At 72.8% G+C, this 57,671-nt stretch carries 43 protein-coding genes (2 of these 43 running past the window's edge); 22 read left to right on the top strand and 21 right to left on the bottom strand.

From position 1 onward, the window contains the following. Window positions 1-687, top strand: partial view of a caspase, EACC1-associated type gene (locus ACYUD3_RS10445; protein WP_470967106.1) — the 3' portion only. It extends 3,207 nt beyond the left edge of the window; the window shows 687 of its 3,894 coding nt (coding positions 3,208-3,894); the start codon falls outside the window, past its left edge; the stop codon is at window positions 685-687. A 61-nt stretch (window positions 688-748) separates the two neighbouring features. Here the strand turns inward: ACYUD3_RS10445 and ACYUD3_RS10450 are convergent, their stop codons facing one another. Further along, window positions 749-2,116: a DEAD/DEAH box helicase gene (locus ACYUD3_RS10450; RefSeq protein ID WP_470967108.1), complete on the bottom strand. Its 1,368-nt coding sequence runs from the start codon at window positions 2,114-2,116 to the stop codon at window positions 749-751. Window positions 2,117-2,420: 304 nt separating this feature from the next. Here ACYUD3_RS10450 and ACYUD3_RS10455 point away from each other — a divergent pair, with 304 nt between their 5' ends. The 5 genes from ACYUD3_RS10455 (at window position 2,421) to ACYUD3_RS10475 (ending at window position 17,524) form a co-directional block, all read left to right on the top strand. Then, window positions 2,421-3,275: a sterol desaturase family protein gene (locus ACYUD3_RS10455; protein WP_470967111.1), complete on the top strand. Its 855-nt coding sequence runs from the start codon at window positions 2,421-2,423 to the stop codon at window positions 3,273-3,275. 70 nt (window positions 3,276-3,345) lie between these two features. Further along, complete coding sequence (locus ACYUD3_RS10460; protein ID WP_470967112.1) at window positions 3,346-12,963, top strand: non-ribosomal peptide synthetase/type I polyketide synthase; 9,618 nt, start codon at window positions 3,346-3,348, stop codon at window positions 12,961-12,963. After that, entirely contained in the window at window positions 12,950-14,611 is a 1,662-nt protein-coding gene (locus ACYUD3_RS10465) for a phytoene desaturase family protein (RefSeq protein WP_470967114.1), read from the top strand. The genes ACYUD3_RS10460 and ACYUD3_RS10465 overlap by 14 nt, the downstream gene beginning before the upstream one ends. 7 nt (window positions 14,612-14,618) lie before the next feature. After that, window positions 14,619-16,289 (top strand): phytoene desaturase family protein, encoded by a 1,671-nt coding sequence (locus ACYUD3_RS10470; RefSeq protein WP_470967117.1) that lies wholly within the window; start codon window positions 14,619-14,621, stop codon window positions 16,287-16,289. A gap of 29 nt (window positions 16,290-16,318) precedes the next feature. After that, window positions 16,319-17,524, top strand: a complete 1,206-nt coding sequence (locus tag ACYUD3_RS10475; RefSeq protein ID WP_470967120.1) for a cytochrome P450 — start codon at window positions 16,319-16,321, stop codon at window positions 17,522-17,524. A gap of 16 nt (window positions 17,525-17,540) precedes the next feature. On the opposite strand, the gene ACYUD3_RS10480 is transcribed toward ACYUD3_RS10475, so the two are convergent. The 11 genes from ACYUD3_RS10480 to ACYUD3_RS10530 form a co-directional block, all read right to left on the bottom strand. Then, a complete protein-coding gene (locus ACYUD3_RS10480; protein ID WP_470967124.1) occupies window positions 17,541-18,491 on the bottom strand; it encodes a sugar phosphate isomerase/epimerase family protein in 951 nt (316 codons plus the stop codon). Between the two features lie 229 nt (window positions 18,492-18,720). Beyond that, entirely contained in the window at window positions 18,721-19,329 is a 609-nt protein-coding gene (locus tag ACYUD3_RS10485) for a tRNA-specific adenosine deaminase (RefSeq protein WP_470967126.1), read from the bottom strand. Next, entirely contained in the window at window positions 19,326-20,861 is a 1,536-nt protein-coding gene (locus ACYUD3_RS10490; protein ID WP_470967128.1) for a GMC oxidoreductase, read from the bottom strand. The genes ACYUD3_RS10485 and ACYUD3_RS10490 overlap by 4 nt, the downstream gene beginning before the upstream one ends. A gap of 92 nt (window positions 20,862-20,953) precedes the next feature. Beyond that, window positions 20,954-22,099: an ROK family transcriptional regulator gene (locus ACYUD3_RS10495; protein ID WP_470967130.1), complete on the bottom strand. Its 1,146-nt coding sequence runs from the start codon at window positions 22,097-22,099 to the stop codon at window positions 20,954-20,956. Continuing rightward, entirely contained in the window at window positions 22,093-23,349 is a 1,257-nt protein-coding gene (locus ACYUD3_RS10500; protein WP_470967132.1) for a carboxylesterase family protein, read from the bottom strand. Before ACYUD3_RS10500 ends, ACYUD3_RS10495 begins: the two co-directional genes overlap by 7 nt. After that, entirely contained in the window at window positions 23,346-24,176 is an 831-nt protein-coding gene (locus tag ACYUD3_RS10505) for a carbohydrate ABC transporter permease (RefSeq protein ID WP_470967135.1), read from the bottom strand. Before ACYUD3_RS10505 ends, ACYUD3_RS10500 begins: the two co-directional genes overlap by 4 nt. Next, window positions 24,173-25,093, bottom strand: a complete 921-nt coding sequence (locus ACYUD3_RS10510) for a carbohydrate ABC transporter permease (protein ID WP_470967426.1) — start codon at window positions 25,091-25,093, stop codon at window positions 24,173-24,175. Before ACYUD3_RS10510 ends, ACYUD3_RS10505 begins: the two co-directional genes overlap by 4 nt. Before the next feature lie 110 nt (window positions 25,094-25,203). Continuing rightward, window positions 25,204-26,508 (bottom strand): extracellular solute-binding protein, encoded by a 1,305-nt coding sequence (locus ACYUD3_RS10515; protein WP_470967137.1) that lies wholly within the window; start codon window positions 26,506-26,508, stop codon window positions 25,204-25,206. 210 nt (window positions 26,509-26,718) lie between these two features. Continuing rightward, window positions 26,719-28,596, bottom strand: coding sequence for a pectinesterase family protein (locus ACYUD3_RS10520; RefSeq protein ID WP_470967139.1), 1,878 nt, complete (start codon window positions 28,594-28,596; stop codon window positions 26,719-26,721). 194 nt (window positions 28,597-28,790) lie between these two features. Then, window positions 28,791-31,082: an ATP-binding protein gene (locus tag ACYUD3_RS10525; RefSeq protein WP_470967142.1), complete on the bottom strand. Its 2,292-nt coding sequence runs from the start codon at window positions 31,080-31,082 to the stop codon at window positions 28,791-28,793. After that, window positions 31,072-31,491, bottom strand: coding sequence for an Rrf2 family transcriptional regulator (locus ACYUD3_RS10530; protein WP_470967144.1), 420 nt, complete (start codon window positions 31,489-31,491; stop codon window positions 31,072-31,074). Before ACYUD3_RS10530 ends, ACYUD3_RS10525 begins: the two co-directional genes overlap by 11 nt. 111 nt (window positions 31,492-31,602) lie before the next feature. On the opposite strand from ACYUD3_RS10530, the gene ACYUD3_RS10535 reads away from it, so the two are divergent. Together ACYUD3_RS10535 and ACYUD3_RS10540 are read left to right on the top strand one after the other, a co-directional pair. Next, window positions 31,603-32,247, top strand: coding sequence for an NAD(P)-dependent oxidoreductase (locus ACYUD3_RS10535; protein ID WP_470967147.1), 645 nt, complete (start codon window positions 31,603-31,605; stop codon window positions 32,245-32,247). 113 nt (window positions 32,248-32,360) lie between these two features. Continuing rightward, window positions 32,361-33,359, top strand: coding sequence for a zinc-dependent alcohol dehydrogenase family protein (locus ACYUD3_RS10540; RefSeq protein WP_470967149.1), 999 nt, complete (start codon window positions 32,361-32,363; stop codon window positions 33,357-33,359). A gap of 10 nt (window positions 33,360-33,369) precedes the next feature. Here the strand turns inward: ACYUD3_RS10540 and ACYUD3_RS10545 are convergent, their stop codons facing one another. The 4 genes from ACYUD3_RS10545 to ACYUD3_RS10560 are packed head-to-tail and all read right to left on the bottom strand — an operon-like array spanning window position 33,370 to window position 36,675. Beyond that, window positions 33,370-34,500 (bottom strand): ABC transporter substrate-binding protein, encoded by a 1,131-nt coding sequence (locus ACYUD3_RS10545; protein ID WP_470967151.1) that lies wholly within the window; start codon window positions 34,498-34,500, stop codon window positions 33,370-33,372. Window positions 34,501-34,523: 23 nt separating this feature from the next. Then, window positions 34,524-34,835 carry an EthD family reductase gene (locus ACYUD3_RS10550; RefSeq protein ID WP_470967154.1) on the bottom strand — a complete coding sequence of 104 codons (312 nt, stop codon included), beginning with the start codon at window positions 34,833-34,835 and terminating at the stop codon, window positions 34,524-34,526. Next, a complete protein-coding gene (locus ACYUD3_RS10555) occupies window positions 34,832-35,677 on the bottom strand; it encodes an LLM class F420-dependent oxidoreductase (RefSeq protein ID WP_470967157.1) in 846 nt (281 codons plus the stop codon). Before ACYUD3_RS10555 ends, ACYUD3_RS10550 begins: the two co-directional genes overlap by 4 nt. Further along, on the bottom strand, window positions 35,674-36,675 hold the full coding sequence (locus tag ACYUD3_RS10560) for a zinc-dependent alcohol dehydrogenase family protein (protein WP_470967159.1): 1,002 nt from the start codon (window positions 36,673-36,675) through the stop codon (window positions 35,674-35,676). The genes ACYUD3_RS10555 and ACYUD3_RS10560 overlap by 4 nt, the downstream gene beginning before the upstream one ends. Before the next feature lie 172 nt (window positions 36,676-36,847). Here ACYUD3_RS10560 and ACYUD3_RS10565 point away from each other — a divergent pair, with 172 nt between their 5' ends. The 9 genes from ACYUD3_RS10565 to ACYUD3_RS10605 all read left to right on the top strand — a co-directional run bounded on the left by ACYUD3_RS10565 (window position 36,848) and on the right by ACYUD3_RS10605 (window position 44,350). Further along, a complete protein-coding gene (locus ACYUD3_RS10565; RefSeq protein WP_470967162.1) occupies window positions 36,848-37,843 on the top strand; it encodes a zinc-dependent alcohol dehydrogenase family protein in 996 nt (331 codons plus the stop codon). A gap of 68 nt (window positions 37,844-37,911) precedes the next feature. Continuing rightward, on the top strand, window positions 37,912-38,280 hold the full coding sequence (locus tag ACYUD3_RS10570; protein ID WP_470967164.1) for an ArsR/SmtB family transcription factor: 369 nt from the start codon (window positions 37,912-37,914) through the stop codon (window positions 38,278-38,280). 41 nt (window positions 38,281-38,321) lie between these two features. Beyond that, complete coding sequence (locus tag ACYUD3_RS10575) at window positions 38,322-39,179, top strand: SCO3242 family prenyltransferase (protein WP_470967166.1); 858 nt, start codon at window positions 38,322-38,324, stop codon at window positions 39,177-39,179. Window positions 39,180-39,856: 677 nt separating this feature from the next. After that, window positions 39,857-40,633 (top strand): sugar phosphate isomerase/epimerase family protein, encoded by a 777-nt coding sequence (locus tag ACYUD3_RS10580; RefSeq protein ID WP_470967429.1) that lies wholly within the window; start codon window positions 39,857-39,859, stop codon window positions 40,631-40,633. Between the two features lie 61 nt (window positions 40,634-40,694). Continuing rightward, window positions 40,695-41,429, top strand: coding sequence for an EboA domain-containing protein (locus ACYUD3_RS10585; protein ID WP_470967167.1), 735 nt, complete (start codon window positions 40,695-40,697; stop codon window positions 41,427-41,429). Between the two features lies 1 nt (window position 41,430). Beyond that, window positions 41,431-42,033 carry a TatD family hydrolase gene (locus ACYUD3_RS10590; protein ID WP_470967169.1) on the top strand — a complete coding sequence of 201 codons (603 nt, stop codon included), beginning with the start codon at window positions 41,431-41,433 and terminating at the stop codon, window positions 42,031-42,033. A 2-nt stretch (window positions 42,034-42,035) separates the two neighbouring features. Then, window positions 42,036-42,902 carry a metabolite traffic protein EboE gene (eboE, locus tag ACYUD3_RS10595; protein ID WP_470967172.1) on the top strand — a complete coding sequence of 289 codons (867 nt, stop codon included), beginning with the start codon at window positions 42,036-42,038 and terminating at the stop codon, window positions 42,900-42,902. Between the two features lie 23 nt (window positions 42,903-42,925). Beyond that, the gene (locus ACYUD3_RS10600) at window positions 42,926-44,113 is read left to right on the top strand and encodes a cytochrome P450 (RefSeq protein ID WP_470967174.1); all 1,188 of its coding nucleotides are present in this window, start codon (window positions 42,926-42,928) and stop codon (window positions 44,111-44,113) included. An 81-nt stretch (window positions 44,114-44,194) separates the two neighbouring features. Further along, window positions 44,195-44,350 carry a hypothetical protein gene (locus ACYUD3_RS10605; protein ID WP_470967177.1) on the top strand — a complete coding sequence of 52 codons (156 nt, stop codon included), beginning with the start codon at window positions 44,195-44,197 and terminating at the stop codon, window positions 44,348-44,350. 6 nt (window positions 44,351-44,356) lie between these two features. Here ACYUD3_RS10605 and ACYUD3_RS10610 read toward each other — a convergent pair whose 3' ends face one another. Continuing rightward, window positions 44,357-45,688: a helix-turn-helix domain-containing protein gene (locus ACYUD3_RS10610; RefSeq protein WP_470967179.1), complete on the bottom strand. Its 1,332-nt coding sequence runs from the start codon at window positions 45,686-45,688 to the stop codon at window positions 44,357-44,359. Window positions 45,689-45,768: 80 nt separating this feature from the next. Then, a complete protein-coding gene (locus ACYUD3_RS10615) occupies window positions 45,769-46,776 on the bottom strand; it encodes a LacI family DNA-binding transcriptional regulator (RefSeq protein WP_470967182.1) in 1,008 nt (335 codons plus the stop codon). 372 nt (window positions 46,777-47,148) lie between these two features. Between ACYUD3_RS10615 and ACYUD3_RS10620 the strand changes: the two genes are divergently transcribed. The 5 genes from ACYUD3_RS10620 to ACYUD3_RS10640 all read left to right on the top strand — a co-directional run bounded on the left by ACYUD3_RS10620 (window position 47,149) and on the right by ACYUD3_RS10640 (window position 54,493). Then, complete coding sequence (locus ACYUD3_RS10620; RefSeq protein WP_470967183.1) at window positions 47,149-48,417, top strand: ABC transporter substrate-binding protein; 1,269 nt, start codon at window positions 47,149-47,151, stop codon at window positions 48,415-48,417. A gap of 913 nt (window positions 48,418-49,330) precedes the next feature. Further along, a complete protein-coding gene (locus tag ACYUD3_RS10625) occupies window positions 49,331-50,203 on the top strand; it encodes a carbohydrate ABC transporter permease (RefSeq protein ID WP_470967186.1) in 873 nt (290 codons plus the stop codon). 16 nt (window positions 50,204-50,219) lie between these two features. Continuing rightward, the gene (locus ACYUD3_RS10630) at window positions 50,220-51,074 is read left to right on the top strand and encodes a carbohydrate ABC transporter permease (RefSeq protein WP_470967189.1); all 855 of its coding nucleotides are present in this window, start codon (window positions 50,220-50,222) and stop codon (window positions 51,072-51,074) included. Between the two features lie 34 nt (window positions 51,075-51,108). Then, window positions 51,109-51,960 (top strand): glycoside hydrolase family 43 protein, encoded by an 852-nt coding sequence (locus tag ACYUD3_RS10635; RefSeq protein WP_470967191.1) that lies wholly within the window; start codon window positions 51,109-51,111, stop codon window positions 51,958-51,960. 94 nt (window positions 51,961-52,054) lie between these two features. Continuing rightward, window positions 52,055-54,493, top strand: a complete 2,439-nt coding sequence (locus ACYUD3_RS10640; RefSeq protein WP_470967193.1) for a carbohydrate binding domain-containing protein — start codon at window positions 52,055-52,057, stop codon at window positions 54,491-54,493. Between the two features lie 42 nt (window positions 54,494-54,535). Here the strand turns inward: ACYUD3_RS10640 and ACYUD3_RS10645 are convergent, their stop codons facing one another. The 3 genes in view from ACYUD3_RS10645 to manD are tightly spaced (at most 46 nt apart) and all read right to left on the bottom strand, a layout consistent with a single transcriptional unit that may run on beyond the window. Further along, a complete protein-coding gene (locus ACYUD3_RS10645) occupies window positions 54,536-55,891 on the bottom strand; it encodes an MFS transporter (protein WP_470967196.1) in 1,356 nt (451 codons plus the stop codon). A 46-nt stretch (window positions 55,892-55,937) separates the two neighbouring features. Beyond that, the gene (locus ACYUD3_RS10650; RefSeq protein WP_470967198.1) at window positions 55,938-57,416 is read right to left on the bottom strand and encodes a mannitol dehydrogenase family protein; all 1,479 of its coding nucleotides are present in this window, start codon (window positions 57,414-57,416) and stop codon (window positions 55,938-55,940) included. Between the two features lie 2 nt (window positions 57,417-57,418). Continuing rightward, window positions 57,419-57,671, bottom strand: partial view of a D-mannonate dehydratase ManD gene (gene manD, locus ACYUD3_RS10655; RefSeq protein WP_470967201.1) — the 3' end only. It continues 974 nt past the right edge of the window; 253 of the gene's 1,227 nt are visible here — the last part of the coding sequence; its start codon lies beyond the right edge, outside the window; it ends in the stop codon at window positions 57,419-57,421.

The following is a 57,671-nucleotide window of genomic DNA, read 5'->3' on the forward strand; positions in this document are numbered from 1 at the left end:
GTGGTCACACCGTTCCGGGCGCAGAAGGAGACGCTGGCCCGGATGTGGCGGGACGACGACCGGGTCCGGGTCGGCACCGTCCACACCTTCCAGGGCGGGCAGCGCGACGTGATGGTGCTCAGCCCGGTGGCGGCGCCCAACACACCGCCCCGGACGACGCATTGGGTCGCGAGCCAGGTCAACCTGTGGAACGTGGCGGTCACCCGGGCCAAGTCGCAGCTGATCACCGTGGGGGACCGCGCCTTCTGGCAGGACCAGAGCGGCCTGCCGGCCCTCCTCGCCGCGCGCTCGGCCCCGCTGGGAGCGGGCGGGGACGGTACGACGGCCCAGCCCCAGGCGCCCGGTCCGGTGCCCGTGGCCCACGAGGAGCTCGCCGACCGCCTCCAGCGGTATCTGGCCGGACGCGGTGTCACCGATCTGGAGCGGACGGCGCTGGTGGGCGGGCACCCGGTGGACGTGCTGTTCACCGACGCCGGCGAGAACACGGCGGTGCTGATCGACCCCGGCCCCGGCCCCGGCGACGACCCCGCCCGGCACCTTCGGCTCCTCCACGCGCGCGGCGACCTGCTCACCGGACTGCCCTCCGGAGGCCGAGGGGCCAAGCCCGGCCCGGTGAGCCGGACGGTGCGGGTACCGGCCTGGCGGATCCTGGCGGGCGACACCGCGCTGGCGGCGCTGTTCGGCTGAACACCGGTTCTGGGCGGGCTCCTTGAAGAGAAGGGGTCCGCCCGGAGTCAGCCGCTGAGGGTCAGGCCCCCCGTCGCACCCGCGCCGCCTTCCGTGCCTCCGCCAGTTTGCGGGCCTCGTTCGTCTTGCTGTTCTTGCCGGTCTTGCGGGACGTGCCGCCGCCGGAGCTGGGGTCCTTCGTCGTGCCCAGGCCTCGGAACGGGGTGTTCTGGTTCTTGGGGCGGGGCAGGCCGTCCAGGGGGCGGCCGGTGGGGAGCTTCGCGCCGGTGATGCGGGTCAGTTCCGCCTCGCCGGAGCGGATCGTGGTGACCTTGGGGATGATCCCGGCGTCGGTCATGACCTGGTTCGTCTCGCGGCGCTGGGCGGACAGGACGAGGGTCACGGCGGTGCCGGAGCGGCCCGCGCGGGCGGTGCGGCCGGCGCGGTGGAGGTAGTCCTTGGGGTCGGTGGGCGGGTCGACGTTGACGACGAGGTCGAGGTCGTCGACGTGCAGCCCGCGCGCGGCGACGTTCGTCGCCACGAGGGCGGTGACCTGGCCGTCCTTGAACTGGGCCAGGGTCCGGGTGCGCTGCGGCTGGGACTTGCCGCTGTGCAGCGCGGCGGCGGCGACGCCGTGGGCGCGCAGATGGCGGGTGAGCTGGTCGACGCCGTGCTTGGTGTCGAGGAACAGCAGGACACGGCCGTCGCGGGCGGCGATCTCGGTCGTCACGGCGTAGCGGTCGGGGCCGTGCACGACGAAGACGTGGTGCTCGATCGCGGTGACCGCCGCGCCGGTCGAGGGGTCGACGGAGTGGACGGCCGGGTCGCGCAGATAGTCGCGCACCAGCTGGTCGACGTCGCCGTCGAGGGTCGCGGAGAACAGCATCCGCTGCCCGTCGGGGCGCACCTGGTCGAGCAGTTCGGTGACCTGCGGCAGGAACCCCATGTCACACATCTGGTCGGCCTCGTCCAGGACCGCGATCCGCACCTGCCCGAGCCGGCAGTCCTTGCGCTCGACCAGGTCGTGCAGCCGTCCGGGGGTGGCGACGACGATCTCGGCGCCGTCGCGCAGCGCGCCGGCCTGCCGGCCGGCGGACACTCCGCCCACCACGGTCGCGAGCCGCAGCCCCAGCGCCTCGGCGTACGGGGTGAGCGCCGCGCCGACCTGCTGGGCCAGCTCGCGGGTGGGGACGAGGACGAGGGCCAGCGGCTCTTTCGGGCGGGCGCGCCGGCCCGCCGTACGGGCGAGCGCGGCCAGGCCGAAGGCGAGGGTCTTGCCGGAGCCGGTGCGGCCCCGGCCCAGGACGTCACGGCCCGTGAGGGCGTCGGGGAGCGTGGCCGTCTGGATGGGGAAGGGGGTCGTCACGCCTTGTGCGTCGAGCGCGCTCAGCAGTTCGGGCGGGAGGCCCAGCTGGGCGAACCGGGCGTCGGGGCGTGCTGATGCGCTCACAGAGAGCCTTCCTCCGAGGGGACCGTACCGAGGAAGGCGCGGCGGACAAACACGCAACGCTAGCACGGTCCGTACCACCCGGCCCCCACAGTCCCCAACTGTCCAGGAAATATGCCCTCTTGAGGGGATTTACCGGAGTGGAGGGCGGGGTTTCGGAAGCCTTCGGACCGTGATCCGTGAGGTCGTGCGCCGGGTTGGGGACATTGCTGCCCGTACATATAGAGCTACATACTGTGAACACTTCTTTCGGTTCACGTCAGAAGCACCCCCAGTCCTCCCCTCCCCGTCCCGCAAGAGGAGTGCCATGTCCCGCCCCACGGCTCACGACGTGGCGGCCGTAACGGTCCAGCCGGTGCTGCTGCTCGCCGTCGGCGCCGCCTTCGCGCTCACCCAGTGGTGCGGCTGGGACAAAGGGCAGGCCACGTTCCTCTTCCAGTTCACGGTGCTCGGCGTCCTCGTGGCGCTGGAGTTCCTGATCCCCTACCACCCCGGCTGGCGGCCGGCGCGCCGGGAGTGGGGGCACTACGCGGTGTACTACGTCCTCACCGCGCTCGGCGGCACGATCGGGCAGACGCTGGTGCTGCTCGCCGTCGGCAAGGTCGCCGATCCCCACCCGGCGCTCCCGCTGGGCGGCGAGATCCCGCTCGCGCTGCTGCTCGGCTCGCTCGCCAGCTACGCCGTGCACCGCGCCGGCCACACCTTCGCGTGGTTCTGGCGGCTGCACGGGGTGCACCACGTGCCGGACAAGGTCAACGTCGCCAACAACGGCGTCAACCACGTGGCCGACGTCGTCCTGTCCCAAGGGTTCGTCCAACTCGCCCTCGCGCTCGTGGGGTTCTCCGAACGGGCCGTATTCGCGGTCGGCCTGTTCACCATCGCCCAGGGCTATTTCGTGCACGCCAACATCCAGGTACGGCTCGGCTCCCTCAACCATGTCCTCGCCGGCCCCGAACAGCATCGGCTGCACCACAGCACCGATCTCGCCGAGGCCGGCCACTACGGCTCCGACCTGTCCGTGTGGGACAGGCTCTTCGGCACCTTCACCTGGCGGCCCGGCCGCGAACCGGCCGTCGTCGGCCTGGCCGACCCCGGGTCCTTCCCGGCCACCGGCCGCATCCTCACCACCCTCGCGCACCCCTGGCGCCGCTCCGCCGGGTGACCGCGCCGCCCTCCGCACCCGCGCGCCGTCCCTCAGGCGCGCGCCGGTTCCCCTGTCCCAAGGAACGCTCATGCCTGCGCACACCACCACGTCCCCCGCCGCACCGCTCACCCCGCCCCAGAAGGTCGCCGTCATCGGCATCGGCTGCCGCTTCCCCGGCGGCGCCAACGACCACCAGTCCTTCTGGCAGAACCTGTTAGAGGGCAAGGACTGCCTCACCCCGACCCCGCCGGACCGGTACGACGCGGTGGGCCTTGGCAGCGGGGACAAGGCGAAACCGGGCCGTCTGGTGGGCGGGCGCGGCGGTTACATCGACGGGTTCGACGAGTTCGACCCGGCGTTCTTCGGCATCAGCCCGCGCGAGGCCCACGCCATGGACCCGCAGCAGCGCAAACTCCTGGAGGTGGCCTGGGAGGCGCTGGAGGACGGCGGCCAGAAGCCGGCCGAACTCGCCGGCCGGGACGTCGGGGTGTTCGTCGGCGCCTTCACCCTGGACTACAAGATCCTCCAGTTCGCCGACCTCGGCTTCGGCACTCTGGAGGCCCACACCGCCACCGGGACCATGATGACGATGGTCTCCAACCGGCTCTCGCACTGCTTCGACTTCCGGGGCCCGAGCCTCTCCGTCGACTCCGCGTGCAGCTCCTCCCTCGTCGCCGTGCACCTGGCCTGCGAGAGCCTGCGCCGCGGGGAGAGTTCGCTGGCCCTGGCCGGCGGCACACTGCTGCATCTGACGCCGCAGTACACCATCGCCGAGACCAAGGGCGGCTTCCTCTCCCCGCAGGGCCGCTCCCGCACCTTCGACGCCGACGCCGACGGCTACGTACGCGCCGAGGGCGTCGGCATCGTCGTGCTCAAGCTCCTCTCGGACGCGCTGCGCGACGGTGATCCGGTGCACGCCGTGATCACCGGCACCGGGGTCAACCAGGACGGGCGGACCAACGGGATCACCGTGCCCAGCGCCGACGCGCAGGCCGCGCTCATCGGGCAGGTGTGCGCGCGGGCCGGGATCAGGCCGGGGCAGCTCCAGTACGTGGAGGCGCACGGGACGTCCACGCCGGTCGGCGATCCGATCGAGGCCGAGGCGCTGGCCCGGGTGCTCGCCGTGGGGCGGGAGCCGGGGGCCGCCTGCTACGTCGGGTCCGTCAAGACGAACATCGGGCACACCGAGTCCGCCGCTGGGATCGCCGGGCTGATCAAGACCGCGCTGAGCCTGAAACACCGGCTCATCCCGCCGCACATCAACCTCGAACGCGTCAACCCGGCGATCGACCTGGCCGCCGCGCCCTACGGCATCCCCGACCGGGTCGTCCCCTGGCCGGAGCACGAGGGACCGGCGCGGGCCGGCGTCAACTCCTTCGGTTTCGGCGGCACGAACGCGCACGTCCTGCTGGAGGAGGCCCCACCGGCCGAGCCCACCCCGGCCGGCGAGAGCGGCACCGAACCCCTGCCCTGCCGGGTACTGCCGCTCAGCGCGCACGACCCCGCCGGGCTGCCGGAACTGGCGGAGGCGGTGCGGGCGCGGCTGCGGGAGGGGGCACGCGACAGCGGTTACGACGTCGGCGGCGCCGACGCCGGTGTTCCTGAGGCGAGCGAGGCTTCCGCCGAAGAGGCCGGCCCCCTCACCGACCTCGCCCACTCCCTCGCCCGCCACCGCCAGCACCACGACGCCCGCCTCTCCGTCGTCTACGAGAAGCGCGAGGACCTCGACGAAGCCCTCACCGCGTTCCTGGAAAGACGCGCACACCCCCGCGTCCTGACCGGCCGCCGCCGCGAGGACGAGCGCGCCGCCTGGATCTTCACCGGCATGGGCCCGCAGTGGTGGGCCATGGGCCGCGAGCTGTTCGCGGCCTCGCCCGTCTACCGGGCGGCCGTCGAGGCGGTGGACCGGGAGATCGCCGGGCAGGCCGGCTGGTCGCTGGTCAAGGAGCTGCACGCCGACGAGTCCGCGTCCAGGATGGCCGAGACGTGGCTCGCGCAGCCCGCCAACTTCGCGGTCCAGGTGGGCCTCGCCGCCCTCTGGCGCGCCCACGGCGTCCACCCGGCCGCGATCGTCGGGCACAGCACCGGTGAGATCGCCGCGTTCTACGAGGCCGGGGTGTACAGCCTGCGGGACGCCGTACGCATCGCGCTGTGCCGCAGCCGGTTGCAGCACCGGCTCGCGGGGGCCGGGACGATGCTCGCCGTCGGGTTGCCGGAGGCGGAGGCGCGGCGGCGCGCGGAGCCTTTCGGGGAGCGGGTGTCGGTCGCGGCGGTGAACAGTCCCGGGGCCGTCACGCTCGCCGGGGACCGGGACGCGCTCGCCGCGTACGCCGAAGCCGCCGAGGGGGTGTTCGCGAAGTTCCTCGACGTCCAAGTCCCGTACCACAGCGCGGCGATGGCGGAGATCAAGGACGAGCTGCTGGCGGAGCTGGCCGGTGTCGAGGCGCGGCCCGCGCGGCTGCCGCTGTATCTCACCGGGCGCGAAGGGCGGGCGCTGGGGCCGGAGTTGGACGCCGGGTACTGGTGGGACAACGTCCGGGACACCGTGCGGTTCCGGGCCGCCGTCGACGCCATGCTCGGGGACGGGCACCGGGTCTTCCTGGAGATCGGGCCGCATCCGGTGCTCGGCCACTCCGTGCAGGAGTGCTTCGCCGAGCGTGCGAGTGAACTCGCCGATAAACAAAGGGAGTTGACGGTCCTTCCGTCGATCCGCCGGGCCGAGGCCGAGGCGCTGCGGTTCACCACCTCCCTCGCGGCTCTGTACGCCCTCGGCTGCGAGGTGTCCTGGGCCGCCCTGCATCCGCACGGCCGCCGGGTCCCGCTGCCGCGCTATCCGTGGAAGCGGGACCGGTACTGGACCGAGCCGGCGAACGTGGCGCAGATCAGGCTGGGCCAGGTCGACCACCCGCTGCTGGGCCGCCGCCTCGCGACCGCCGAACCCGCCTGGGAGGCGACCCTCGACGTGGAGAGCGCCCCCTGGCTCGCCGACCACCGCATCCAGGGCCGCGTCCTGTTCCCGGCCGCCGGCTATCTGGAGATGGCCCACCAGGCGCTGCGCTCCCTGACCGGCGCCGCCGACGCGGAACTCGGCGACGTCGAACTCCTCAAGGCCCTTTTCCTGCCCGCCGCCGCCCCCTGCCCTGTCCAGCTCACCCTCTCCCCGCAGACCTCGGCGTTCTCCGTCGCGACCGCCGACGCCGTCCACGCCCGGGGCGTCGTCCGCAGCGGCACCCCGCCGGTGCGCACCACCCCCCTCGACGCGGAGGCGGTCCGCACCCGCGCGGAGCGGCATCTGGACGCGGCGGCCTGCTACGCCGCCCTGGCCGCGCGCGGTTACGAGTACGGTCCCGCGTTCCAGGGCATCGCGGAGGTCTGGCGGGGCAAGGACGAGGCGCTCGCGCTGATCCGGCCGACGGTTCCCGACGCCGCCGGGCATCACGCGCACCCGGTCCTGATCGACGCCTGCTTCCAGACCCTCCTGGTCGCCGGGCTGTCCGAGGGTACGGAGTCCGGGATGCTGCTGCCGCTCGGCATCGAGGCACTGCGCACCGCGCCGCTGGGCGACCGGCCGCTGTGGGCGCACGCGACCGTCGTGCGGCGCACGGCGGACGAACTCGTCGGGGACATCGCGCTGCACGCCGAGGACGGTGAACTCCTCGGCCACGTAAGGGGGTTCAGGGCCGCCGACGTGGAGCGGGCGGCCACCTCGGTCGGCGTCGCCGCCATCGACGGCTGGCTCGCCGAACTCACCTGGACGGACACACCGGCCACGCCCCCGGAACCGGCCCGGGGCACCTGGCTGCTGTTCGCGGACCGCACCGGCGTCGCCGACCGGCTCGCGACCCTCGCGGACGCAGAGGGCGCGCGCTGCCATCTGGTGCGGCCAGGGCAGTCGTACGCGTACGACCCGGCGGGCTCGCGTGTGCGGCCCGGGGACGCCGGTGACATCGCCAGGCTGCTGGCCGACCTCGGCGGCCCCGCGCTCGACACGGTCGTCCACCTGTGGAACCTCGACCTGCCCGCGCTGCGGGACACCGGGCGTGAACGGCTGGGCGAGCACGCCGAGTTGGGGGCCCGGTCCGTACTGGCGCTCGCGCAGGCCTTGCAGGCGGACCCCGGCCAGGAGGCTGCGCCGGCCGCGCTGCACCTGGTCACGCGGGGCGCGCAGGCAGCGCTTCCCGGGGAGCCGGTGGAGCCGCTCGGGGCGCCGGTGTGGGGGATCGGGCGGGTGCTGCGGCAGCATGAACTGACGGCGCATCGGGGGAAGTTGATCGATCTGCCGCTCGCGTGGGGGGAGGGGGACGACTCCGGCTCCGCCGACAGCTCCGGCGGCTCCGGCGTTCCCGGCGCCCGGGGCGCAGCTGACAGGCCCAGCGCCCGGGGCACAGCTGGCCTTCCCGGCGCCCGGGGCGCAGCCAGCGGGCCCGGCGCTTCGAGCGCCGCCAGTGACTCCGGCGTTCCCGGCGCTTCCGGCCTCGCCGACTCCCCCGGCGCCCCGCTCCACGACCCCGGCGCGGACGCCGAAGCCCTCCTCGCCGAACTCCTCTCCCCCGACCACCTCCAAGACGAACTCGCCCTCCGCCCCGGCCGCCGCCTCACCAGCAGCCTCGCCCGCCCCACCAACCTCACCGCCCCGTTCCCGCCCCGCCTCCGCCCCGACGGCGCCTACCTCGTGACCGGTGCCTTCGGGGCCCTGGGCCGGCTGCTGTGCCGGTATCTCGTGCGGCGGGGCGCGCGGCATCTGATCCTCGTGGGGCGGACCCCGCTGCCGGACCGCGCCCGGTGGCGGAACCTCGATCCGGGCTCCCCCTCAGGGTCGGCCGTCGGTTTCGTCAAGGAGCTCGAAGCGCTCGGCGCCCACCCCGTGCACGCGGCCCTCGACATCGCCGACGAGTCCGCGCTCACCCGCTGGCTGGCCGGCTGGCGGGAGCGGGACGCGCCGCCCGTACGCGGTGTCTTCCACCTGGCCGGGCATGTCCGCGACACCCCGCTGCACGCGCTGGACCGGGCGGCGTTCGACGAGGTCTTCGACCCGAAGGCGGCCGGCGCATGGCTGCTGCACCACCATCTGCGGGCGGAACCCCTCGACCACTTCGTGCTGTTCGCGTCGGTCGCCTCGGTGCTCACCACCACGGGACAGACCAACTACGCGGCGGGCAACGCCTTCCTGGACGCCCTGGCCCACCACCGCCGCGCCCTCGGGCTGCCCGCGCTGAGCCTGGACTGGGGTCCGTGGGCGACCGGCATGATCGAGGAGCTGAGCCTGGTCGAGCACTACCGCAGCGTGCGCGGCATGGACTCACTGTCCCCGGCCGCCGGGACCGCCGTCCTGGAACGGGTCCTCGGCCAGGGCCGCACCCAGCTGCTGATCGCGGCGATCGCCGACTGGAAGACGTTCCTCGCGTGGTACCCGGCGCCGCCCCCGCTGGTCAGGGCGCTCGCGGAGACGGCGGCGGGCCCGGCGCCTGACGGGTCGGACGACGAACAGGCGGGCTATCTCGAACGGTTCAGGGCCGAGGCCGACCCCGAGGCGCGCGCCCGGCTCGTCATGGACCGCTTCCTGGCCTGCGCGGCAGGTGTCCTGCGCATGCCCGCCGACCGGCTCGACCCGGACACCGGCCTCGGTGTGCACGGCATCGACTCCCTCCTCGCGATGGAACTGCGGGCCAGAGTCCAGTCCGCGACCGGGGTGGCCCTGCCGATCGTGGCCCTGCTCAGCGGCGCCCCGCTGCGCGAGCTGATCGCGCGGCTGCACACCGGCACCGAGGACCTGGCCGCGCGGACGGCGGGACCGGGTCCGGCGGGTGACGTCGAGCGGTACGAGGACCCCGCCCGGCATCCGCTGACCCACAACCAGAAGGCGCTGTGGTTCCTCAAGCAGCTCCACCCGGACGGCTACGCGTACAACATCGGCGGCGCCGTCGAGGTGCGCACCGAGATCGACCCCGAGGCGATGGCGGCGGCCGTCCGCGTCCTCGTCGAGCGCCACCCCGTGCTGCGGGCCAACTTCGTGCTGGAGGACGGCCGTCCGCTCCAGGTCGTCTCGGACGCGGCGGAGCCCGACATCGCGGTGTTCGACGTGGCGGGGAGAGCGTGGGAGGACGTCCGTGACCTGATCGTCGAGGAGTACCGCAGGCCCTACGACCTGGAGCGCGACCGCCTGATGCGGTTCCGGCTCTTCCGGCGCGGGCCGGACCGCTGGGTGCTGATGAAGGCGGTGCACCACATCGTCTCCGACGCGATCTCCACGTTCACGTTCATCGAGGAACTGCTGGCCCTGCACGACGGGCTGCGCGCGGGGCGTACGGTCCAGCTGCCGCCCGTGCGGGGCCGGTACGTGGACTTCCTCAACCGGCAGAACGCGTTCCTCGCCTCGCCCGGGGCGGACCGGATGCTGGAGTACTGGCGCGGCGCCCTGCCCGCCCAGGTCCCCCCGCTCGCCCTGCACACCGACGCGCCCCGGCCCCCGGTGCAGACCCACAACGGGGCCTCGGAGTTCTTCGTCCTCGACGAGGAGCTGAGCGCCCGCGTCCACGCCCTGGCGCGCGAGCACGACGTGACGGTGTTCATGGTGCTGCTGAGCGCCTACTACCTGCTGCTGCACCGGCACAGCGGCCAGGACGACATCGTCGTCGGCAGCCCGGTCACCGGCCGCACGGACGAGGACCTGTCCGGGGTGTACGGCTATTTCGTCAACCCGCTGCCCCTGTACGCGAATCTGGCCGGCGACCCCACGGTCGCCGATCTCCTCGCCCAGGTCCGGGGCACGGTCCTCGGCGGCATCGACCACCAGGAGTACCCCTTCGTCCTGCTCGTCGAGAAACTCGGCCTCCAGCACGACCCCAGCCGCTCGGCCGTGTTCCAGGCGATGTTCATCCTCCTCGCCCACAAGGTCTCCTCGGACCGCTACGGCTACCACCTCGACTACATCGAACTCCCCGAGGAGGAAGGCCAGTTCGACCTGACGCTGTCGGCGTACGAGGACGAGTCCGAGCATCGCTTCCACTGCGTCCTGAAGTACAACAGCGACCTCTTCCGGCCGCAGACGGTACGGCGGTTGGCCGCGCATTACCTCAACTTGCTTGACGCGCTGACCCGTTCGCCCGCCGGGCTCCCCGTGTCGGGGCTCGGCATGCTGGGCGAGCGGGAGCGCCGGGAGCTGCTGTCCGGGCCGGCCGCCCGGGGTCGGGAGCTGGAACCCGGGCCGCTGGTGCACGAGTTGTTCGCGCGGGCGGCGCGGGAGGCCCCGGAGTCGGTCGCGGTGACCGTACCGGCCGACGGCGGGAATCCTGCCCGGCAGGTGACGTACGGCGAACTGGACCTGGCGTCCGCCGAGTTGGCGCGGCGGCTGGGGGTGGGGGTCGTCGGCGTGTGCCTGCCCAAGTCCCCTGAGCTGATCGTCGCGTTGCTGGCCGTGTGGCGGGCGGGCGGCACGTGTCTGCCGCTGGATCCCGAGCATCCGCAGGAGCGGCTGGCAGCCATGGTCCGGGCGGCGGGGGCGGCGGTCGTGCTCACCGACCGGGCGGGGCGGCTGGACGTACCCGGGGCCGTCGTCATGAGCGACCTCCTCCTGGCAGAGGCCCCGGACACGCCGGTTGACGCCGGCCCCGACACCCCCGCCTACGTCATCCACACCTCCGGCTCCACCGGCCGCCCCAAAGCCGTGCAGGTCTCCCACCGCTCCCTCGCCGCCCTCGGCGCCGCCTGGCGGCAGGAGTACGCGCTCACCTCCGATGCCGTCCATCTCCAGCTCGCCGGGGTCGCGTTCGACGTGTTCCTCGGGGATCTGGTGCGTGCCCTGTGCTCGGGCGGGCGGCTCGTCCTCGCCGGGCGCGAGCTGTTCCTGGACCCGGCGCGGCTGTACGCGGCGATGACGGCGGAGGGCGTGGACCACGCCGAGTTCGTCCCCGTCGTCGTCCGCGCCCTGATGGGGTACTGCGAGGAGGGCGGGCTGGGGCTGGGCTTCATGCGGATGGTGGTCGTCGGGTCGGACACGTGGAAGGTCGCCGAGTACGAGCGGCTGCGGGCCTTGTGCGGGCCGGGTGTCCGGGTGGTGAACTCCTACGGGCTGACCGAGGCGACCGTCGACAGCGCGTTCTTCGACGGCCCCACCGACGGGCTCGATCCGAACGGGACGGTGCCGATCGGCGGTCCGCTGCCGAACTGTGTGCTGCATGTCCTGGACGAACGCCGGCGGCCCGTCCCGGCCGGGGTCGCGGGTGAACTGTGGGCCGGCGGGGCCGGGTTGGCGGACGGGTACGTCGGTGATCCTGAGCAGACCGGGCGCAGGTTCCGTACGCTCGACCTCGGCGCGGGGCCCGAACGGCTGTACCGGACCGGGGACTTGGCGCGGCGGGACGGGCAGGGGCGGCTGCATCTGCTGGGGCGCGCCGACGCCCAGGTCAAGCTGCGCGGGCACCGCGTCGAGCCGGGCGAGGTCGAGTCGCTGCTGACGGCGCTGCCCGAGGTGGCCGGGGCGCACGCGATGGTCCGTACGGACGTCGGCGCCGAGCCGGCCCTGTGCGCGTACGTCGTCCCCGCGCCCGGCGCCGCGCCGGACCCGCGGGCGCTGCGCCGGCATCTGGCCGCGCACCTGCCGACCTACCTCATCCCGGCGCGGCTGGCGACGGTCGCCGCGCTGCCGCTGACGCCGAACGGCAAGGTGGACCCGGCCGCGCTGCCCGTGCCGGAGGCCGACGGCGGGCATCAGGAGCATGAACCGCCCGGCACGCTGTACGAGGAACGGATGGCGGCTCTCTGGAAGGCCGTCATCGGTCTCGAACTGGTGGGCCTGCACAGCGACTTCTTCGCTTCGGGCGGCAGTTCGATCACGCTGATCGAGCTGATCCACCGGCTGCGGAAGGAGTTCGGGGTCGCGGTCCCGGTCGGGCTGCTGTTCAAGGTGACGACCCTGCACGGCATGGCCCGCACGGTCGAGGACATCGTCACCGGCCGGGTCGACGGCAGCCTCTCGCACCTGTCGTTCAACACCGGCCGGGGCCCGCTGGTGTTCTGCTTCCCGCCGGCGGGCGGGCACGGGATCGTCTACCGGCGGTTCGCCGGGCACTTCGGGGCGCACGAGCTGATCGCGTTCAACCATGTCGACGGTGACAAGAGCACCCGGTACGCGGATCTGGTGGAGTCGCTGCACCCGGAGGGGCCCTGTCTGCTGCTGGGCTACTCGCTGGGCGGCAATCTCGCCTTCGAGGTGGCGAAGGTGCTGGAGGGGCGGGGGCGGGAGGTCTCGCACGTCGTGATCATGGACTCGTACCGGATCGAGGCGGAGTACGGCGTCTCCGCCGGGCACACCGCGGCCTTCGAGCGGGAGTTGCGCGGGCATCTGCGCCGGCACACCGGTTCGGACACGGTCACCGCGCAGACCCTCGCGCAGGCCAGGGACTACCTGGAGTACTGCGGGCGGACCCCGAACCTCGGGACGGTCGCGGCGGCGGTCACGGTGATCTCCGACGAGGCGAAGGCGGAGTTCTATGCCGCCGGCCGGACCGGCAGCTGGCACCTCGCCTCGACCCGGGCGAACCGGCTGGTGCGGGGGGCGGGGGCGCACGCGGAGATGCTGGACGAGGGACCGGCGGGACGGAACGCGGCGCTGGTGCTCGCGGCGTTCGCGGACGGTTCCGCCGAGGCCTCCCTGAGTGTCGGCGCCTTCGACGGCCCCGAAGGGAGGCAGCTCGATGAGGCCTGCTGAGCGGCCCCGCTGGGAGCGCCGGGCCCGGGGTGCCGTCCCGCGGGTGATCATCGTCGGCGCCGGTATCGGCGGTCTGTCCACCGGGTGCTACTCCCAGATGAGCGGCGCCGAGACCCGTATCTTCGAGCGGCATGTGCTGCCCGGCGGCTGCTGCACGGCGTGGTCGCGGCAGGGCTATGTCTTCGACTACTGCATCGAGTGGCTGACCGGCACCGGGCGCGGCAACGACGCGAGCCGGCTCTGGCGGGAACTCGGGGCGCTGGACGGGAAGTCGATCGCGAACTTCGAGATGTTCAACACCGTCATGGACGACACCGGCCGGTCCGTCACCTTCTACAACGACCCCGACCGGCTGGAGGCGCACCTGCTGGAGCTGGCGCCGGGCGACGCCCGCCCGATCCGGGCGTTCTGCCGGGACCTGCGGCGGTTCACCCGGATCAACCACTACCCCTTCCTCACCCCGCCGCCGCTTCAGACGCCCCGCGAGCGGCTGGCGGCGCTGCGGCAGGTGCTGCCGTCGTTCGCGCTGCTGTGGCGGACGGCGGTGACCCGGATGGAGTCGTTCTGCGAGCGGTTCGAGGATCCGCTGCTGCGGCGGGCCTTCCCGTTCATCTTCTTCCAGGACCACGAGGTGTTCCCGCTGCTGCCGTACCTGTTCAACATGGCGAGCGCCTTCCACCTCAACGCCGGTTTCCCGCAGGGCGGTTCGCTGGGTCTTGCCCGGTCGGTGGAGGAGCGGTACACGAAGCTGGGCGGGCGGGTCGACTACCGGTCGCGGGTGGAGCGGATCCTGGTGGCGGACGACCGCGCGGTCGGCGTCGAACTGCGCGGCGGGGAGCGGCACTTCGCCGACCACGTGGTCGCCGCCTGCGACGGCGTGACGACGCTGGAGCGGCTGCTGGGCGGCCGGTACTCCAGCCCGAAGACGGACAAGCTGTACACGGAGCTGGTGGACCGCCCGGAGTCGCTCTACCCGGGGGTGGTGTCGGCGTTCGTCGGCCTGGACGGCGAACCCGGTCCGGGCGCCCGGCACAGCACGACCTACCTCCTGTCCGACGCGGACAGCGCCGCGCTGCCGGGCGTGCTGCAAAAAAGCCTGGTGGTGCAGATGCGTTCGCAGTACTCGGACGGGTTCGCGCCGCCCGGCAAGTCCGTCGTGCACTGCACCTACTTCAGCGACTACGCGCCGTGGAAGCGGCTGCGGACCACCGACCGCAAGGCGTACTGGGCCCGCAAGCAGCAAGTCGCCGATTTCGTGCGGGCGTTCCTGGAGCGCCACCACCCGGGGATCGGCGCGCGGATCGAGGTGGTGGACGTGGCGTCGCCGGTCACGACCGAGCGGTACACCGGGGTGCGCGGCGGTTCCATCCTGGGCTGGAAGTCCTTCACGCCGGCCGACGACGTGATCACCGGTCTGATCAACAAGGACCGGCTGCGGCTGCCGGGCCTGGCGGGTTTCTCGGTGGCCGGGCAGTGGTTCGGCGGCGGCAGTCTGATCCGCGCCGCCGCCAGCGGCCGGTTCGTCACCCAGTACCTGTGCCGGGAGCTGGGCCTGGATTTCCGGGCCTGGGAGAGCGGCGGCACCGAACCCTGGCATCCCGGAAAGCTCGGGGTGCTGCCCCAACTCGAGTCCCGCAGGGTGAGGTGACGCCCCGATGACCAGGGCCGCACGCCGCAACAGCATGATCATCATCGGTGGGGGGCTGGGCGGCCTGTCCACCGGCGCCTACGGGCAGATGAACGGATACCGCACCCGCGTCTTCGAGATGCACGAGATCCCGGGCGGCTGCTGCACCGGCTGGGGGCGCGGCGACTACACCTTCGACGCCTGCGTCAGCTGGCTGCTCGGCAACGGGCCGGGCAACGAGATGCACCAGATCTGGCTGGAGCTGGGCGCCCTCCAGGGCAAGGAGATGCGCCACTTCGACGTCTTCAACGTGGTGCGCGGCAGGGACGGGCGGGCCGTCTACTTCTACTGCGACCCCGACCGGCTCGAAGCGCACCTGCTGGCGCTGTCCCCGCCCGACGCCCGCGCGATCCGCTCCTTCTGCGCGGGCCTGCGCAAGTTCATCGCCTGCCTGCCGGCCTACCCGTTCCTGAAACCGGTGGGCCTGATGAGCCGCCGGGAGCGCTGGCGGATGCTGGCCGGCTTCCTGCCGTACTTCAACCTCTTCCGCACCTCGATGTCGGTGCTGATGACGGAGTACTCGGCGCGCTTCAAGGACCCGCTGCTGCGGGACGCCTTCAACTACATCCTCTACGAGAAGCACCCCGGCTTCCCCGTGCTGCCGTTCTACTTCCAGATGGCGGCGCAGGCGCACCGCTCGGCGGGCGTCCCCGAGGGCGGCTCGCTGGAGCTGGCCCGCTCCATCGAGCGGCGCTATCTGGGCCTGGGCGGCGAGATCACGTACAACTCCCTGGTCGAGGAGATCATCGTCAAGGACGACCGCGCGGTCGGCGTCCGGCTCTCCGACGGGCAGGAGCACTACGCCGACATCGTCGTCTCCGCCTGCGACGGCCCCACGACCCTCCTGGACCTCCTGGACGGCCGCTATCTGGAGGGCGAGTACGCGACGCTGTACCGCGAGACCCTGCACCGGCCCGGCATGGTCTTCCCCGGGTACACCAGCGTCTTCCTCGGTCTGCGCCGCGCCTTCCCGGACGCCGACCCCACCACCACCCACCTCCTGGACGAGGCCACCGCCGCCCGTCTCACCGGCATCCGCCACCCGAGCCTCAACGTCCAGTTCCGCAGCCGCTTCTACCCCGAGCTGTCGCCCGAGGGCACCTCGGTCGTCTACGCCACCTACTTCTCCGACACCGCCGTCTGGCGCGAGCTGGCCGAGGGCCCGCAGCGGCTGAGCCGGCCCCGCCGGGGCACCGAGCTGCACACCCTCCCCGTCCGCCGGGGCAAGCCGTACGCGCTCGCCAAACGCCGGACCCGGGACGCGGTCGTCGACTACCTCGACGGGCTCTACCCCGGCCTGAAGGACTCCGTCTCCGTACGCGACACCTGCACGCCGCTCACCCAGATCCGCTACACCGGCAGCTTCGAGGGGACCTTCCTCGGCTGGCAGCCGTTCGTGGAGAGCGGGGAGGCGATGGAGGAACTGGTGAACAAGAACGGGCCCCGGCTGCCAGGGCTCGGGAACTTCTACCTCTCCGGGGTGTGGGCGACCACCGGGGGGCTGATCCGGGCGGCGGCGGCCGGACGGCAGGTCATGCAGTTCATCTGCCGCGACGACGGGCTGGAGTTCACGGCGTCGGTGGACACCAGCGCGCCGTTGCCGACGCATGTCGACATCGCCGTCGGCCCGCGCCCTTGAGCCCGCACCGCTGAGAAAGGCCCCCCACTATGTCCACGACCCCCCTCGCCTACCCGTTCTGGACCACCGGCGGCCTCGGCCTCTCCGAGGAGTACCGCCCGCTGCGCGAGCGGCCCCCCGTCCGCGTCCGGCTGCCGTACGGCGAGGAGGCATGGCTGGCCAGCGGCTACGACGACGTGCGCGCCGTCCTGTCCGACCCCCGCTTCAGCCTCGCCGAGGCCGTCCGCCGCGACCAGCCCCGCATCGGCCCCATGCCGCGCGCGGGCGGCGGCCTCATCGCCCTCGACGCCCCCCGGCACACCCCGCTGCGCGCCCTGCTGGCCAAGGAGTTCACCGCCCGGCGCATCGAGCGGCTGCGCGGCCGGGTCCGTGCGGTGACCGACGCCCTGCTGGACCGGATGACGGCGGCCGGACCGCCCGCCGACCTCGTCGAGGACCTGGCGTTCCCGCTGCCGATGACCCTGATCTGCGAACTCACCGGCGTCCCCGAGGAGGACCAGCCGGCGGTGCGGGCCTGGGCGGACACCGTGTGCTCCGGCGGTGTGACGCCTGAGGATCTTGAGGAGCGGGCCCAGGACTTCTTCGCGCGGATGGCGGGCTGGACCGAGGCCCGCCGCCGGGTCCCGGCGGACGACCTGATCACGGTCCTGGTCCGGGCACAGGGCGAGGGCGCGCTGACCGGGGAGGAACTGGCGGGCCTGCTCAACGAGTTGCTGATCGGCGGCTTCGTCACGACCACCAACCAGATCGCCAACTTCTTCGCGGTCCTGCTGCTCCCCCGCGAGTCGGGCGCCGACGGCGCGCGCACCCTGGCGGCCGTACGGGAGCGGCCCGAGCTGATCCCCCGGGTGGTCGAGGAGCTGCTGCGGCTCGTGCCGCTGCTCAACGGGCTGACGCTGCCCCGGTACGCGACCGAGGACGTGGAGCTGGGCGGGGTCCTGGTCCGGGCCGGGGAGCCCGTCGTCGTCTCCCAGGCCGCCGCCAACCACGATCCGCGCGCCTTCCCCGACCCCGGCCGCATCCTGCTGGACCGCCCCGGCGCCGCGCACATCAGCTTCGGGCACGGCGTCCACTACTGCCTGGGCGCGCATCTGGCCCGGCTGGAACTCCAGACGGCGCTGGAGCGGGTGACCGCCCGCCTGCCGGGCCTGCGGCCGGCGGTGCCGGAGGAGGAACTCCAGTGGCGGTCACGGGAGTTCTTCAGCGGGCTGCGGGCTTTGCCGGTCACCTGGTGAAGGGGGGGTGGCGGCGCTAGTGCGTCCCCATCGACGCCCGCGCCACCTCCACCCCGGCCCGCAGCGCCGTCAACGGATCGGCCGCCTCGTCGAGTTCGACGAGTACGGTGCCGGCGCCCGGTGTCCGCGCCATGACCTGCGCCCAGCCCTCCCAGTCGACGGTTCCCCGGCCCAACTCCGTCATGTACGGCTGCTGTTGGGCGTAGATGGTCTCGTCGATCGTGAGGTGCCCCTCGATCGGGCCCACCGCGTCCTTCCAGTGGGCCAGCGCGATGCGCGGGGTGTGGCGGCGGGCGACGGCCACCGGGTCGCCGCCGCCGAGGGCGATGTGGCAGGAGTCGGGGCACAGCCAGACGTAGCGGGGGTCGGTCAGGGCCATGAAGAGGTCGATGTCGCGTTCGTACCAGAGGGTGCTGTGGGACTCGGTGTGCAGCGCGAGCCGTACGCCGTGCCGGGCCACGGCCTCGCCGACGGCGTGCGCGATGTCGGCCATGCGGCCCATGTAGGCGGCGTCGACGAAGAGCGGGGGGCGGGTGCCGTATGTCGTGCGCATGGGCAGGCCGGTGACGAGGAGATCCGCGCCGGCCTCGGCCAGGAACGCGGCGCGGCGTTCGGCGTCGGCGACGATCGCCGGGGTGTCGCCGGCCAGCCAGTCGGGGCCGTCGGCGACGAACGCGCTCACCACGGACAGGCCGCGCGCGGCGAGTTCACGGCCGAATGCCTCGGCGCTGCCGAACGCCCTGAGCGCGGAGGCGATGTCGCCCGGGGCGAAGGTCAACTCGACGCCGCTGACGCCTGCTCGGACGAGGGTGTCCATGACCCGTTCCCAGAAGGGGACGGGGTGGGCGAGGGCCCAACTCTCCACCGCGGCGGCGGAGTCGAGGCCCCAGAAGGCGGGGTGGTAGAAGGTGATGACGTCGGTGGCGAAACGCGGGGGCGTCGGGGCGGTGGCCGGGGTCGGGGTCATTCGGCACCTCCGCGAACGCCGCAGGAGCAGAGGCTCGCCCGGGACTCGCGGCCCAGCCCGCGTCCGGCGGCGCGGAGTCCGCGTCCGGCGGCGCGGTGCCCGTACCCGGCAGCGCGGAGTCCGTGTCCGGCGGCGCGGAGTCCGTGTCCGGCAGCCCGGAGTCCGTATCCGGCAGCGCGGCGCCCGTGTCCGGCAGCCCGGAGTCCGTATCCGGCAGCGAGGCGCCCGCTCATTCGGCACCCCCACGCGCGTTGTAAACATCCACCCCGCCCGCGTCCACAGCCTCCCGGTACCCCCGGAACACCCCCAGCGCCTCCTCCCGCAGCACCCCGGAGACCACCTCGATCCCCCGTGCCTCGAACTGCCCGGCCCAGTCCGCGCCGAGCGGGCCCTCGTCGAACGTGGTGATCTCCTCCAGCTCGGGCCCCTCCCCCGCGACCACTAGCGCCCGGACCCCGGACCACATGGCCGCGCCGTAACACTGCACGCAGGGCCGCCAGTTGACGACCAGCTCATGGGCCGGCAGCCCGTCACCCCCCAAGTCCCAGCCGCCGACCGCCACTTGGGCGAGGCCGAGGGCCACGACCTCGGCGTGGGCGCTGGAGACGCCGGAGGCGAGGACGACGTTGACGCCCACGGAGACGATCCGCCCGCTGTCCCGCTCGGCGACGACCGCCGCGAACGGACCGCCGTTCCCTTCCCGCCAGTTGCGGTCGGCGAGCCGGTGCACGAGCCGCATACGGTCCGTGCGGGTCGCCAACACCTCGGGTACGTCGGAGAGTTCGTCGTCGATCCACGCGGGCAGCGCGATCCGGTACTCCTTGGCGATGCCGATCATGCGTGGCCCTTCCTTCCGAAAGATACGGTTTCCGTGCGGCGGGCGACCGCGCGTGCCGCCCGGACGGCGGTGACCGCGCCCGTGAGTGTGACGTTCGCGGCCATGGCCGTGGGGATCACGCCGTTGCCGGCGAGGTACAGATTGTCGTGCCCCCACACCCGTCCGTCCGGATCACACACCGACGTACCGTCGTCGGCGGTACCCGAACGGACCGTCCCCGTCATGTGCAGGGACGAGCCCGGCGGCAGCAGCGCGCTCTCGGTCGCCGGGTCGAAGGAGCCGAACTCGGCGGCCAGCGACCGCACTTCGGCCAGCGCCCGGTCGATGAGCGCCTGGTCGGCGGCCGAGTAGCCGAACTCGACGCCGATTCTCGGCATCCCGGCGAGGTCGGTCTCGGTGTCCGAGAAGACGAGCCGGTTCGCCGGGCGCGACTCGACGGGGACGTACAGCGAGATGCCCACCGAGTGGGCGAGCCGGCGTCCCTCCTCGTCGACGTAGGTGCGGTTGAGGAGCTGGCCGTGGAAGGGCTGCGCGGGGCCGTTGGCCGGCAGCCACAGGGAGTCGGTGCTGAACTCGCCGGGGCGCGGCAGCGGGAGGGCGTCGAGGGCGAGGCCGAAGCGGGCGGTGTCGAGGAGGACCCGCGCGGTGACGAAGGCGTGTTCGTTGAGGCGGCGGCCGAGGGCGGGCGGGCGGATGCCGGAGGCGTACAGGAGTTGCGGGGTGCGCAGCGCGTCGGCGCACAACACGACGGTGTCGGCGGTGAGTTCGGACTCGGCGCCGTCGGCGACCCGGCGGATCCGGGCGCCGGTGACGCGTCCGGCGGTGGTGTGCAGGCGGGTGACGAGGGTGCCGGTGCGGAGGGTGAACGCCGGGTCCGCGCCGGTCGCCAGCGCCGGGAAGATCGTCCCCGGCGCCGTACGCGGCATGGGTCCTACGGGGGTCGGGGTGACGGCCATCGGCATGGGCTGGGGGCGGCGGGCCGCGGGGGCGGGGTAGCGGCGGCGGAGCACGTCGAGGACCAGGTCGCCGACCGGGGTGGGGCCGATCGGGGACGGGGTCACCGCGAGGAGGCGGTGGGCGGTGCGGAGGTCTTCGGACCAGGCTTCCGGGTCGCCGAAGTCGAAGACCTCGGCGCCGGCCGGCCAGGGGGTCGCGGCCGTCCAGTGCACGCCCATGCCGCCCGCGTTCCAGGCGAGCGCCGCGCGGGGCATCTCCTCGGCGTCCTCGCCGAGGGCGAGCGCGTGGTACATGCCGGGCGGCAGGTCGGGGAGGCGGCCGGGGGCCTCGCGGACCACCTCGGCGCCGGTGTACATGCCCTGGACGCCGGTGGCGACCCGGTCGTTGTAGCGGGCCCACAGGTCGGGGTCGTCGAGGTCGTGCAGATGCAGTCCGGGCGCGGCGCCGATCGGGGCGCCCGCGTCGGCCATCGTGATCCGCAGCCCCGGATCGGCCGCGCGCAGGAGCCGCGCGACGACGGCACCCATGATGCCGCTGCCCACGATCAGGACGTGGGTGTGGGGGGTGTGGGTCACAGGAGACTCCGTCAACTCGGGTTCAGGGAAGGCGACTTGGTGTTTCAGTGGGCCGGATGAGGGGGGCTTCGGCGGGCCGGAGAGGGGGGATCTCAGTGGCCCGGCGCCGGTGGGCCGAACAGTTCCGTGTCCATCCGGTCGAGCGCGAGCTTCACCGCCCCGATCAGCGGCCCGTCCCCGCCCAGCGCGGTGGCCCGCAGTTCGACGCCGGGCGCGCGGGCGGTCCGCAGCGCCGCGCGCACCTTGGGCAGCAGCACGTCCGCCGCCGCCTCGAGCCCGCCGCCGAGCACGATCAGCGAGGGGGCGACCGTCCACGACAGTGTCGTGAGGATCCCGGCGATGTTCGCCACGAACTCGTCGACCTCCGCGACCGCGCCCGCCTCCCCCGTCCGGGCCGCCGCGAACCGCTCCAGCGCGACCGCGCGCCGCTCCGCCTCCGGCGAGGTCAGCCAGGCGACCGGCCGGTCCTCGACCGAGTCCGTCGGCATCGACACGGCCTCGATGATCTCCCCGGCCGCCCCGTCGAGCCCCCGGTGCACGGCCCCCCGGATGAGGATCCCGAGCCCGGTCCGGTTCCCGAGCACCGCCCACACGACGTTGTCGTGATCGCCGGCCGCGCCACGCCAACGCTCCGCCAGCGCACCGAGGTTGGAGTCGTTGTCGGCGAACCAGGGCACCGGCACCCGCCGACTCAGCTCGGCCGGCAGATCGACGCCCTCCCACCGGGTGGTGTGCACGAGCCGCCGTACGACCCCGTCGTCGTCGATCGCGCCGCCGCTCGCCAGCGCGCCCGCGCGCAGCTGTCCGGCGGTGGCGCCCGCGTCGGCCAGTGCCTTGCGCACCAGGTCGGCCACGTCGTCGAGCGAGGCCCCGGGGTCGGGGTAGCGGCGCAGCGGCCCGTGCGCGCGGCCGACGATCCGGCCGCGGACGTCGGCGACGGCCGCGGTCACGTCCCGCGTGGTGACCCGGACGGCCGCCAACAGGGCGTGTTCGGTGCGCAGTTCGTAGCGGCGGGCGGGGCGTCCCGCGCTGCCGCGCACGGGCAGCCGGTCGAGTTCGGCGACCCAGCCTGCCGCCACCAGCGACTCCAGGATCAGCTCGATGGTCCGCCGCGAGAGTCCCGTCCGCCCGGCGAGGTCGGTGAGGGTCACGGGCCCGGCCGACACCGCCAACACCCGCAGGATCACTGAGGTGTTGACCCGGCGTACGGCGCTCTGGTTCAGCCCTGACGTCAGCATCCGCGCACCGCCGTGTCGTACGCGCCGGTGGTGAGGGCGGCGCCGGGGCGGCCGTACTCGCGGGCCGGGTCGCCCGGGGCGCCCAACGCCCTTGGCCAGGAGGGGTCTTGGCCGTGGACGAAGGCGGTCAGGTCGGTGTGCATGAGGGTGGCGAGGTCGGCGGGCGGGCGGGGGCCGAGGGCTTCGGGGACGCCGGGGGCGTCGAGGAGGTCGTAGAAGAAGGGGAGGTCGGTGCAGTGGGTGGCGGCGCCGGTCACCGGGGAGGGCCAGGCGAAGGAGTACAGCCAGGTGCCTGCCGGGGCGTGGCGGCGGGCGTGGGCGGCGCGGGGGCAGGCGGAGCGGAAGAGGGTGTCGGTCAGGCGCGGGTCGGTGAACTCGTGGGTGGTCGCGCCGAGGAGGAGGGGTACGTCGAGTCCGTGCCGGGCGAGGCCTTCGGGGACGGGCAGCGGCAGGAGGTCGTCGCCGGTGACCGGGGCGAGCGGCGGTCCCTCGCCGTTCATCAAGTGCCGTACGCAGCTTTGGAGTTGTTCGACGCTGACGGTGGCGAGTGCGGCGCGGGTCAGGGGGACGCCGAGGTGGTCGGCGAGTTTCGCGGGGAAGGCGGGGTCGGGGGTGAAGAAGCCGCCGGACATGCTCACCGCGCGCTGGAAGCGGCCCTGTGCGGCCGGTGAGGAGAGCAGCGCCAGGACCGCCGCGCCGCCGGCCGACTGACCGGCGAGGGTGACGCGGCCGGGGTCCCCGCCGAACGCGGCGATGTTCTCGCGCACCCAGTCGAGGGCCAGCAGGACGTCGCGCAGCCCGAGGTTGGCGGGGGCGTCGTCCAGCGGGGCGAATCCGTCGACGCCCAGCCGGTAGCCGACCGTCACGGTGACGATCCCGGCGCGGGCGAAGGACCGTCCGTCGTACCAGGGGCTCGCGGGGCTGCCGGCGACGAATCCGCCGCCGTGCACCCACACCAGGACCGGGGAGTTCGCGGCGCCGGCCGGGGCGGTGACGTTCAGGTTGAGGATGTCGTCGCCCGGGATCGACGGCTCCGGGATGGTGGTCGTGGGCGCCAGCGGCAGGATCTGCGAGGTGGCGCCGGGGCGGGTCCCGTCGTGCGGGTCGGTGAAGGGGGCGCGGCGGACCGGGGGCGCGAACCGCCTTGTGCCGGTGGGCGGTTGGGCGTAGGGGATGCCGAGGAAGCGGCGTGTCCCGCCTTCGCCGCGGCCCGCTATCGGGCCCGCCGGGGTCTGTACGAGGTCGGTCACCGCATTCCCGTTCCGGCGATGCCTTGGACGAAGTGGCGCTGGAGGAAGAGGAAGAGGACCAGGACGGGGAGCATCACGACGACGGCGCCGGCGAGGATCAGTCCGTAGTCGGTGACGTGGGCCGCCGCCTGGCTGGTCGCGGCGAGGCCCACCGGGAGGGTGTAGGTGGACATGCTCTGGGCGACGACGAGGGGCCAGATGAAGTTGTTCCAGGAGCTGAGGAACGACATGATCGTGATGGTCGCGACCGCGGGTCCGGCCAGCGGCAGGAAGACGCGGAAGAAGATGCGCGCCTCGCCCGCGCCGTCGATGCGGGCGGCCTCCAGGAGTTCGTCGGGGACCGACAGCGCGTACTGCCGCATGATGAACACGGACATCGGCAGGGCCACGGCGGGCAGCGCGATGCCGGTGAGGGTGTCGGCGAGCCCGAGGTCGACGGTGATCACGAACTGCGTGACGAAAACCGTGCTGAACGGCACCATCAGCGCCGCCATGACCGCCCCGAACGCGAGCTTGCGGCCCGCGAACTCCAGCTTGGCGAGGGCGTATCCGGCGGCCGACGCGGCGACGACGTTGCCGGTGACCACCATCGCGGCGACGAGCACGCTGTTGGTGAGGAACCGGCCGAACCCTTGGGTGCGGAACAGGCGGACGAAGTTGTCGAGGGTGACGTGGTGCGGCAGCCAGGCGCCGGGGTCGGAGCGGATCTCGTCGAGACCGCGCAGCGAGCCGCCGAGCACCCACACGAAGGGCAGCAGGGTGAGCAGCGCGCACAGCAACAGGGCGCCGTAGAGCAGCGGTTGGGAGAGGGACCGGCGGGGCGTCATGAGCGGGGCCTCAGGAGTCGGAACTGGACGATGCTGACCAGGGCGACCAGGGCGAGCATCACGAAGGAGGCGGCGGAGGAGACGCCCATCTCGCCCGCGCCGAACTGGTGGTAGGTGTACAGCGCGACCGACTCGGTGGAGCCGAGGGGGCCGCCGTCGGTGAGCAGGTACGGCTCGTCGAAGACCTGGAGGTAGAAGACCGTCAGCAGCACCGACACCATCAGGGTCGTCGGCATCAGCATGGGCAGGGTGATGTGCCTGAGCTGCTTCCACCGGCCCGCCCCGTCGAGGGCCGCCGCCTCGTACACGTCCCTCGGGATGGCCTGGAGTCCGGCGAGGAACAGGACCATCGCCGTGCCGAAGTTGCGCCAGACGCCGAGGGCGATGACGACGGGCATCGCCAGGTGGGTGTCGCCCAGCCAGTCGGGGCCCGCGAGACCCATGGCGGACAGGACGGTGTTGACGGTGCCGTTCTGGTTGAAGGCGTAGCGCCAGATCAGGGCGACCGCGACGACGTTGGTGACGACCGGGGCGAAGAAGACGGTCCGGAAGGCGCCGCGCAGCCGGAGGATGCCGGAGTTCAGCGCGAGGGCCAGCGCGAATCCGACGGCCATGGTCAGCGGGACGCCGACGGCGACGAACACGGCCGTGTTGAGGATGTCGCGCAGGAACGCGTCGTCCTGGAAGAGGCGGAGGTAGTTGTCGAGACCGGTGAAGTTGACGGCGAACGGGTGGCGGAGGTCGGCACCGCGCAGATCGGTGAGGCTGAAGGCGAGGGCGGAGACGGCGGGGAGGGCGGTGTAGAGGAGGAAGACGAGGGCGAAGGGGGTGAGGAAGAGCCAGCCGGTGAGGGTGTTCTTGTACCGGCGGGTGGCGGCGCGGCCGCGGCGGGCGGTGCCTGCGCGGCGGGCGGGCACCGCGCTTCCGCGCCGGCCGGCGCCTGTGCGGCCGACGGTCGCCGCGCCCCCGTTCACCGCTCCCCCGTCCACCGCGCTCCCGTACCGGCCGTCAGCCGTGCTCCCGGCCCTCACCGCGCCCCCGTGCCCAGGCTCTCGGCGTAGGCCTGTGCGTTCGCCGCCGCCTTCTTCGCGCTCTGGGTGCCCTTGGCGACGGCCTCCATCTCCTTGCCGAGCCGGGTGGCGACCTGCTGCCAGGTGGTGACGCGCGGGAACGCGCGGGTGTTCTTCAGCTGGGTGAGGAAGGGGGCGAGCAGCGGCTGTCCCTTGATCGCCGGGTCGTCCCAGGCGGACACGACGGCCGGCAGCGAGCTGTACGCCTTGTACTGCGCGACCTGGGCGGCCGGCTCGGTGAGGTGGCGGACGAACTTCCAGGCGGCGTCGGCGTTCGCGCCGCCGACGGGGACGCCCCAGGTGCCGCCGGCGGAGAAGGAGACGCTGCCCGCGGAGCCGGCCGGCAGCGGCGCGGTGGCGACGTGCCCGGCGGTCCAGCCGTTCTGCTTCGCGGCGGTGTCGAGCTGTCCGACGACCCACGGCCCGGTGATCAGCGCGGCCGTCTTCCCGGACACGAAGTACGGCTGCGCGTCGAGGAAGGCGGGCGCGCTCAGGTCGGCCGTCTTGGACGTGAAGAACGACGCGTTGTACGCCAGCGCGTCCGCCATCGCCGGGGTGTCGAGCGTCCACTTCCCGCCGGAGAGCAGCGAACCGCCCGCCTGCCAGGCGTACATGGCGAGGTCCTGCCCGTTGAAGACGTCCCAGCCGATGTCGGCGCCGAGCCCGTGTCCGGCGCCGGCGCTCTCCAGCGCCTTGAGGAAGGGGACCATCGCGTCCCAGGTGGCCGGCGCGCTGACGCCCGCCTTCTTCGCGAGATCGGCGCGGTAGACGAGGGCGTAGGTGTAGGCGTACCAGGGGACCGTGTAGGCGACCTGCCCGGCCACCCCGGCGTCCCACAGGCTGCCGAAGAAGGTCTTCGGGTCGACCAGTCCGGCGGGTACGGGCTTGAGGACCGCCGGGTCGAGGAACTGGGCCTGGGACTCGGGGAAGAACTGGGCGACGTCCGGTCCCTTGCCGGCGGCGATCGCGGCCTGGAGCTTGGTGTAGTACTCGCCGTTCGGTATCAGCGTGAACTTGACGTCGAGCTTGGGGTTCGCGGCCTTGAACGGCTTGAGGACCTCGCCGAGGACGTTCGCGTCGCCCTGGGCGGCCCAGACGTTGAGCGTGCCGGTGGCCGGGGTGTTCCCGACCGGCGCGGCGGAGCTCGCGGTGGCCGGGGTCGCGTCACTGCGGCCGCACCCGGTGAGGGCTCCGCCGCCGAGCAGCGCGAGCGCGGCGGACAGCTTCAGGGCGCCGCGTCTTGAGAGAGGGGGAGAGGACATCCGGGGCTCCAGGGATTTCGCGGGGAAGCTGCGTTATCGCTGGTTGTGAAGCTACGAATGCCGTGTTGCACGAGGATGGCCGAGTGGTCACGAATAATTTCGGAACTTGTTGCGAAATCGACCGGTTACGCAGGGCGACGGGGGCGGCCCTTTTGTACAGCGCCGCTTTGTACAGCGCCCTTTTGTACAGCGCCGCCCCACGTCTCGGGTTCAGCCCACCGGGTTCCAGTTGTCGGTGCCGGCCAGGTACCGCTGTGCGGTGAAGCCCGCCGCCTCGGAGTCGGTCATCTGGGGCGCGTTGGCGCCGGTGCCCGCGCCGGGGCCGGAGTTGCGGTACTCCTTGAAGCGGGCCTGGGTCCAGGAGTAGTCGGTGGTCATGTCGGTCCACGGGTGGGCGGAGGTGATGCCGGAGCTGACCGTGGTGTCGCGGATCACGGCCTGCGGCGAGGCGTCGGCGGTGTTGTGCCAGGGGCGGCCGAGGTACATCGTGTTCGCGGGGACGCCGTTGGTGAAGATCGTGCTGCCCGTGACGAGGATGCCGTACGTCTTGCTCTTGTCCGTGTTCGGCGCCAGGACCGTGCCGCCGGCCCAGTCGCGCAGCGCGATGTTGCAGCGGTCGAAGACGGCGGTGGCGTCGCCGAAGATGAAGTCGATCGCGCCCTCGATGTAGCAGCCCGCGAAGTACTGCCGGGTCTGCACGGTGGGGCCCAGCGCCTTGACCAGCACCGTGTCCTGACGGGCGATCATCCGCACCCGGCGGAAGACCTGCTGGTCGCTGAGCGCGGCCACCGCGACGGCCTGCGTGGAGAACTGGTCGACCTCCGGATGCCGCGCCGGGTCGAAGGAGTTGACGACCGTGAGGTCCTCGACCGTGACCTTGGCCCCCCTGAAGGTCGCCACCGCGCTGCCCTGCGTGCCGTACGGCTGCCCGGTCGCGGGGTTGATCATGCCGTGGGCCCGGTCGGCGGTGATGACGACGTCGGCGGCGTTCCCGGTCAGCCCCTTGATCACCGCCCCCGCCGTGGCGAAGGTGGCCTCGATCACCTCGTTGTAGGTGCCCGCGTCGATGAGGATGACGGCGTCGGAGACGTTGTCGGGGATGCCGTCGATCGCGGCCTGCACGGTCCCGAAGTCGCCGAGGCCGTCCTGGGAGACGTACAGCGTGCTGGCGGCCTCGCTGAGCCGGCGGCCCGTGGTGTCGGCCTCGGGGTAGGCCAGCATGACCGCGCCGGCGATGGCCGCCCCCGTCGCGAAGACGATGCCCGCGCCGATCTCCAGCGGCGCCGTCAGGACGGCGACCCCGGCGGCGACCGTCGCGATGAGCACGGCGCTGATCCTGGCCCAGTTGTTGTGGTGCGCGATGTGCGCGGCGGTGATGGTGATGCCCGCGCCGCGGCCGAACGCCGTCACGGTCTCCGCCGCCTGGTTCCTGAACCGGGTGGCCTCGGCGACGGCGACGATGATCTGGAGGATCGACTGCGCGGCGAGCCGGATGGGGGTGTCGCCGGCGACGTTGAGGGCCAGCACGCTGTTGCTGAGGCTCTGCGGGCTGATCGTCATGCCGTCGCGGGTGGCGCCCTGCTGGGCCAGGGCGTTGTAGTTGGCCAACCCCTCGAAGCGCGTGTTCGTGTTCGCGCTGGTGGCGCCGGGCAGCTGGACGCCGGCCTCCAGCGTGTAGAAGTCGCCGAGGGTGACCGTGCCGCCGCCGTCCTCGAGGCCTTCCCGCCAGCCCATGACGTAGGCGTCCGAGCGGCGCATGAACACCCGCAGGAACGCGGGGTGGCTGTCGGCGTGCACGTCGACGGTGATGTAGTTGCCGGTGTTGTTCCGGTCGGTGACGTCGACGGGACGGCCGCCCTCGGGGACGACCCGGCCGGAGCTGAGGGCCGCGCGGATGCCGTTGAGCATGGCCGCGTATCCGGTCCGCGCGTCGGCGGGCTCGCTGCTGATCCGCCAGGTGACGTCGGCGCCGGCCGCGGCGACGGCGGCGGGGGCGGCGAGGGCCAGGGCCCCGGTCGCCACCATGGTGACGGCCGTCGCGGCGGTGAGGAACGATCTTCTGGAAAGGCCGCTGGGAAGCGTTGACAACGTTATCTCCCGGTGGCCGCGCTGCGGCGGCCCGCTCGGAGGGGTGCGCACATCTGCCGGGTCCGGGCGCGGGTGCTCCGTTGCCTGCGGGGACGCTCTCGGCGTGCGTTTGACGCCGCAAGACTCCGTCCCGGCGGCTGGCCTGGGCTATCGGTACTTCTGCCGATCCGGGCCCCGCGCGCGGACCTCCGTACTTATACGGAGTCGCCCTGGTGGGCCGTCCACCAGGAGGCGACGCCGGCGCGCGAGCCGCAGCCGAGCTTCGCCAGGATGTGCTCCACGTGCGTGTGGACCGTGCGCGGGGAGCGGCCGAGCGCCGAGGCGATCTGCCGGTTGGTCAGCCCCTCGGCGACCAGCGCGGCGACCTCCCGCTCCCGCCGGGTCAGCGGGCCGGCGGCGGGGTCCGGGCGGGCGGGCGCGGGGTCCAGGGCGTGCGCGAGGGCCTCGGCCATGCCGCGCACGCCTTCGCCCCGGGCGAGCGCCTTCGCGTGCCCGGCCGGGCCCAGGGCGCGGACGACGGCCTGTTCGCACTCCTCGTGGTACTTCCGGTGGCCGGGGTCGCGCGCGGTGACGGCGATGCCGGTATCGCGCCACAGCGAGCGCGCCACGCCCAGCAGCCGGCCCGCCCGCTCGTGGCCGCCGTCGGCGGCGGTGATCCAGGCGAGCTGCTCCACCATCAGGGCGGCGCCCACGCAGTCGTTGAAGGGGCGCAGGGTCTCCAGCGCGCTCCGGGTCAGGGCCTCTGCCTCGGCCCGGTCGCCGTGGGTCCAGGCGCGCCGGCCCAGCGCCATCAGAAGGTGGGCGCACCCCCACCGCTCGCCGACGGCCCGGTGCGCGGCGACCGCCCGCGCACCGGTCTCCGGCGCCCTCGGGTCCCCGGCGAGTGCCTGTACGACGGCCAGGACGCCGAGCCGGCCGGTCGCCTCGCTCTCGTCGCCGAGCGCGGTGTGGGCGGCCAGCGCCGCCTCGCAGTGCGCCATGGCCTGCTCCGGCTCCCACCGGTACAGCGCGGCCAGGCCCCGCAGACCCCGCGCCTCGGCGAGCAGCGCGGGCCGCGCCAGCCGTCCGGCCAGCTCCTCGGCCTCGCCCAGCCACCGTTCGGCGGCGGCGAGTTCGCGCTGTGCGAGGGTCACCGCGGCGACGGCCACCAGAGCGCGGGCGCGGGCCTCGGTCGCTGCGGGCGCCGCCTCAAGGGCCCGTTCGAGCTGCCGCCGCCCCTCACCGAGGAATCCGCCGGCGAGCCAGTGGTGCTTCAGGGCGGCGGCGAGGAGAAGGGCGCGCTGGGGGGCGTCGGGGGTGGAGAGGTTCGCGTGCCCCAGCGCCGCCAGCAGATTGCCGTGCTCCCCCCGCAGCCTGCCGAGGATCTCCGGCTGGCGCGGGCCGAACCAGTCCGCGGTCAGGTCTTCGGCGAGGGCGCGGTAGTAGTCCCCGTGCCGGCGTTCGAGAAGGCCGCGTTCGCCGGACTCCTCCAGGCGTTCCGTGCCGTAGCGGCGGATGCACTCCAGCAGCCGGTAGCGCGGCGGGCCCTCGGCGCCGCCGCGTTCCACGAGGGACTGGGTGACAAGGCGGTGGAGGAGTTCCGGCACCTCGTGGGCGGCCAGGTCCCCGTCCGCGCAGACCTGTTCGGCCGCCGCCAGGTCGAACCCGCCGGCGAACACCGTCAGCCGGCTCCACAGCAGCCGCTCGCCCGGGCCGCACAGCTCCCAGCTCCACTCGACCGCCGCGCGCAGGGTGCGGCGGCGGGCGTCGGCGGTGCGGCTGCCGAGGGCCAGCAGCCCGAACCGGTCCTCGACGCGGTCCGCGAGCTGTTCCACGGTGAGGGTGCGCAGCCGGGTCGCGGCCAGCTCGATCGCGAGGGGCACCCGGTCGAGTCCGGCGCACAGCCGGGCCACGGCCGGCCGGTCGGCGTCGGTGATCCGGAAGCCGGGCTGGAGGGCGGTGGTGCGCTCGCGCAGCAGTTCCACGGCCTCGGGCTCCGGCAGTACGCCGACCGCGAGGACGTGTTCCCCGGCGGGCCCCAGGCTCTCCCTGCTGGTGGCCAGGATGCGCAGGTCGCTCGCGGCCGACAGCAGGCTCGCGGCCAGCTCCGCGCAGGCGTGCACCAGGTGCTCGCAGTTGTCGAGGACGATCAGCGCGCGGCGCCCGGACAGATACGCGGCGAGCCGGCCGACGAGGAGGGGGGTGCCCTGGTCGGCGACGCCGAGGGCGGCGGCCGTCGCGCAGGGCAGCGCCGCCGGTTCGGGCACGGCGGCGACGTCGACCAGCCAGACCCCGCCCGGGAACGCCGCCGCCGAACCGGCCGCCGTCTCCATGGCCAGCCGGGTCTTGCCGACCCCGCCGGGCCCGGTGAGCGTCACCAGCCGCGCGCGCTCCAGCAGTCCGGTGAGCCGCGCGATCTCGTGCCGCCGGCCGACGAAGCTGCTGAAGGCGACGGGGAGGTTGCCTCTCACCGCCGGTGCGGCGGCCGGCCCTCTGTCACCGCTCATCACTGCGCCGTACGTCGGCGATGGTGGTCCCGGCGAGTTCGGCGAGCAGCGCCTTGTGCGCGCGCCGGTCGATCGCGAGGAGGTTGCGGTGGACGCGCTGGCCGACGTCGCAGTCGGGCAGCGGGACGTGGACGCCGAGGAGCGGGTCGTCGCCGTTGAGGGCGAGCCAGACCTCGGCCAGGTCGATCCGCTCGGGCTCGCGTTCGAGCATCCAGCCGCCCCGGGGTCCGGGCTGGGAGCGGACCAGTCCGGCCGTGCGCAGGTGGCCGAGGACGCGGCGGGCGTGCGCGGCGTTGGTCGCGGGGCTCACGGCGAGGGACTGGGAGTCCTGCCATGCGCCAGGCGTTCCGGCCAGCAACGTGAGCAGGTGGACGCCGACCGCGAACTGGGTGTTCGTGGGCTGGGCCATGCGCCCATGGTAGGGCCTGCCGTCTAAATCGTATGTACGGGTGTTACAGTTCTATTCGCATTCACCGCAGTTACAGATATGCGGCGGACATCTCCCCGAGAGGCATTCCCCATGGCTGTCATCACTGTGTTCGGCGCCACCGGCTACGCCGGAGGGCACATCACCGACGAGGCGCTGCGCCGCGGGCACGAGGTCGTCGCGGTCAACCGGTCCGGTTCCGCCGAGGCCCGTCCCGGTGCCACCCCGGTCGCCGGGTCGATCGCGGACGAGGCCCTGCTGCTGGACCTGGCGGCCAAGTCCGACGTGCTCGTCGTCGCCGTCCACGGCAGCCAGGACGGCGAGCCCTTCCTGCTGCCGCTCGTCCCCTCACTGCTCGAAGCGGCCGTCAAGGGCGGCGCCCGGATCGGCGTGGTGGGCGGCGCGGGCAGTCTGCACGTGGCCGAGGGCGGGCCGCGGCTGATCGACACCCCCGACTTCCCCGACGCGTACAAGGCCGAGGCCGGTTCGCACGCGAAGGTGCTGGACGCGCTGCGGGCCGCCGGCACCGAGGCGGACTGGTTCTACGTGAGCCCGGCCGCCGAGTTCGGCGCGTGGGCCCCCGGCGAGCGGACCGGGACCTTCCGGCTCGGCGGTGACGTGCTGGTCGCCGACGCCGAGGGCAGGTCGTCCGTCTCCGGCGCCGACTACGCGATCGCCTTCGTCGACGAGATCGACGAGCCGGCGCACCGCCGGGCGCGGTTCACCGTCGCGTACTGAGCCGTCGCGCATCAAGCCGTCGCGCACCGATCCGCCGCCTCCCGGACCGATCTCCTTTGATGGTCGTCATACTATGATGCCCGTCAAGATGACTAGGCGAGGAGGCGTCCCCTGTGGCGACCGTGGTGAGGTTTCACGAACTGGGCGGCCCCGAGGTGCTGCGGCTCGAGCAGCACGACCTCGGGGCGCCCGGCCCCGGCGAGGTCCTGCTCGACGTGGAGGCGATCGGCCTGAACCGCTCGGAGGCCAACTTCCGGCAGGACCGCTACCTGGACCGGGTCAGGTCGCTCCCCTCGGGCCTCGGCTACGAGGGCTCCGGCCGGGTCCGCGCCACGGGCCCCGGCGTCACCGGCTTCACACCGGGCGACACGGTGAGCGTCCTGCCGGTCTTCGCCCAGTCCCGCCACCACATGTACGGCGACCAGGCCGTCGTACCGGCGTCCGCGCTGGTGCGGCGGCCCGCCGCGGTGGACGCGGTCACCGGGGCGGCGACCTGGATGGCGTTCCTGACCGCCTACGGGGCGTTCGTCGAGGTGCTCAGGCCGCGGCCCGGTGACCATGTCGTCATCACCGCCGCGACCAGCAGCGTCGGGCTCGCCGCGATCCAGACGGCACTGCGGCTCGGCGCGGTCCCGGTCGCCACCACGAACAGTCCCGCCAAGAAGCGGGCGCTGCTCGACGCGGGCGCCGCGCATGTCGTCGTCACCGGCCGTGACGACCTGGCGGCGACCGTCCTGGAGCTGACCGGGGGGCGCGGCGCCGATGGTGTCTTCGACGCGGTCGCGGGGCCGGCCGTCGAGGAGCTGGCGCGGGCGACGCGGCGCGACGGGGTCATCCTCGTGCACGGCTCCCTGTCGGGGCAGCCCACTCCGCTGCCGGGGCTGAGCCTGATGCGGCCGGTGTTCACCCGCCCGTACACGCTCTTCGAGTTCACCGGTGACGCCGAACGCCTGGACCGGGCCCGGCACTTCATCACTTCCGGGCTGGTCTCCGGGGCGTTCCGGCCGGTCGTCGACCGCATCTTCGACCTGTCGGAGGTCGTCAAGGCCCATCAGTACCTGGAGTCCGGCGCCCAGTTCGGAAAGATCGTCCTCACGGTCGCCGGACCCTGAGGCGGGCGGGTCAGGCGCCGGGGCGCAGGCCCAGTACGCCCGGGGTGGGGGCGCCCTGCACCTCGCCGAAGTAGAGGGCGAAGGTCTGCTTCAGCCGTTCCACCTCCGCGCGGTCGGCCATGAAGCGGGGGAAGCCGTCGAGGTCGGCGTTGGGGTACTCCCAGACCGGCCTGAGACCGGCGGGCGGGGCGATGTCGGTGCGCACCGACCAGCCGTTGAAGGAGGACCGCTGGGTCGCCTCGGACAGCTGCCAGTTCAGGTACAGCTTGGCGGCGGCGGGGTGCGCGGCCTGCCGGAGGACGGCGGCCCGCTGGCCCCACGCCATGAAGGGGGCGTCGCCGGGGTCCGGCAGCACCCACTTCACCGGGCCCGTGGACAGGGGTGCGCCGGAGCCGCCGACGCCGATCGCGTACCGCCCGGCGGCCACGGCCTCCGCGGGCGAGTTGCTGCCCCGCGCGAACCTGACGTCCTGCCCCGCCAGCCGGGCCGCCCACTCCCAGCCGTACGCGCGGACGTACAGCGAGTAGAGGAAGAGGACGGCGTCGTCGTCGTGCGGGTAGGAGGAGGCGACGCGGCCCTTCCAGCGCGGGTCGAGCAGGTCGAGCGGGGAGCGCGGGACGTGCGGGCCGGCCGCCTCGGGGCCGTACATGAAGCTGAACGCGATCGCCGCGACGGCGACCCAGGCGCCGCGCGGGTCCTTGAAGGCGTCGTGGACCTGGGCGAACCCGGCCGGCTTGTACTCCAGCAGCCGCCCCTGGGCCTTCCAGCGCACGAAGTCCTGGAGGGTCTGGAGCTGGACGACGTCGGGGAGCGGCCGGCCGGTGGCGAACTGGTTGTCGATGCGGGCGTCGTGGTACTTGCTGTAGTCCACGATCATCTTCAGGTCGATGCCGGGGAAGCGCTTGAGGAAGGCGGCCTTGGTGCCGTCCTGCTGGGTCGGGGTGTCCCCGCCCGCGTAGACGACGAGCGCGCCGCCCTCGGCCAGGGCCGCCCGGTACAGCTCGTCGAGCGGCCTGGTCTCTTCCCGGGGTTCGGGATGTCCGGTGCGGGCCGAGGCGGACGGGGCGCCGAGAACTGCGGCCCCGATCGTCGCACCGGCCCCGACGGCGAGCAGCCGCCGCCGGCTGGGGGAACTGGGCATGGCTGGGAAGCCTTTCCGAATGGCTAGACCAGCACTTCGCTGATCATCATGACGGGCTGGACGTCGGTGAAGTTCGCGAGGTCGGCCTGGATGGCGGCGAAGTGGGGGGCGTACGCCTCCTGCATGGCCTCGGCCGACTCGAAGTACAGGTGGCCGCAGGCGACGTACGGCGCGGCCTCGTCGGGGGAGCCGCCGGCCAGGCCCTTCTCGGCGGCCAGGGACTTCAGGGCGGGTCCGAGGCTGCGCCGGACGAACGGCAGGTGGCTGTCGGTCCAGTAGGCGAAGTCGAAGCGGGCGCCGGGGGTGTTCGGGTAGAGGAGCGATGCCTTGATCACGGGAGGTTCCCTTCGGAGAGGCGGGTGCCGAGGGTGAGGGCGATGCGGTCGACGGTGCGGGTCATGTCCCGGGTGTCCTGCGGGCGGACCCAGAAGAGGACCCGGTCGACCCCGGCGGCCTCGTACGCGTCGACGTCCTCCAGGTCGCCGCCGAAGAGGGTGACCGGGATGGGGGCGTCGGAGCCGGGCTTGCGGGCGGTGCGCTTGAACTCGGCGATGTGGTCGAGGACTCCGGGGCGGAGCATGGGGATCCACTCGTCGCCGTAGGCGAGGACGCGCCGGGCGACGTTGGGGCCGTTGCCCGCGACGAGGATCGGCGGGTGGGGCTTGCGGACCGGCTTCGGCCAGGACGTGATGCGGTCGAAGGCGACGAACTCGCCCTGGTAGCTGGCGATGTCGCGGGTCCAGATCTCCCGCATGGCCTCGACGCGCTCGCGCATGACCTGCCAGCGGTCGTCGGGGTTGGTCCCGTGGTTGCGCATCTCCTGGTTGATCCAGCCGGGGCCGACGCCGAAGTGCATCCGGCCGCCGGACAGGACGTCGACGGAGGCGACCTCCTTGGCGGTGACGATCGGGTCCCGCTCGGTCACCAGCAGGACGGCCGTGCCGATCTGCAACGTGGTCGTGGCCTGCGCGATCGCGCCCAGGGCGACGAAGGCGTCCATGCCGTTCTTGAACTCCGGCGCCAGGTTCATGACGTCGTAGCGCTCGGGGGTCACGGCCGGGATGTGCGTGTGGTCGGGCATGAACAGCGACTCGAAGCCGCGGTCCTCCAGGAGCCGCCCGAGGTCGCCGGGCGGGATGGCCTCCTGGGTGGGGAACATGATGAAGCCGTACTTCATCGGCCGGCCCCTCCGACGGTCACGACGATCTTGCCGACCTGGACGTTGGACTCCATGTAGCGGTGTGCCTCGGCGATGTCCGCGAGGTCGAAGACGCGGTCGACGACCGGCTCGAAGGAGCCCGAGGCGAGCCCGGCGCGGACGAACGCGACGGCGCGGCGCAGCCGCTCGGGGTCCGTGGTGACCTCGAAGAGCGTGTACGTGCTGGTGCTCAGCGCCGGGAAGGAGTGCGCGTGGGGCAGCGGCGTCGGACGCGGGTCCAGCGCGCCGTACACCACGAGGCTGCCGCCGGGCGCGATGCCCTGGGCGATCGTCTCGACGCCGGGGCCCGCGATCGGATCGAAGGCCAGCCGGACGCCCTCACCCCCGGTGATCTCCGCGATCCGCTTCGGCAGGTCCTCCTCGTCGGTGACGACGACGTGGGCGGCGCCGGCGTCCAGCAGCGCCTGCTTCTTGCCGGCGCCGCGCGTGGTGGCGATCGGGACGGCGCCGATGTGATGGGCGACCTGGATCGCGGCCAGGCCGACGCTGCTGGAGGCGGCGGTGATCAGGACATGGTCCCCGGGCCGCACGTGCCCGGACTCCGCCAGCGCCCCGTAGGCGGTGAGGTACGCCATCCACACGGCCGCCGCCTTCACCGGGTCGGTGCCGGCCGGGAGCGCGACGACGGCCGCGGCGGGGATCAGCACACGGTCGCCGTAGGTCCCGTACTCGCTCTGGAGGAAGGCGGGTACGACGCCGACGGTGTCGCCCGCGGCGAGCCCGGTGACGTCCGCGCCGACCGCCTCGATCACGCCGGCCGCCTCGTAGCCGAGGGTCGAGGGGAAGACGGGCTGGTAGAAGTAGCCGCCCTCGCGGTACATGACCTCGGCCCGGTTGAGCCCGATCGCGGCCACCCGGATGAGGACCTCACCGGCGCCGGGGGCGCCCACCTCGACGTCCCGGAGCGTGAGGACCTCGGGGCCGCCGGTGCGGTCGAACTGTACGTGCGTCGCCATGAGTCTGCCTGTCTGCGAGGAGGGGGGGTTGGGTGCACCGGATCGCCGGTGCTGCCCTGGAGTCTGCCAATGATTTCGATGAGCGTCAAACTTTGACGTTAATAGAAATTTGACAGCCCTCGAACCTTCTGGCGTACTGGAGAGCGTCCCCCCTCACGATTTGGAGCCTCCCGTGACCAGAAACGTCCGCTTCCACACGACCGGTGACGCCGATGTGCTGTGCCTCGACGAGGTGGAGGTGCCGGCGCCCGGGGCGGGCGAGGTGCGCATCCGCACCCGCGCGCTCGGCCTCAACCGCGCCGAGGTGATGTTCCGGACCGGCCAGTACGTGGTCGACCCCGTCTTCCCGTCCGCCATCGGCTACGAGGCGTCCGGTGTCGTGGACGCGGTGGGCCCGGACGTGCGGCACGTCACGGCGGGCGACGCCGTGAGCGTCGTGCCGGCGTTCGCGATGACCGACTACGGGGTGCACGGCGAACTGGTCCTCGCGCCGGCCGACGCGGTGGTGAAGCACCCGGCCTCGCTCTCCTGGGAGGAGGCGGCGGCGGTCTGGATGCAGTACGTCACCGCGTACGGCGGTCTGATCGACATCGCGGGGCTGCGGGCCGGGGACACCGTGCTGCTGCCGGCCGCGTCCAGCAGCGTCGGCCTGGCCGCGATCCAGGTGGCCCGCATGGTCGGCGCCGTTCCCGTCGCCCTCACCCGCACGAGCGCCAAGCGCGACCAGCTGCTCGACGCGGGGGCCGCCGCCGTCGTCGCCGCGCAGGAGGAGGACGTCGTCGCCCGGGTCCTGGACCTCACCGACGGCCGGGGCGCGCGGGTCGTCTTCGACCCGGTGGGCGGTCCCGGGGTCGCGCAGCTCGCGGCGGCCACCGCGCCGGGCGGCGTCATCGTCAACTACGGCGCGCTGGACCCGCGCGACATGGTCCTGCCGGTGATGGACGTGCTGGGCAAGCATCTGACGCTGCGCGGCTACGAGCTGTTCGAGATCACCCAGGACGCCGAACGGCGGCGCGCGGCCGTGGAGTTCGTCCTCGACGGGCTCGCGCGGGGGGCGCTGCGGCCGGTGATCGACCGGACGTTCCCGCTCGACGAGATCGCGGCGGCGCACCGGTATCTGGAGGCGGGGGCGCAGGTCGGAAAGATCGTCGTGACGATTCCGGCGTGACCGTGGCCCGGCGGGGCGGGGCGACGAGGGGGGCACCTAAGGGTGCGTCAAGAAGGGTACCGAGGGGCGTGCCGCATCCGGAGGTCTCGGAGGTCTCGCTCCAGCGGTTCCTGGAGGCGCTCGTGGACCCCGTCCGGCGTTCGGTGGTGGCTCAACTGGCTTGTGCGGACGGGGACTTGAGCTGTGGGACGTTCGAGGCCCCGGTGTCGCGGTCGACGCTGACGCACCACTTCAACGTGCTGCGGGAGGCGGGGGTGATCCGGCAGTACTACGTGGGGGCGACGAAGATGAACGCGCTGCGGACGGCGGAGCTGGAGGGGCGGTTCCCGGGGCTGCTGGAGGCGCTGACGGACGCTTCGTTCGCGGAGAGGATCGGGGGGAAGCCGGGAGAATCAGTGAACGAGCATCCTCAGATCCTTCACGATCTTGACAGTTGACTTATATGTGAACTTTCAAAGTGATCCTTTACGATCCGTGGATGCATTACCGCGAACCCCCCACCCAGTCCCCAACTTTCGTGGATCTGGCGGCCCTTGTGCGGATGCCGGCGGCGTTGAGCGTGCCCGGTGACGTCCTCGCCGGCGCCATGGCCTCCTCGGTCGCCCTCCACTGGGCCGGAATGGCGCTCAACGACTACGCCGACGCCGCCGTCGACGCGGTGGAGCGCCCCGGCCGCCCGGTGCCCTCCGGCCGCGTCCCGCGCCGCACCGCCCTCGCCGTCACCTCCGGGCTCACCGCCGCCGGCCTCGGGCTCGCGGCCCTGTCCGGCGGCCGGCGCGCGCTCGCCGCGGCGCTGCCGCTGACCGGGCTGATCTGGGCCTACGACCTGCACCTGAAGTCGACGCGCGTAGCGTCCGCCGCCATGGCGGGCGCCCGGACGCTGAACGTCCTGTCCGGCGCGGCCCCCGGCAGGCGCGCCGCCGCGCTCCCGGCCGCGCTGCTGGTCGGCGCGCACACCTACACCGTCACGGCGCTGAGCCGCCGTGAAGTGTCCGGCGCGGTGCGGAAGTTGCCTGCGGCGACTCTCGCGGGGAGCGCGGTGACGGCCGCAGCGGCGGTCGCGCTGCCCGCGCTGCGCCGCCGTGGCCGGTCCGCCCGGACGGGCGCCGCCGTGGGAGCGCTCGGCTACCTCGCCGCCTATGCCCCGGCGCAGATCAGGGCGGTGCGCGAGCCGTCAGCTCGGCATGTCCAGGGTGCCGTGGGCAACGGGATCCTCTCTTTGCTGCCGCTGCAAGCCTCGCTCACGGCGGGGGGCGGGGGGCCGGTGCCGGCCGTGGTCCTGGCGGCGGCGCATCCGCTGGCGCGGGTCTGGGCGCGGAAGGTGTCGCCTACGTGAGAGGGGATATTTCCTTTGCTGGTAGGGGGGTTGGGGCGGCGGTATCGGCGCTTGGGCGCGCTGGGGCAGGGCTTGGCTCGACGGCGTCCGCTGGGGCGGGGGTCGGCGCGGGGCTTGGTCCGGCGGCATCCGCTGGGGCGGGGGTCGGCGCGGGGCTTGGTCCGGCGGCATCCGCTGGGGCGGGGGTCGGCGCGGGGCTTGGTCCGGCGGCGCCGGCTGGGGCGGGACCCGGTCCGGAAAGTGCCGACGTAGGCCTCGACCCGGCGACACCCGCTGGAGCATGCCCCGGCCCGGAAGGCGTCTGCGCGGGGCTCGACCCGGCGGCACCGGCTGGGGCGGGAATCGGTCCGGAAAGTGCCAGCATAGGTCTCGACCCGACGACACCCGCTGGAGCGGAACCCGGCCCGGAAAGTGCCGACGTAGGCCTCGACCCAGCGACGCCCGCTGGAGCATGTCCCAACCCGGAAGGCGTCTGCGCGGGGCTCGACCCGGCGGCGCCGGCGCCCGGGCCGCAGCCCAGCGCTCCAGCCCCCGCCCGCGCCCGCGCCCGCACCCGCACCCGCACCCGCACCCGCACCGACCCCACCCCGGAACCCCGCCCCACCCCGACACCCCCCGACCGGCTCCGCTTCGGCTTCGGTACCAGCGGGTTCGCCCATCACCGGCTCGACGACGCGCTGGACGTACTCGCGGGCCTCGGCTACGACGCGGTCGGCCTCACCCTGGACCACGGCCACCTCGACCCGTACGCCACCGACCTCCCCCGCCAAGTCACCGAGCTGGCAAGGAAGTTGGACCGGCTCGGGCTCTCGGTCACGGTCGAGACCGGGGCGCCGTATCTGCTGGACCCCTGGCAGGCGCACGTCCCGACTCTGATGTCGGCCACGGACTCCGCGCGCCGACTCGATCTGCTGGCACGGGCGGTGCGGATCGCCGCCGAACTGGGCGCCCCGGCCGTCCAGTTGGCCAGCGGGCCGGCGCCGCGCGGGATGGCCGAGGCGGAGGCGTGGGAGCGGCTGGCCGAAGGCTGCGCGCGTCTCCTCGACCTCGCCGGGGCGCACGGCGTGGCGCTGGGGTTCGAGGCCGAGCCGTACCAGTTCGTCGGGACCGTGGGACGGGTGCTGGAACTGCGCCGGTACCTCGGTGACCCCGCGCTCTTCGGGATCACGCTCGACATCGGGCACGCCCACTGCGTCGGCGAACTGCCACTGTCCGACTGCGTCGCGCTGGCCGCGCCGTACCTGGTCAACGTACAGATCGAGGACATGCGGCGGGGTGTGCACGAGCACCTCGAACCCGGCACCGGGGAGATCGACTTCCCGCCGGTGCTGGCCGCGCTGAAGACCGCCGGCTACCGGGGTCCGGTCTCCGTGGAGATCCAGGCCGCGTCCCTGGACGCCCCCGAAGTCGCCCGCCGTTCCCTGGAGTTCCTGAAGGCCGCCGAACCCTTCTGACGTTTTCTCTTCCCACCACCGCCGTACGGCTGCCGCCGTATCCCCCACCGGAGGTACCCGCGTGTCCACCCACACCCCTGCCGCCCTCGACCCGTTCCTGTTCCTGACCCCGGCCGCGTCCCGCTGGCTGTCCGGCGCCACCGACCGGGTCCGGCGGGACCCGAAGGCGGTCCGTGACCTCTTCCCGGCCGTCGGCCGCCGCTGCGGCCGCGCGCCGCTCGGCTCCGGCTGGACGGTCGCCGACTCGGCCCGCGCCCGGCTGCTGACCACCCTCACCCTGCGCGGCGGCGCCCTCGCCGAGGAGCTCACCGCCCTGCACCGGTACGGCGACCCCGCCGAACAGCGGGCGGTCCTGCTCGCGCTGCCCCAACTGGACGCCGCCGACGCCTCGTTCGCCGACCTGGGCCTGCCGCTGGTGCGCGCGGCCCTGCGCGGCAACGACACCGGGCTGATCGCGGCGGCCGTAGGCCCTTACGCCGCCCGCCACTTGGACCAGGACGGCTACCGGCAGGCCGTGCTGAAGTGCGTGTTCTGCGAGATCCCGCTGGCCCGGGTCGCGGGCCTCGCCGAGCGCACGGACCCCGAACTGGCCCGGATGCTCGCCGACTTCGCGCACGAGCGGGTCGCGGCCGGCCGGGACGTGCCCGCCGGCGTCTGGCCCCTGCTGCACCTGCACCCCGGCACGCTGGAGGCGTCCGGACTGCCCGCCGAGACGGGCGCGTCCGCGCCCGACCGCCGGGCCGCGGCCGTACGCGCCCTCGCCGCCTACTCCGCCGCCGCGCCCGCGGGAGCCTGAGTTGCGTATCTTCGACCCCCACATCCACATGACCTCACGCACCACCGACGATTTCGACACGCTACTGGGCTGGGAGCCCTACCGGGCCGCGCAGTTCGGTATCCAGCACTTCTGCACGATCGCCCTCAACCCCAAGGAGGCCAACGACCCCCGCTGCGCAGGGGTGTTGGACCTCCTCCCCCGCTATCTCGCCAAGGACCGCGTGGTGGCCGTCGGGGAGACCGGGTACGACTCGATGACCCCGGCGGAGGACGAGGCGGCCGGTACTAGGCGCACTCTCGACAGCGGCTGCTGGGCCGGGTTCTCCGTCTACCCGCACACCAAGATGAGCGAACACCGCATGGTGCGCATCCTCCAGGAGCACGGGACCGACCGGGTGCTGGCCAACTCGGCGGCGGACTGGGGGCGTTCGGATCCGCTGAAGACGCGGCGCACGGCGGACGCGATGCTGGCCGCCGGGTTCGGCGCGGACGCCGTGGACAAGGTGATGTGGCGCAACCCGGTCGCGTTCTACGGCCAGAGCGGGCACCTCGACCTTGAGGACATCAAGCCCGACGACACGGCCTTGTTCGAGGGCAACTCCGTCAAGCGCGGCGGAGAGTGACCGTGCGCTTCCGGCATCCCGACGGTACGACCGTCCACCTCGGCTATTGCAGCAAGGTCCACCAGGCGGAGGACCTCGACGGGGTCGTCGCCCAACTCGCCCGCTACGCCGAGCCCGTTCGCGAACGCCTCGGTGCCGACCAGCTCGGCGTCGGCCTGTGGCTCACCCGCGACGCCGTGACCGAACTCGTCGGCGACGAAGCCCAGTTGGCCAGGCTCCGGGACGAACTGCGGCTGCGCGGGCTGGAGACGGTCACCCTCAACGCCTTCCCCTACGGCGGCTTCCACCGCGAGGTCGTCAAGAAGGACGTGTATCTGCCCGACTGGACCGATCCGGACCGGCTGCGCTACACCGTCGACTGCGCCCGCGTCCTCGCCGGGCTGCTCCCCGACGACGTCCGGCGCGGGAGCGTGTCGACGCTGCCGCTGGCCTGGCGCACCCCGTGGCCGCCCGGCGCCGGGGACACCGCCCGCCGGGCCCTCGACCGGCTCGCCGCCGAACTCGCCGCCGTGGAACGGGAGTCCGGCCGTACGGTCCGGGTCGGTTTCGAGCCGGAGCCCGGGTACGTCGTCGAGGACACCGTCCAGGCCGTCCGTGAACTCGGCGGCCTGGACCCGGAGTTCCTGGGCGTCTGTCTGGACACCTGCCATCTCGCCGTGCAGTTCGAGAACCCGGCGCAGGCGCTGCGCCGGCTCGCGGAGGCGGGGCTCCCGGTCGTCAAGGTGCAGGCGTCCAGCGCCCTCCAGGCCGACGACCCCACCGACCCGCAGGACGCGCCCGTACTCCTGTGCTCGCGCCCGGACGCCGCGCGCGAGGAGATCGACGCGACGGACGTCAAGAGCTTCCTGCTCGGCCTCGCCGCTTCCTAGCCACCCCCCAACAGGAGCCCCCCATGCACCAGAACACCCCGCCGCCCCTGCCCGGCGGCCGTCCGCTGTTCGACCCCGCGCCGGAGTACGGGCGGTGGATCACCAAGCGGCCCATGGCGCGGATCACCCTGTGGGGCGATCTGCACCCCTGGCTCGTGACCCGCAACGCGGACGCCCGCGCCGTCCTCTCCGATCCGCGGTTCAGCTCGCGCGACACCAGCCCCGGCTTTCCGGGGCTCCAGCCGACGCCGCCGCCGGTCACGCCCGGCCAGCTGTTCGCGATGGACCCGCCCGACCACACCAGGCTGCGCCGGATCCTGATCCCGGAGTTCGGCTTCCGCCGGATCCAGGAGATGCGGCCGGCGATCCACCGCATCACCGGTGAACTCCTCGACGGCCTCGGCAAACAGGGCCGGCCCGCCGATCTCGTCGAGCACTTCACCCTGCCGCTGCCGCTGCTGATCATCTGCGAGCTGCTCGGGGTGCCGTACGCGGACCGGGACCTCGTGCACCGGCACGCCGCCGCGTTGGCGACCGTCGACGCGGGGCCGGCGGCGATGCGGGGCGGCTGGGCCGCGCTCTTCGGCTATCTGCGGGAGCTGCTGGAGGACCGGACCCGTACCCCCGCCGACGATCTGACGAGCAGGATCGCCACCGAGCGGGTCGCGACCGGTGAGGCGAGCGCGTCCGAGGCGGCCGGGCTGCTCGTGCAGCTGCTCATCGCCGGGCACGAGACGACGGCCGGCATGCTGTCGCTGGGTGTGATCGCGCTGCTGCGGAACCCGGAGCAGCTCGCCGCGCTGCGCGAGGGCACGGCCGACGTCCCGAACGCGGTGGAGGAACTGCTGCGTCATCTGAGCGTGGTCCATATCGGGCTGCGGCGGATCGCGACCGAGGACGTCGAGGTCGGCGGGGTCACCGTGCGGGCCGGGGAGGGTGTCGTCATCGCGATTCAGGCGGCCGACCGTGACCCCGAGGTCTTCGCCGACCCCGACCTGCTCGACCTCGCCCGGGACGCCGGCCGGCATCTGGCCTTCGGCCACGGCTTCCATCACTGCGTCGGGCAGTCGCTGGCCCGCGCCGAACTCCAGGTCGCGCTACCGGAGTTGTTCCGTAGGCTGCCGGGGCTGCGGCTGGCGGCCGATCCGGAGGAGCTGGCGTTCGCGGGGCGCGCGGTGCACGGAGTGCGGGCGCTGCCCGTCACTTGGTGAACCCCTCCCCTTTCCGGAATTCATAAACAACCCGATTACCGTGAGCAATACGCTCGTACAGCACTGAAAAAGGAGCATCACATGCGTATAAATCTCTCCGGGCGCGTCGGCCGTCTCATCGGTCTCGCGGCGCTCGTCGGTCTCGTCTCCACCCTGGCGCTGGCGGCTCCCGCGCCCGCGAGGACGGCGGAGGTCCGGGCCAGCGGGACGCCGTTGTGCTGCGGCGTCAACACCTGACGGGGCTCAGGCCTGGGTCGGCGCGTTGACCTGTGAGCGGCGCCAGCCCATGCAGCGCATTCCCTCGCGGTAGGCGTGCAGCGCGCGTTCGTGCTCGCCGCTCGCCTCCAGCATCTCGGCCAGTTCGGCCCAGGCGAGACCGGCCTGCCGGCCCATCTCGGACGCCTCCAGCATCAGGGCGCCGCGCTCGCAGGCGGCCTGCGCGGCCTTCTGGTCGCCGCGGGCGAGATGGGCGGCGGCCAGTTCCGTCAGGGCGCGGGCGGCCTCCAGGCGGTGCTGGGAGCCGAGGAGTTCCAGGGCGTGGGCGGCGCGGCGGACGGCCTCGTCGGGGTCGCCCAGGATGAGGTGGGTGCGGGCCATGGCGGTCTCGCAGTACGCGAGGTCGACGTTGCTGCCGGACTTGGCGAGGCTGCGGGCGGCCTGGTCGAGGAGTTTCCTCGCGGCCTGGGCGTCGGGCCGGTCGGTCTTCAGCAGGAGGCTGGCGTAGGCATTGCGCAGCCGGGCCAGGGCGCGTTCGTCGTCGCCCTCGGAGTAGATGGCCAGGGCGCGTTCGACGAGCATGAGGGAGTCGGCTCGTTTGCCTCGCTTGTTCATGACGACGCTGGCGTTCCAGTAGGCGGCGCCGAGCGCTTTGCGGTCGTCGGTCTTCTGGGCCCGCTCGATGGTCCGGGCGGCCAGGTAGGCGGCGCGGCTGAGGTCGCCGCGCTCGTAGTGCAGGCCGACCAGGGTGGAGGCGATCTCGACGCTGTGCAGGGTGGCGGGGACGCCGAGGGTGTCGAGTTCGGTGAGGACGCCTTCGGCCAGGTCGATGGCGTGCGAGAGGTCGCCCAGCTCCCGGTAGCAGCGGCACAGCGGGACGACGTAGGCCAGCGAGGACACGCGGTCGGGGGCGCGCAGGGAGTCCTGGCGCAGGCCCTCGTAATGTTCCACGGCCTCTTCGAGCCGGCCGCTGAGTTCCAGGCCGCGGGCGACTCCCGACTCGGCGCGGTACCAGAGGTCGGGGTGCTCGGTCTTGTGCGCCTTCTCCTGGACCTCGCGGAAGGAGCGCAGGGCGGAGTCCGGGTCGCCGTGGTGGAGGGCCATCTCGGCGTAGCGCAGGGTGAGTTCGACGTCCTGGACCTCGACGTGGCCGACGTGGCCGAGGAGTTCGGCGGGGTCGCAGCGCAGGCGGTCGGCGAACTGGCGCAGAACCTCGGCGGACGGGGTGCGCTTCCCGGCCTCGACGAGGGAGACGTAGCTCGGTGAGAGGTCGGGGCCCGCGAGGTCGGCCTGGGAGAGGCCCGCTTCCCGGCGGAGCCGGCGGATGTGCGAACCCAGCTCCTTTGGATCCGCCGCCACGCCCTGCTCCCCGGATAGAAACCGAATTACTCCAGAAGGAAACAGTAAGTCAAGTTTCACTGTCAAGATGGCGGCGGCGCTTACCCCACCGGCCCGGTCGAGTTGCGCAGCACCAGCTCCGTCCCGACCTCCATGTGCTCCATCAGCAGCTTCTGCCCGTCGATCAGTGAGAGCAGTGCCCGGGCCGCCTTCTGCCCCATGTCGTGCAGCGGCTGGCGGACGGTGGTCAGGCCGGGGAAGCTCTGCGCCGCCTGCGGGAGGTCGTCGAAGCCGACGACCGAGAAGTCGGCCGGGACACTGAGCCCGAGCGCGCGGGCCGCGTCGACGGCGCCCAGCGCCATGAGGTCGGCGCCGGCGACGATCGCCGTCGGCCGGTGCTCGGTGATCAGCCGGGTCGCGGTGCGGAATCCGCAGGCGTAGGTGAAGTCGCAGGAGGCGATCAGGTTCGCGTCGATCTCCAGTCCCGCGAGCCGCATCGCGTCCTCGTAGCCCTGGAAGCGGACGGAGGTGCTCTCCAGGTCCTCGTCGCCGCGGAGGTAGGCGATGCGGGTGTGGCCGAGGTCGAGCAGGTGCTGGGTGCCCTGGCGCATGCCGTGGTAGTTGTCCACGGTCAGGCGGGGCAGCGGTACGTCCAGCCGGCGCGGGTCGATGATCACGCAGGGCAGCTGCCGGCGGCGCAGCAGCGCGAGCGTGTCGCCCTCCAGGACAGGGGCGATCAGCAGGAGTCCGTCGACGAGACCGCGGCCGAGGAACTCGATCCGGTCCTTCTCCCGCACGGCGTCGTGGTACGAGGCGTTGACGAGCAACTCCTGTTCCGCGCTGGCGAGTTCGTCGGCGACGCCGCGCAGGATCTCCAGGCCGTACTGGCTGGTGAGGTCGAGGGCGATGAGGCCGACGAGGCCGCTGCGGCCGGCCTTGAGGTTGCGGGCCGAGACGTTCGGGCGGTAGCCGAGCCGGTCGGCGACCTCCATGACTCTGCGGCGGGTCTCCTCCGAGGCGCCCGGCTTGCCGTTCACCACGTTGGACACGGTCATCGCGGAGACACCGGCCTCCTCGGCCACCTGCGCGATGGTCACCCGCCCTGCCACGTCCACTCCCTCTTCCGTCCGGCCTCGGTCGGGACCCCCGGGGAAACCTGCCGGGAACACCCAGGGGAACTGTAACGATAAGGCGGCGCCGATGCCAGGCGGCATCCTTCTGCGCCAAGGCACACACAGTGTCCACAGCCGGACACTTCGACCACGGAAAGTTACGTGTAGATGTCGCGTAAGTTTTGCGTTACAGTCCCGGTCCAGCGGCGCCCGCCATACGCCGCAACTCAGGCCCACCGGCCCTTCTGCCTACGTCAGCCCCGATACCCACACGGAAACGGGCTGGCCTGATCAACCACCAGCAATCCCCTGAGACATGACATGTCGGTGCGCTCCGCCACGGACCTCCGACTGTGGGCGAGGTATGCAATGAAGCATTCTGGGAGATACGTCGCGGCCGTCGGCTCGGTCGCCGCGCTGGCGCTGTCGCTGACCGCGTGCGGCGGCGGTTCGGACGGCGCGTCCAGTGACGGCACGGTCACCTTGCACGTGGAGGCGTGGAAGGGCGGCGGCGCGGAGCCGGCGAACGTCGCGGAGATCAACAAGGCGTTCGAGGCGGCGCATCCGAAGATCAAGGTGGACTTCGAGTACATCACCGCGAACGACACCTACACGCAGAAGCTCCAGCCCGAACTGCTGGGCGGCAAGGCCGGCGACGTCATCATGGTCGACACCGACAAGATGAAGAAGTGGGGTGCCTCCGGGTATCTCGCCGACCTGTCCAAGGAGTCCTGGGCGAGCCGGATCGCGCCCGACGCGAAGCCCTTCGCGCAGGCGGACGGCAAGACGTACGCCATGCCGATGGAGCTGATCGGTATCGGCATGTACGCGAACATGGAGCTGCTGAAGAAGGCCGGGATCACCGAGGTGCCCGCCGACTGGCCGGCCTTCCTCGCGGATCTCGGCAAGCTGAAGAAGGCCGGCATCACCCCGATATCCCTGCCCGACAAGGCGGGCTGGACCGGGAGTTCGGTGTTCCAGGCGAGCGGGTCGACGGTCGTCTACCAGAAGAACAAGCAGTGGGACGCCGACTTCGCCGCCGGCAAGGCGTCCTTCGACCCCGACTGGAAAGAGCCGCTGGACCAGCTGAAGGCGCTGGAGGACGGCGGGTACGTCGACTGGAAGAACTCACTCGGCGTCGACGAGTGGGCGCAGGGCGCGCAGGACTTCAGCGCCGGCAAGAGTGCCTTCTGGTACCAGGGCGCCTGGCAGGTCACCAACGTCAAGAAGGCCGGCTTCCCCGTCTCCTTCGCGCCCTGGCCCGGCGGGGCGGCGGGTACGAAGCCGAACGGCATGCTGTTCGCGGGCACCATGTGGGCGGTCAACTCCCAGTCCCAGAAGTCCGACGCGGCCCGCGCGTATGTCGACTTCTGGTCCCAGAACGCGAACCTCGCGAAGTATCTGGACGCCGAGCACGCGGAGTCCCCGTTCACCGGCGGCACGACTCCGGAGTCCACCGAGACCACGGCGTTCACCGCGGCGTTCAAGGACGGCCGCTACCGCATCCTCCCCTCCAACTCCTGGTACGGCACAGCAGCCGAAACGGCAACGGGCTCCAAGCTCCAGGCCTACCTCCTGGGCAAGGCGTCGGCCACCCAGACACTGAAGGACATCCAGAGCGCGGCTTCGGAGAAGTAGCGGAGCGGGGGGAGCGAACGGGGCTGAGCGGCTGGGGAGTTGGGCGGGCCGCAGCAGTTGGGCGGACCGAGCGGCCGGGTGACTGAGCAGTCGGGGAGCTGCGGCAGTTGGGCGGGCCGAGCGGCTGGGCAGTGAGCGGCGAGGTAGCCGGCCGGTCAAGGAGCTGCGGCAACTGGGCAGTTGGCCAACGGAGACAGCTGGCGAACTGGAGCAGCAACGCAAGCCCGGGCAGCCGGCCGGTCAAGGAGCTGCGGCAGCCGGGCAGTTGGGCAACGAAAACAGTCAGCGAGCTGGAGCAGCAAGGCAAGCCGGGCAGCCGGCCGGACAAGGAGCTGCGGCAGCCGGGCAGTTGGGCAACCGAGACAGCCGCCCGACCAGCAGCCAAGCGCCCCGCCGCCCCAGCGCCGCCCAACCTCCCCGCACCCGACACACGGTCAAGCCGCCGCCACAGCAGCGGAGTTCACCGCCGCCGAGTTCGCCAACCGAGACAGCCGACAACCCGGAGCAGCAAAGCAAGCGAGACAGCCGCCCGACCAGCAGCCAAGCGGCCCACCGCCCCCGCACCACCCAACCTCCCCGCACCCGACACACGGTCAAGTCGCCACCGCAGCAGCGGAGTTCACCGCCGCCGAGTTCGCCAACGCGGCTCATACGACCAGCAGCCCCCGCCCCCGGCGCACCCCAGCCTCCCCTGCCCCCGGCAACCCCGGCGCCGCCCACCCCCCTAGCCCCGCCGGCCCCGCCACACCCCAGCCTCCCTCAGCCCGCCAGCCCGCCAGCCCGCCAGCCCGCCAGCCCGCCAGCCCCGGCATACCCAACTCCGCCACCCCCGCACCCAGCCGCCCCCTCTCCCCCTGCTTCCCCGCTCCCCCGCTCCTCCCCCTCCCCTCCCCCCAGACCAAGGAGTTCCCCCGTGTTCCACAGACGGCGTGCCACCATGGTCGCCTTTCTTTTGCCGGCGATCGCCGTGTACGGCACGTTCATGCTGTATCCGCTGGCCCGCGGCGTCTATCTGAGCATGACCGACAGCCTCGGCGGACCGATCGCGCACTTCGTCGGGGCCGAGCAGTACCGGGCCATGGCCGACGACCCGGACGTCAGCGCCGCCCTGTGGCACACCGTGCTGTACGCGGCGGTCGTGGTGACCGCCCAGAACGCGCTGGGTCTGTTCTTCGCGAGCATGCTGTTCCGCCGCCCGAAGGTCCGCAAGGCGCTGAGCGTGGTGCTGCTGACGCCGACCCTGGTCTCCCCGGTGATGGCGGCGTTCATCTGGTCGTACCTGTTCGCCCCGGACGGCGGCATCAACGCGCTGCTGCGCCTGCTCGGCGCCGGCTCGCTGGAGCACGTATGGCTCGGCGACACCTCGACCGCCCTGTACGCGGTGGCGGCGGTCAACATATGGATGTTCGCGGGGTACTCCTGCGCGATCTTCCTGGCCGGCTACATGAGCGTGCCCACCGAACTCCTGGACGCGGCGGCGGTGGACGGCGCGAGCGGCTGGCGGCGCTTTCGCAGCGTGGAGTGGCCGATGCTGGCCCCCGCGCTGACGGTCAACGTGACCCTCAGCCTGATCGGCTCGCTGAAGGTCTTCGAGTTCCCCCTGGTCCTGACCAACGGCGGCCCCGCGGGCTCCACCGAGACCCTGACCACGCTGGTCTTCCGGAACGTGTTCGGCGGCGGGAAGTTCGCCCTCGGCATCGCGATCTCGGTGCTGCTCCTGGTGACCGTGGTCGTCCTGTCCAGCGCCACCTCCTCACTGCTCCGCCTGCGCGAGCGACGAATCTGACGGGCGGCAACCAGCCATGACCTCCAACTCCACCCCCCTGCACCGTACGTGGCGGCGCGCCGCCGGCCCCGTGGGCACCGTCCTGCTCTGCCTCGCCGTGCTGGTGTTCGTCCTGCCGTTCCTGTTCACCGTCGTCACCTCGCTGCGCACGGCCGCCGACGTGGCGCGCTCCCCGCTGGGCGTGCCGCACTCCTTCACGCTGAAGAACTTCTCGGACGCCTTCAGCCAGATCCACTACGGCCGCAGCGCCCTCAACACGCTGCTCATCACGGGCCTGTCCTGTCTGAGCATCACGGTGATCGGCTCGCTGGCGAGCTATCCGCTGGCCCGGATCACCCAGGGCTGGTCGACGTGGGTGTACCGGCTGTTCATCCTGGGCACGTCGGTCCCGGTCTTCGTCGTCGTCGCGCCGCTGTACCTGCTGATGCGCGATCTGAACCTGCTGGACAGCTACACGGGCGTCGTCTTCGTGTACACGGCGATGTTCCTGCCGGTCGCCGTCTTCTTCTACACGAGCTTCGTCCGCTCGATCCCGGTGGACCTGGAGGAGGCCGCCGCGCTGGACGGCTGCGGCGCGCTGCGCACCTTCTTCACGATCATCCTGCCGCTGCTGCGCCCGATCACCAGCACGCTGCTGACGTTCGTCTCCCTCCAGGTCTGGAACGACCTGCTGGTCCCGCTGGTCTTCCTCCAGGACCCGGACAAGCGGACGGTCATGGTGAACGCCTACTCGTTCATCGACCCGCACACCGTGCAGCCCACCACCCTCTTCCCCGCCGCGCTGCTCGGCGTGGCGCCGCTGCTGCTGATCTTCGTCTTCCTCCAGCGGCATGTGGTGGCCGGCATGTCCGCGGGCGCCGTCAAGTCCTGACCCTCCTTCTCGTCCTGGAAAGGACCCCCCACCGATGTACGTCGTGTCCTACTTCACCGACGCCGACGAAGCCCTGCACCTGGCCTACAGCCACGACGGCGAGGAGTTCACGGCGGTCGACGGCGGCCGGCCCGTGCTGCGGGGCTCGGTCGGCACCGGCAGACTGCGCGACCCTTTCCTCGGCACCGGCCCCGACGGGCTGTTCCACCTGCTGGCCACCGACGGCTGGACCAGCCCGTACATCGTCCACGCCACCTCCCCCGACCTGGTCGACTGGTCGGAGCAGAAGCTGATCCCGGTGATGGCGGAGGTGGCGGGCGCGCAGAACGCGTGGGCCCCGGAGTTCTTCCTGGACCGCGCGACCGGCCTGCACCACCTCATCTGGTCGTCGGTCGTGGCCCCCGGCGCCACCGCGCAGGACTACGAGCACGTCTCCCAGGACCACCGCATCTGGCACTGCACCACCGAGGACTTCCGTACGTTCTCGGCGTCCGCGCTGTTCTTCGACCCCGGGCACTCCGTCATCGACGCGACCGTGCGCGAGGCGGACGGCGGCGGTTTCCTCATGGCCTTCAAGGACGAACGCGGCGTCAACGACCTGGCCACCGCCCACAAGGACATCCACCTCACGACGTTCGCGACGCCCGGCGGCCCGTACTCCGCGCCGCTCGGGCCGGTCACGCCGTCGGTGGTGGAAGGGCCTTCGCTGTTCCGCCGGGGCGGCGACTGGATCATGATCTTCGATCACTTCCTCGAAGGGCGGTACGGGGCGGCGCGCAGCGAGGACGGCACCGCGTGGGAGCCGGTCTCCCTGGGGCTGCCGGCGGGGATGCGGCACGCGTCGGTGCTGGAGACGGCCGTCCCGGGCGCGCTCGCCGCGCGCTGAATCACGGACTCCGGGGGTCTCGCCCCCGGTGCGGGAAGCCCCGCGCCGCGACCCGCGGCGCCGGGAATTCGATCACCCAGCAAGGAGCGTCGCGATGAAGCGTCGCAGAACCGTGTCCCGCGTTCTGGCCCTCCTCGCCATGTCGGCGGGAGCACTCCTGGTCCCGGCCCACGCCGCGCTCGCGGCGGGCACCACCTACTACGTCAACTGCTCGGCCGCCAGCAACGGAAGCGGCACCCAGTCCAGCCCCTGGAACGCGCTGAGCAGCGTCAACGGCACGACGTTCGGCGCCGGCGACAGCATCCTGTTCGCCGCCGGCACCACCTGCACCGGCCAGCTCACCCCGGCGGGCTCCGGCGCCTCGGGCAGCCCGGTCACGATGGGCGCGTACGGGTCCGGCGCGAAGCCCGTGATCAACGCGAACGGCGCCACCGGCCCCGTCATCCGCCTGCTGAACCAGCAGTACTGGGACATCGGCGGCCTGGAGCTGACCAACGCGGCCTCCGCGCCCGCCTACCGCTCGGGCGTCCTCGCCGAGAACAGCTCCGGCGGGATCCTGCACCACATCCGCGTGCACGACATGTACATCCACGACATCACCGGCTACGGCGGCGGCTGGTACGCCACCAACGCGGGCGTCGGCGTCCAGACCGACCACACCACGCCGGTCTCGACCTGGGACGACGTCGTCGTCGAGAACAACACCTTCGACCACGTCGACCGCATAGCCGTCGCCGTCACCCCCGACGGTGACGGCCAGGGCACCGGTCTGACCACCGGTACGGTCATCCGGAACAACACGATGACCTACGACGGCGCGGACGACATCCTCGTCGTCAAGAACGACGGCGCCCTCATCGACGGCAACAAGGCCGGCTACGGCGGCGCCAAGAACACCTGCCCGCCGTCGGGCCAGTACTGCAACGGCGCCTCGGCCGGCATCTGGATGTCCGGCAGCTCCAACACGGTGGTGCAGAACAACGAGGTGTACTGCCACGTCAACGGCGCCGACGGCACCGGCTACGACGTCGACTGGGGCAACCACAACACCACGTTCCAGTACAACTACAGCCACCAGAACCTCGGCGGCTTCATGCTGGTCATGCCGCCGTTCAGCATCGCCAACGAGCCGACCTCGACCGTGCCCAGCGACGGCACGGTGATCCGCTACAACGTCAGCGAGAACGACGGCTCCAACGCGGGCTGCCCGGCCGCCGGGACGCCGACACACGGCACCGGTGTCTTCCACTTCGTCGGCGGCGTCCCCAACCAGAGCGGCAGTACGGCCGCCGTCCCGCTGATCTACAACAACAGCCTGTACGTCAACAAGAGCGGCCTGAACACCCCGATCCTGTACTCCCGCGCGGGCTCCAGCATCTCCGGGTCGCTGTCCTTCCAGAACAACGCGGTCTTCAACTACGGCACCGGCGGCTACTTCTCCACCACCGGCGCCTCCACCTACTCCAACAACCTCTTCTACGGCAGCCACCCCGCCTCCGAGCCCGCCGACGCGGCGAAGGTCACGACCGACCCCGAGTTCCGCAACCCGGGTACCGGGGTGAACTCCTACCAGGTCCACCCGTCCTCCCCGGTGATCCGGGCGGGCGCCGTCATCGCCTCCAACGGCGGCAAGGACGCCTTCGGCAACGCCGTCTCCGCCACCGCCGCGCCCAACATCGGCGCGTACAACGGCACCGGCGGCAACCTCCTCGCGAACGCCGGTTTCGAGTCGGGCGCGCTGAGTCCCTGGACCCAGGCCAGCGGCAGCGCCGCGTCGGTCACCGCGGCGAACGCCCGTACCGGCGGCAACGCGCTGACCACGGCGGCGAGCGGCAGCGGCGTCAACCAGACCCTGACCGGGCTGAGCGCCAACACGACGTATCTGCTGACCGGCTGGGCCAAGGTCGCCACCGCCGGCGAGACCCTCGCGGTCGGTGTGAAGGACTTCGGCGGCACGGAGACGTACACCAACGTCGCCACCACGTCCTACCGCCAGGCGGCCGTCGTCTTCACCACCGGTTCCGCCAGCACGTCGGCCACCGTCTACTGCTGGAAGAACGCGGGCGGCAGCGGCGCCGGCTACTGCGACGACCTCGCGGTCGAGCCCCTGTCCTCCGCCGCCAACGCGGTCACCAACCCCGGCTTCGAGACGGGCGCGCTGACCCCGTGGACGCAGAGCACGGGGACGGCGTCGAGCGTGGTGTCGTCCAACGCGCGCACGGGGACGTACGCGCTCCAGACCGCGCCCGCCGGGAGCGGTGCGATCCAGACGGTCACCGGGCTCGCCTCCTCCGGCACCTACCTCGTGGCCGGCTGGGCGAAGGTCGCCACCTCGGGTGAGGAAGTGGCGGTCGGCGTCAGGGACTTCGGGGGTACGGAGACGTACCTGCGGACCTCCGCGACCGGCTACGCCCAGCAGCCGCTGTTCTTCACCACGGGTGCCACGGCCACCTCGGCGGGCGTCTACTGCTACAAGAACACCGGCTCGGCGGCCGGGTACTGCGACGACTACACGCTGGTCAGACTCCCCTGACCGGCAGGCGCGGCGGGCCGGGGAACGGCCCGCCGCGCCGCGTCACCGGGCGGTCGCGTCGGCCGGACCGGTCAGATCGCGGTCCCGCGTCTCCGGCGCCAGCAGCGACGCCGCCAGGCTGACGACCGCCATCAGCCCCATGTAGACGGCGACCGGAATCCAGGAACCGGAGTACGCCGTGAGCAGCGAGGCGCAGATCAGCGGGGCGACGCCGCCGCCGAGCACGGAGGAGAACTCGCGGCCCAGCGTGACCCCGGCGTACCGGTAGCGGCTGCCGAACAGCTCGGGGAAGTAGCTCATCTGGACCCCGACCGCGCCCTGCGCCGCCAGCACGAACCCGACGATCATCGTGACGGTGATCGCGGCCGTCGACCCCGTGTTGAGCGCCACGAACGACGGCCCCGGCAGCAGGACGAGCGCGGTCAGGATGGCCACGTACACCGGTTTGCGCCCGACCCGGTCCGACAGCGCCCCGAACCCGATGGCCGCGAGCCCCCCGCAGGCGGCGCCGACCATCAGCACCTTGGGCACGAGGGAGGCGTCGACGCCGACCGAGGAGACCAGGTAGGACGCCATGAACACCTGGTAGGTGTACGACTGGGAGCTGACGCCGACGTTCATGAACAGCACCAGCAGCGTGGGTTTGCGGCCGTGCCGGAACACCTCCTTGACCGGCGAGGCGGCCTTCTCCTCACGCCGTTCGAGGTCCGTGAAGACCGGGCTCTCGACGAGCTTGCGGCGGATCACGGCGGCGGCGACGGTGACCAGGAGGCTGCTGGCGAAGACGAGCCGCCAGCCCCAGCTCATCAGCTGCTCCTCGGTCAGCAGCTGGGCGAGCATCCAGGCGGCGGCGCCCATGACGGTGCCGAGCGCGGCGCCCGTCATGACCAGCGCCGCGAACCGTCCGCGCCGCCCGCTCGCCGCCGTCTCGGTGAGCAGCGTGGCCCCGCCGGACTGTTCCGCGCCGGCGCCGAAGCCCTGGAAGAAGCGGCAGACGACGAGCAGGGCCGGGGCGGTGACGCCGACCTGGGCATAGGTCGGCAGCAGTCCGATGGCGAAGGTGGAGACGCCCATCAGGAACAGGGTGGTGATCAGGACCCACTTGCGGCCGAGCCGGTCGCCGTAGCGGGAGAAGAACAGTCCGCCGAGGGGGCGGGCGGCGAAGCCCACGGCGTAGGCGGCGAAGCTGGCGAGCAGGGCGGCGGCCGGGGAGACGCCGGGGAAGAACAGGTCCCCGAAGACCAGCGCGGACGCGGTGCCGTAGATGACGAAGTCGTACTGTTCGAGGGCGGTGCCGACCAGGCCCGCCCAGGCCGCGCGGCGTACCGCGCGGGGGTCGGCGGGCGGGGCTTGCACCGGGGCGGTGCTGTTCTTCAGGGATTGCGCGGGAGTGTCCATCTGCCATGCCTCCTTGAATGGGATGGATGAGCCCTGCGGCCTTGTCTCAGGTGCCGGCCGCCTCCAGGGTCGCGGCGGCCACTCCGTGCCGGGTGAGGACGTCGGTGAACTCGGCGACCCGGGCGGCGAAGGCGGGGTAGGCGCGCAGCCCCTCGCCGAGGAGCCCGCCGTCGAGCACCGAGGTGACGAAGTCCCGTACGGACGTGGCCTGTCCGGCGCTCTCGCGCAGGGCGGGGCGGGCCGGGTCGGACATGGCGGCGGCGTGCGGTCCGGCGTCGCGGGTCATGCAGCACAGGTAGGCGGCGACCGTGAGCGCCAGATGGTGGGGCATCCGGCCTTGGGCGAGGTGGTGCAGCGCCGGGTCGGGCACCCGCTGGCGGAGTTTCCCGGACCCGTCCGAGCCGACCTGGCAAGTGCGGTGCCCGAGCGCGGAGTTGCCCCAGCGCTCGAAGAGCTGGGCGGTGTACGCGTCCGGGTCGATGTCCCGGGGGACGGTCAGGGTCGGCAGGTACTCGTCGTACAGCACTCTGCGGGCGGCGGCCTCGATGGCGGGGCGGGCGATCGCCTCGGGGACGGTGTCCTGTCCGTCGAGGGCGCCGAGGTAGGCGATGAGGGAGTGGGTGCCGTTCAGGAGCCGGAGTTTGAGGAGTTCGTAGGGTTCGACGTCGTCGGTGAACAGGGCCCCGGCGGCTTCCCAGGCGGGGCGTCCGGCGGCGAAGCGGTCCTGGAGGGCCCACATGGTGAAGGGTTCGGCGGGGACCACGGCGTCGTCGTACAGGCCGAGGCGATCTGCGACGAGGGTGCGGTAGGTGTCGGTGGTGGCGGGGACGATGCGGTCGACCATGGTGTCGGGGAAGGTCACCGACCGCTCCAGCCAGCCGGTCAGTTCGGCGCCCTCGGCGGGGGGCAGGGCGGCGGCGAACTCCCGTACCAGGCGGGCGGTGTGGGCGCCGTTGCCGGAGAGGTTGTCGCAGCTGAGCACGGTGACCGGGCCCGCGTCGCCGCGCATCCGGCGCTGGAGGCCCCGGGCCAGCCGGCCGACGACCGTGCGCGGCGGCCCCTGCCCGCGCAGATCCGCCGCCACGTCCTCACGGCCGAGGTCGAGCCGCCCGGTGCGCGGCGAGAAGGTGTAGCCGTGCTCGGTGACGGTGAGGGAGACGATCCGGGTGCCGGGCGCGGCGATGGCGTCGACGACGGCTTCCGGGTCCCGGCCGGCGACGAGCGCGCCGGTGTGCACGGCGGGGACGACGATCCGCGCGGCCCCGGGCCCGATCTCGACGACCGCGTACCGGAAGTCCTGGGCGCGCAGCGCGTCGGCGACCCGAGCCGAGTTGCTGGCGACACCGAGAATGCCCCAGGGCCCGTCGGCGTGCTCCAGGGCGGCGGCGGTGTAGACGGCCTGGTGGGCGCGGTGGAAGTTGCCGAGTCCGAGGTGGACGACGCCGGTCTCCAGGCCGGTGCGGCGGTGCAGCGCGAGGGCGGGGGTGCTGCGGGCGCCGAGGCGGGGCAGGGTGTGCGCCGTCACGGTCACCAGTCCGTCAGCGAGCCGTCGCGGCGCCGGGCCACGGGGAGGTACGCGGGTTCGTAGGGGAAGCGGGCCGCCAGTTCCTCGTCGACGTCGACGCCGAGGCCCGGGGTGTCGCCGGGGTGGAGGTGGCCGTCGGCGTAGGTCCAGTCGTGCCGGAAGACCTCGTGGACGAGGGGGTCGTAGCCCATGTACTCCTGGATGGCGAAGTTGGGGGTGGCGAGACCCACGTGCAGGGAGGCGGCGAGGGCCACC

The organism is Streptomyces sp. AMJ-169, from assembly GCF_055597585.1.

Bases quoted from the DNA above. Each gene is read 5' to 3' on its own strand.
- ACYUD3_RS10620 (WP_470967183.1), top strand. From the start codon at position 47,149: ATGAAGCATTCTGGGAGATACGTCGCGGCCGTCGGCTCGGTCGCCGCG.
- ACYUD3_RS10575 (WP_470967166.1), top strand. From the start codon at position 38,322: ATGCATTACCGCGAACCCCCCACCCAGTCCCCAACTTTCGTGGATCTG.
- ACYUD3_RS10640 (WP_470967193.1), top strand. From the start codon at position 52,055: ATGAAGCGTCGCAGAACCGTGTCCCGCGTTCTGGCCCTCCTCGCCATG.
- ACYUD3_RS10535 (WP_470967147.1), top strand. From the start codon at position 31,603: ATGGCTGTCATCACTGTGTTCGGCGCCACCGGCTACGCCGGAGGGCAC.
- ACYUD3_RS10555 (WP_470967157.1), bottom strand. From the start codon at position 35,677: ATGAAGTACGGCTTCATCATGTTCCCCACCCAGGAGGCCATCCCGCCC.
- ACYUD3_RS10560 (WP_470967159.1), bottom strand. From the start codon at position 36,675: ATGGCGACGCACGTACAGTTCGACCGCACCGGCGGCCCCGAGGTCCTC.
- ACYUD3_RS10545 (WP_470967151.1), bottom strand. From the start codon at position 34,500: ATGCCCAGTTCCCCCAGCCGGCGGCGGCTGCTCGCCGTCGGGGCCGGT.
- ACYUD3_RS10465 (WP_470967114.1), top strand. From the start codon at position 12,950: ATGAGGCCTGCTGAGCGGCCCCGCTGGGAGCGCCGGGCCCGGGGTGCC.
- ACYUD3_RS10600 (WP_470967174.1), top strand. From the start codon at position 42,926: ATGCACCAGAACACCCCGCCGCCCCTGCCCGGCGGCCGTCCGCTGTTC.
- ACYUD3_RS10515 (WP_470967137.1), bottom strand. From the start codon at position 26,508: ATGTCCTCTCCCCCTCTCTCAAGACGCGGCGCCCTGAAGCTGTCCGCC.
- ACYUD3_RS10630 (WP_470967189.1), top strand. From the start codon at position 50,220: ATGACCTCCAACTCCACCCCCCTGCACCGTACGTGGCGGCGCGCCGCC.
- ACYUD3_RS10505 (WP_470967135.1), bottom strand. From the start codon at position 24,176: ATGACGCCCCGCCGGTCCCTCTCCCAACCGCTGCTCTACGGCGCCCTG.
- ACYUD3_RS10635 (WP_470967191.1), top strand. From the start codon at position 51,109: ATGTACGTCGTGTCCTACTTCACCGACGCCGACGAAGCCCTGCACCTG.
- ACYUD3_RS10455 (WP_470967111.1), top strand. From the start codon at position 2,421: ATGTCCCGCCCCACGGCTCACGACGTGGCGGCCGTAACGGTCCAGCCG.
- ACYUD3_RS10460 (WP_470967112.1), top strand. From the start codon at position 3,346: ATGCCTGCGCACACCACCACGTCCCCCGCCGCACCGCTCACCCCGCCC.
- ACYUD3_RS10470 (WP_470967117.1), top strand. From the start codon at position 14,619: ATGACCAGGGCCGCACGCCGCAACAGCATGATCATCATCGGTGGGGGG.
- ACYUD3_RS10485 (WP_470967126.1), bottom strand. From the start codon at position 19,329: ATGATCGGCATCGCCAAGGAGTACCGGATCGCGCTGCCCGCGTGGATC.
- ACYUD3_RS10495 (WP_470967130.1), bottom strand. From the start codon at position 22,099: ATGCTGACGTCAGGGCTGAACCAGAGCGCCGTACGCCGGGTCAACACC.
- ACYUD3_RS10525 (WP_470967142.1), bottom strand. From the start codon at position 31,082: ATGAGCGGTGACAGAGGGCCGGCCGCCGCACCGGCGGTGAGAGGCAAC.
- ACYUD3_RS10475 (WP_470967120.1), top strand. From the start codon at position 16,319: ATGTCCACGACCCCCCTCGCCTACCCGTTCTGGACCACCGGCGGCCTC.
- ACYUD3_RS10645 (WP_470967196.1), bottom strand. From the start codon at position 55,891: ATGGACACTCCCGCGCAATCCCTGAAGAACAGCACCGCCCCGGTGCAA.
- ACYUD3_RS10480 (WP_470967124.1), bottom strand. From the start codon at position 18,491: ATGACCCCGACCCCGGCCACCGCCCCGACGCCCCCGCGTTTCGCCACC.
- ACYUD3_RS10605 (WP_470967177.1), top strand. From the start codon at position 44,195: ATGCGTATAAATCTCTCCGGGCGCGTCGGCCGTCTCATCGGTCTCGCG.
- ACYUD3_RS10530 (WP_470967144.1), bottom strand. From the start codon at position 31,491: ATGGCCCAGCCCACGAACACCCAGTTCGCGGTCGGCGTCCACCTGCTC.